We start from the raw sequence: 55,268 nt of genomic DNA on the forward strand, positions 1-55,268 counted from the left end.
GGGCGCAGAAAAAGCCAAGCAGGGAGATTTCGAAGGAGCGGTATTGCTGATGACCGCTGCGGTACGCAAATTGCCAGAAAACCCGCAGGTTGTCTTTAACGCAGCCGTAGCGGTATTGAAGTATCTTGAAAATCTCGGATGGGATAATCAGCTCGGGGAGCAGGTGCGAGGATGTATCGAGTCCGCACGCAGGCTGGATCCGATTAACCCGCGCCTGGTGCCTTTAGGCGAACTGCATCTGGCTATCATGAAGAAATACGGTATCAGACCACCCGCCGCATCCTGATGGCATGATGGTTCTCGCGTTATCAGCTTGCCGACAGGAAGGTGTCCAGCAATTCCGGTGGCCTGGCAATGATTGCCTTTTCATTTACAACGACAATAGGACGTTGTAACAATTTGGGCGTCGCTGCAAGTGCTTGCAGAAGGGCATGCTCGTCAGCTTGATCAAGCCGCAGTGTCATATACTCTTCTTCATTGGTGCGGACAAGATCACGGGCACTCGCACCGAGTTGGCGCTGCAGTGCCTGCAACTGTGTAAAGTTCAACGGGGTATCGAGGTAATCGACTACGTTAACCTCTTGATGATGAAGGCTCGCAAAATGCGTAACGCGTTCCAATGCTTCACGCGACTTCGAACAGCGGCGGTTATGATAAATCGTGATGCTCATCTTGGAAGAAAACTACGTTGAATAGTGCATTGTATCGCCCGGCCTGCATAACGTGTTTTTTTGACATGGACATTACGCAGAAAAAGATGCGCGTCGGCATTGAACCCGGCGCACTTCATTTTGTCAGAAAGACCGAATCGCCCAACTTTAGGGGTAGGTTCCCAATCTTCTATCCTCTTAAGCGCGTTTTTTAAGCGCTGACGCACCCCAATTTCCACCTATGTCTGAAAAGATTATTCCTGACGCAGGCGTGGCCCCAGACGCGCCTGCAGAGCCTACCCCAGCGACTGGTTCGGCACCTCAGCCATTTACCCGCAGAATCGAAGGCGAGTCGCCATGGGCACAGACCCAGCGCATTATCAGCGCCCGCGTACGAGCCGCGTCTGACCGAATCCTGAACCGAATCAACCAGCGTACCCTGAAAATTGGCATTTCAGCTCGCATCTTTCATCCTGAACTCGGCGCGAAGGGCTTACGTAGCAAGACTTTGCAATATCTGGAAGAATCCATTGCACAATGGGTCATGTCAAGAGATGTACTGGTTTTCATGATCCCGACCGTGAACACTAACGGCATGTTGCATCCCAGCAAAATTAGACTACGTGATTATGCAAAGCATCTCGACGGACTCGTGCTTCAGGGTGGGGCGGATGTATCACCACAAAGCTATTCGGAAGTCGCAACTCGCCCGGAATGGTCGGGGGACCGCACCCGGGACATGTATGAATTGGAACTTTTGCATGAATTCGTCGAAGCAGGAAAACCCGTTCTAGGGATTTGCCGGGGATGTCAACTTATTAACGTTGCATTTGGCGGTACCTTGTACCAAGATATCGCCTCGGACGTACCGACCGCTATCGAACATGTCAATGATTTGTACGATAGTCATTACCATGTCATTCATTTTCCACAGGGTTCGGCATTACGCTCCCTCTTTTCCGCTAAGCCAGAAGCGCTGGTGAACTCTATTCACCACCAAGCCGTCAAGGATTTAGGGCGGGATCTTGTCGTCGAAGCAGTTTCCGGCAAGGACGACATTGTCGAAGCCATTCGTTATCGCAAGGCCCGTTTCGTAATGGGGCTGCAATGGCATCCCGAGTTCCATCGCGGCGGTAGCGCCCAACTGTTGGATTGCACCCCGATCCTTGACGATTTCCTAACTGCGGCTCGAGAAACCAGGTTTTAATCGTCCCCGTCTTTCTGATTGGCATCGATAGCTAATTCGGAAAATTACCCGCAAAACAGATTTTGGTGTTGACACTCGGGAGGTGTTCGCCTATAGTTTGGGGTTCCCCGCGGAGGGGTGGCCGAGTGGTTAATGGCAGCAGACTGTAAATCTGCCCTCTTACGAGTACGCTGGTTCGAATCCAGCCCCCTCCACCAGCGGTACCGCGGGAAAAGGTTGTGCGGCTGAAGTAGTTAGTCCTTGCGGGTGTAGCTCAATGGTAGAGCTGAAGCCTTCCAAGCTTATGACGAGGGTTCGATTCCCTTCACCCGCTCCAGTTTGAGTTGGACGTACATCTGATACGGACAATATAGAGGTCTTGAAGAGATCTTGCTTTGAGCGAAATCTCGAAAGGCCCTGAATGCCCTTGTAGCTCAGTGGTAGAGCACTCCCTTGGTAAGGGAGAGGCCACGTGTTCAATCCACGTCAAGGGCACCAGTTTTCTTGATTTATCCATACGCAAGACAGTCGGGCACGTGCCTGGACATTCTCATCAAATCGTTAGGAGTCTAAAATGGCAAAAGGCAAGTTTGAGCGGACCAAACCGCACGTGAATGTGGGCACGATTGGTCACGTTGACCATGGCAAGACCACGCTGACTGCAGCAATTGCAACGGTATTGTCGAAGAAGTTTGGCGGCGAAGCCAAGGCCTACGACCAGATTGACGCGGCCCCGGAAGAAAAGGCGCGCGGCATCACGATCAATACCGCCCACGTTGAATACGAAACCCAGAACCGTCACTATGCGCACGTTGACTGCCCAGGCCACGCTGACTATGTGAAGAACATGATCACTGGCGCCGCGCAGATGGACGGTGCGATTCTGGTGTGTTCGGCCGCGGACGGCCCGATGCCGCAAACGCGTGAGCACATCCTGCTGGCGCGTCAGGTTGGCGTTCCTTACATCATCGTTTTCCTGAACAAGTGCGACATGGTCGACGACGCCGAGTTGCTCGAGCTGGTGGAAATGGAAGTGCGCGAGTTGTTGTCGAAGTATGAGTTTCCTGGCGACGATCTGCCGATCGTGCAGGGTTCGGCCAAGCTGGCGCTGGAAGGCGACACAGGCCCGCTCGGCGAGCAGGCGATCATGAAGCTGGCGGAAGCGCTCGACACCTACATCCCGACACCGGAGCGTGCTGTTGACGGTGCATTCCTGATGCCGGTGGAAGACGTGTTCTCGATCTCTGGTCGCGGTACCGTGGTGACCGGTCGCGTTGAGCGCGGGATCGTCAAGGTTGGCGAAGAAATCGAAATCGTTGGTATCCGTGACACCCAGAAGACCACTTGCACGGGCGTGGAAATGTTCCGCAAGCTGCTCGACCAGGGTCAGGCCGGCGACAACGTTGGCGTGCTGCTGCGTGGTACCAAGCGTGAAGACGTTGAGCGTGGCCAGGTGCTGGCCAAGCCGGGTTCGATCAAGCCGCACAAGCACTTTACTGGCGAGATCTACGTGCTGTCGAAGGATGAGGGCGGTCGTCACACCCCGTTCTTCAACAACTACCGCCCGCAGTTTTACTTCCGCACGACCGATGTCACTGGCGCGATCGAGCTGCCAGCGGACAAAGAGATGGTTATGCCAGGCGACAACGTGTCGATCACCGTCAAGCTGATCAACCCGATCGCGATGGAAGAAGGTCTGCGCTTTGCGATCCGTGAAGGCGGTCGTACCGTCGGCGCCGGCGTCGTTGCCAAGATCATTGAGTAATCTCTGAGTCGCTGCGCTGCGATTGTTGGGCAACAGTCTGACATCGTGGCGTTGTCAATTAGCGCAAAGTTTTACGCGTAGGGGTATAGCTCAACTGGCAGAGCGTCGGTCTCCAAAACCGAAGGTTGGGGGTTCGATTCCCTCTGCCCCTGCCACCGATACAAAGGTGCAGGGCACCGAAAGAAATCAATAGTATGTCTAACCAACCCGTAGAAACCGTTGGCACATCGAGCGACAAAGCAAAGGTCGCTCTTGCTATTTGTGCTGTCATTGCGGGTGTTATCGGTTTTTATTTTTTGTCGGATAAGCCCACGATAGTGCGTGCCGGAGCATTGGTTGCCGGCCTGCTTGTGGCAGTCGCCGTTGCCTGGACTTCACAGCCTGGGCGGGACTTTCTTGGTTTTGCTAAAGAATCCGTCCGTGAGGCAAAGAAGGTTGTCTGGCCAACCCGTAAAGAAGCAATGCAAATTACTGCCGTTGTTTTTGGGTTCGTGCTTGTAATGGCAATTTTCCTCTGGGGTACCGACAAGATCCTTGAAATTGTGTTATACGACCTGATCCTGGGCTGGAAGAATTAAATGAGCGAAAACATGCAAGAAAACGCAGTGGCTCAGTCATCGGGCGGAAGTAAGCGTTGGTATGTCGTGCACGCCTACTCCGGGATGGAGAAGAGCGTGCAGCGTGCATTGACGGAGCGCATTGAGCGCGCTGGCATGCAAGACAAGTTCGGTCAGATCCTGGTGCCGACCGAAGAAGTGATTGAAGTAAAAAATGGCCAGAAGTCCGTCACCGAACGTCGCTTCTTTCCCGGCTACGTACTGGTCGAGATGGAAATGACTGATGAGACTTGGCATTTGGTCAAGAACACAAGCAAGGTAACCGGTTTCATCGGTGGTAAATCCAATAAGCCAACTCCAATTCCACCTCACGAAGTCGACAAGATCCTGCACCAAATGCAGGAGGGCGTAGAGAAGCCGCGTCCTAAAGTCTTGTACGAGGTTGGCGAGTTGGTTCGTATCAAGGACGGTCCATTCACTGACTTCAACGGGAACGTTGAAGAAGTCAACTACGAGAAGTCGCGCGTCCGCGTTTCCGTCACCATTTTTGGCCGCGCTACACCGGTCGAACTGGAATTCGGTCAGGTCGAAAAGGTCTAACGCCACTTCCTGTCATTATTGAATCAAGCGTCATTGGAGCGCCGCAAGCCTCACCGCCTGTGAAATCCAAGCAAGCAATATCAGTAGTAAAAGAGGAGCCCTACTAGTCGACCGTAAGGTAGGCGACCGGGCGCTACTACTCAATCAACGTAGGAGCCATCATGGCAAAGAAAATTATTGGTTTTATCAAGCTGCAAGTGCCAGCTGGTAAAGCAAACCCATCTCCCCCGATCGGCCCGGCGCTGGGTCAGCGCGGCTTGAACATTATGGAATTCTGCAAGGCGTTCAACGCCCAGACTCAAGGCGTAGAGCCAGGCCTGCCGATTCCTGTCGTGATCACCGCGTTTGCCGACAAGTCCTTCACATTCGTGATGAAGACTCCGCCGGCAACTATTCTGATCAAGAAGGCGGCCGGTATCCAGAAGGGTTCGGCAAAGCCGCATACCGACAAGGTCGGCAAGATCACCCGCAAGCAAGCAGAAGAAATCGCAACAACAAAGATGCCGGATCTCACGGCAGCTGACATGGAAGCCGCCGTGCGCACAATCGCCGGTTCCGCTCGTTCCATGGGCATCACGGTGGAGGGTCTGTAATGGCTAAGTTATCCAAGCGCGCACAAGCACTCAAAGCCAAGGTCGATCGCACCAAGGTATACCCGTTCGACAATGCAATTTCCCTGATCAAGGAATGTGCGACAGCAAAGTTCAACGAGTCGATCGATGTCGCTGTTCAACTTGGCGTTGACGCTAAAAAATCCGACCAGGTTGTGCGTGGATCGGTTGTTCTCCCAGCCGGTACTGGTAAGACCGTTCGCGTTGCTGTATTCGCATCCGGCGACAAAGCCGAAGCGGCCAAGGCTGCAGGTGCAGACATTGTCGGTATGGAAGATCTGGCAGACCGCATCAAAGCAGGCGACATGCCTTTCGACATCGTGATCGCTTCGCCGGACACCATGCGTATCGTTGGTACGCTTGGACAGATCCTCGGACCGCGCGGCATGATGCCGAATCCGAAGGTCGGCACTGTTACACCGGACGTTGCAACTGCTGTAAAGAATGCCAAAGCGGGTCAGGTTCAGTATCGTACCGACAAAGCAGGCATCATTCACGCAACGATTGGTCGTAAATCGTTCAGCGATGCAGAACTCAAATCCAACCTTTTGGCTTTGATTGATGCGCTGAACAAGGCAAAGCCAGCTACCAGCAAGGGCGTGTACCTGCGCAAGGTTGCAATTTCGTCGACGATGGGCGCTGGCGTCCGCGTTGATCATGCGTCCCTGGCAGCTTAAGTAAGAATCAAGTCCTCGGATAGCAATATAGCGTCCGAGGCGAATCTTTGGGCTGGCCCTGTTTCAGCAATTTTGAAACAGGACCGGATTATCAAAGACCGTTGGGCGGCGTGCATGCTTTATTGATGCACAAAGTTAAACGCCGAAAGCGCAAGCATCGGCACCCAACGCAGATGGTGACCCGAACAAGTTTTTGCAGTCTCAACACTGTGCATCTGTTGTTAAGTGCCAGTACTGAACTCCTGAACTTCGGACGCCGTGTTCGAACCGATGTGAGGCATTCGCCAAACATCATTTTTGGAGGTTGATCTTGAGTCTCAATCTGAATGACAAAAAGGCCGTCGTCGCCGAAGTCTCCGCAAAAGTAGCAACTGCGCAGACAATCGTCGTGGCCGAATACCGTGGCATCCAGGTTGGTCACTTGACACAACTGCGCGCCAAAGCGCGTGCCCAGGGCGTCTACATGCGCGTGTTGAAAAACACGCTTGCACGTCGCGCCGTTGAGGGTACGCAGTTTGCTGGCCTCGCCTCCGAAATGACCGGCCCGTTGATCTACTCGATCTCCGAGGATGCTGTTGCCGCCGCTAAAGTCGTTTTTGACTTTGCAAAAGGCAATGACAAGCTGGTTGTTAAGGCAGGCAACTACGCAGGCAAGTCGCTTGATAAAGCAGGCGTTGCCGCGTTGGCTAGCATTCCGAGCCGTGAAGTCCTCATCTCCCAGTTGCTGGGTGTTATGCAGGCTCCGGTTTCCGGCTTTGCCCGTGCCTTGGCTGCCCTCGCAGCCAAGAAGGAAGCCGAAGGCGCGTAATACGCCCTTCGAACCTTTTTGCGTCAGTACCGATTAGATGTAATTACCGAATCAAATTTAGGAGTTTCAAATGGCAATTAGCAAAGACGATATCCTTGAAGCAGTAGGCCAAATGTCCGTAATGGACCTGAACGATCTGGTCAAGGCTTTTGAAGAAAAATTTGGCGTGTCCGCAGCTGCAATGGCAGTCGCTGGTCCGGCAGCTGGCGGCGCCGGTGCTGCTGCAGCGGAAGAGCAGACTGAGTTCACCGTTGTTCTGGCTGAAGTTGGTGCGAACAAGGTTGGCGTCATTAAGGCAGTTCGCGAAATCACCGGTCTGGGCCTCAAAGAAGCCAAAGATCTGGTCGATGGTGCACCAAAGCCAGTCAAGGAAGGCGTCGCCAAGGCAGATGCAGAGGCAGCGAAGAAGAAGCTGGAAGAAGCTGGCGCAAAGGCCGACCTCAAGTAATATCGGTTTGCCAGGGCGATCTCACCCTCGCCGGAGTCAAGGCTCGGAACCTTCTCGAAAGAGCGGGTTCGGCCTTGGCTCCTTTGTCGTTTTCGTGTTTTAAATAGCCTTATCCCGTACCCAAGTATTCAGACCCGGGCGTAGACGAAAAGTTGGTAAAAGCAGTAGAAGAAAGTCGTAGAAATAAACGCAGCAGCAAATGTGCGTTGGTAGTAGGTAGTTGGTAGCTGACGCTTATCTGGCGGGTTTGCAGCGATACGCTGTCATGCTCACGGATTCAGCGGTAGCAGTCTAGTCAAGCCCGAAGGGCAGAGCCTTGAGGTTTCGCAGATGGCGGCAGGTGTTGCCGTAGCCAGCAGCGAAACCTGAAATCTCCATCCTTCCTGTCACTCACGGAGTGTCCATGCACTACTCATTTACTGAGAAGAAGCGCATTCGCAAATCGTTCGCGAAGCGCGCTAACGTTCACAACGTTCCGTTCCTGCTGGCGACCCAGCTCGAGTCTTATACGAGCTTCCTGCAGGCCGATAAAGTACCATCGCAACGCAAGAACGAAGGCTTGCAGTCCGCCTTCACCTCAATTTTCCCAATCGTATCGCACAATGGTTTTGCTCGGCTAGAGTTTCTCTCCTATGTGTTGGGTGATCCTCCATTCGACGTGAAAGAATGCCAACAGCGCGGCCTGACATTCGCATCGCCGCTGCGCGCCAAGGTCCGCCTCGTGATTCTTGACAAGGAATCGCCGACCAAGCCAGTCGTCAAAGAAATGAAAGAGCAGGAAGTGTACATGGGCGAACTACCGCTCATGACCACGACCGGCTCATTCGTCATTAATGGCACTGAGCGTGTGATTGTTTCTCAGCTTCATCGTTCCCCAGGTGTGTTCTTTGAGCACGATCGTGGTAAAACACATTCGTCGGGCAAGCTCCTGTTCTCCGCACGTATCATCCCTTACCGCGGCTCCTGGCTTGACTTTGAATTCGATCCGAAGGACATCTTGTTCTTCCGCGTCGACCGCCGACGCAAGATGCCTGTCACGATCCTGCTGAAAGCCATCGGCATGACGCCGGAACAGATCCTGGCAAACTTCTTCGTGTTTGACAACTTCACGGTTCGCTCGGATGGCGGCGAAATGGAATTTGTCGCCGAGCGTTTGCGGGGCGAAGTTGCGCGCTTCGACATCACCGACAAGTCGGGCAAGGTCATTGTCGCGAAGGACAAGCGTATCAACGCCAAGCATGTCCGCGAAATCGACGCTGCAGGAATCAAGCACATCTCCGTACCGGAGGACTATCTGCTCGGTCGCGTGTTGGCAAAGAACATCGTCGATGCCGACACCGGCGAAGTCATCGCCAACGCCAACGACGAGTTGACAGAAGAAGTACTCGCTCGCCTGCGTGAAGCTGGCGTCTCTGACATCCAGACGCTGTACACCAACGACCTGGATCAGGGCGCTTACATTTCGCAGACCTTGCGTATGGACGACACTGCAGACCAGATGGCCGCGCGTGTCGCGATTTATCGCATGATGCGTCCTGGTGAGCCGCCCACAGAGGACTCTGTCGAAGCCCTGTTCAACGGCTTGTTCTACAGCGAAGAGCGTTACGATCTGTCGGCGGTCGGCCGTATGAAGTTCAACCGTCGTATCGGTCGCGATGAGCTGACCGGCGCAATGACACTATCGAATGAAGACATTCTTGCCGTCATCAAAATTCTGGTCGAACTGCGTAACGGTCGTGGCGAAGTCGATGATATCGACCACCTCGGTAATCGTCGCGTACGTTGTGTCGGTGAATTGGCTGAAAACCAATTCCGTGCTGGTCTTGTTCGTGTTGAGCGCGCTGTCAAGGAGCGTCTCGGCCAGGCTGAAGCCGATAATCTGATGCCGCATGACTTGATCAACTCGAAACCCATCTCTGCAGCAATTCGCGAATTCTTTGGATCGTCGCAGTTGTCGCAGTTCATGGACCAGACCAATCCGTTGTCGGAAATTACCCACAAGCGCCGCGTATCGGCACTTGGCCCGGGCGGTCTGACACGCGAACGTGCCGGTTTTGAAGTCCGTGACGTGCATCCGACCCATTATGGCCGTGTGTGCCCGATCGAAACACCGGAAGGCCCGAACATCGGTCTGATCAACTCGCTCGCGCTGTATGCGCGCCTGAACGAGTACGGCTTCCTTGAGACGCCGTATCGCAAGGTCGATAACAGTGGCGTGACTAACCAGATCGACTACCTGTCGGCGATTGAAGAAGGCCGTTACGTTATTGCTCAGGCGAACGCGACAATCAGCCCTGAAGGAAAACTGTCCGACGAACTCGTATCCGCACGCCAGGCTGGTGAAACCATCCTCGTGTCGCCGGAACGCGTCCAATACATGGACGTCGCACCGGGTCAGGTAGTCTCCGTTGCGGCATCGCTGATTCCGTTCCTCGAGCACGACGATGCGAACCGTGCGTTGATGGGCGCCAACATGCAACGTCAGGCAGTACCTTGCCTGCGTCCGGAAAAAGCCTTCGTCGGTACTGGTATTGAACGCACCGTTGCAGTTGACTCCGGTACGACCGTTCAGGCACTGCGCGGCGGTATCGTCGATTATGTCGACGCCGGTCGCGTTGTGATTCGTGTAAATGACAACGAAGCCGCTGCGGGCGAAGTTGGCGTCGATATCTACAACCTGATCAAGTACACCCGTTCCAATCAGAACACGAACATCAACCAGCGTCCTATCGTCAAGGTCGGTGACCGTGTTGCCAAGCACGACGTAATCGCCGACGGCGCATCGACCGACCTTGGCGAACTCGCGCTCGGTCAGAACATGCTGGTCGCGTTTATGCCGTGGAACGGCTACAACTTCGAGGACTCGATTCTGATCTCGGAGCGTGTGGTTGCGGATGATCGTTACACCTCGATTCATATCGAAGAACTGTCGGTTGTTGCACGTGACACCAAGCTCGGCGCCGAAGAAATTACGCGTGATATTTCGAACCTGGCGGAAAACCAGCTCGCACGTCTTGATGAATCCGGCATTGTTTACATCGGCGCGGAAGTCGAAGCAGGCGACACGCTGGTCGGTAAGGTGACACCGAAGGGTGAAACTCAGCTGACACCGGAAGAGAAGCTGCTTCGTGCGATCTTTGGCGAAAAAGCCTCCGACGTGAAAGATACATCGCTGCGCGTGCCATCCGGCATGGTCGGTACGGTGATCGACGTGCAAGTGTTCACCCGCGAAGGTATCCCGCGCGACAAACGTGCTCAGCAGATCATCGACGATGAGTTGAAGCGTTATCGCCTCGACCTGAACGACCAGCTGCGTATCGTGGAAGGCGATGCATTCCAGCGTCTCGAAAAGATGCTGATCGGCAAAGTCGTCAACGGTGGTCCGAAGAAACTGGCCAAGGGCGCACAGATCACCAAGGAATACTTGGACGATCTGGACAAGTACCACTGGTTCGATATTCGTCCGGCGGAAGATGACGTCGCCGCAGCACTTGAAGCGATCAAGGAATCGATCGCCGAGAAACGGCATCAGTTTGACCTCGCGTTCGAAGAGAAGCGCAAGAAACTCACACAGGGCGACGAGTTGCCGCCAGGCGTGCAGAAGATGGTCAAGGTTTATCTGGCAGTGAAGCGTCGCTTGCAGCCTGGCGACAAGATGGCGGGCCGCCACGGTAACAAGGGTGTGGTCTCGCGTATCGTTCCGGTCGAGGATATGCCTTACATGGCGGACGGCACACCGGCCGACATCGTGCTGAACCCGCTAGGCGTTCCGTCGCGTATGAACGTCGGTCAGGTGCTCGAAGTACATCTGGGCTGGGCATCGAAAGGCCTGGGCCTGCGTATAGGTGAAATGCTCAAGGCGCAAGCCAAGGCCGCCGAACTGCGCAAGTTCCTGACCACGATCTACAACGAGTCGGGCAAGTCGGAAGACCTGGACAGCTTCAGCGATGAGGAAATCCTGAGTCTGGCCAACAATCTGAAGTATGGCGTGCCGTTTGCAACGCCGGTGTTTGATGGTGCGCATGAGGACGAAATTCGTCGCATGCTCGACCTCGCCTATCCGGATGACGTCGCCAAGCAGCTCGGCATGACGCCGTCGAAAAACCAGGTCACCATGTATGACGGCCGTACCGGTGAAGCTTTCGAGCGCACTGTTACCGTCGGCTACATGCACGTGCTAAAACTGCACCACCTGGTCGACGACAAGATGCACGCGCGTTCGACCGGCCCGTACTCGCTCGTTACCCAGCAGCCGCTGGGCGGCAAGGCGCAGTTCGGCGGCCAGCGTTTCGGCGAGATGGAAGTCTGGGCACTGGAAGCCTACGGCGCGTCCTACGTGCTGCAGGAAATGCTGACAGTGAAGTCGGACGACGTGACCGGCCGTACCAAGGTTTACGAGAACCTGGTCAAGGGCGACCACGTCATCGACGCCGGCATGCCGGAATCCTTCAACGTGTTGGTGAAGGAAATCCGCTCGCTGGGTATCGATATCGATCTGGAACGCGATTAAGCAGGACAAAGCGGGAAACCGCGGCCGGCGATGCGAGTAACCCATCGCCGGCCAAGCAACACGAAGAAGCAAGAAATATTTTTCTTCACGCCACCCTGGAGTGATACATGAAAGCACTGCTCGATCTATTCAAGCAAGTACAGCAAAGCGAACAATTCGATGCGATCAAGATTGGTCTCGCGTCGCCTGAAAAAATCCGTTCCTGGTCCTACGGCGAAGTCAAAAAGCCGGAAACCATCAACTACCGTACTTTCAAGCCGGAGCGTGACGGCCTGTTCTGCGCCAAGATCTTTGGCCCGATCAAGGACTACGAATGCCTGTGCGGCAAGTACAAGCGCCTCAAGCATCGCGGCGTTATCTGTGAAAAATGCGGCGTCGAAGTCACGCTGGCCAAAGTGCGCCGCGAGCGCATGGGACACATCGAACTGGCCTCGCCTACCGCGCACATCTGGTTCCTGAAATCGCTGCCGTCGCGTCTGGGAATGGTCCTCGACATGACACTGCGCGATATCGAACGCGTGTTGTACTTTGAAGCGTATGTCGTGACCGACCCCGGCATGACTCCGTTGAAGAAGTGCCAGATCATGTCGGAAGACGATTACGCCGCCAAGTATGAAGAGTACGGCGACGACTTCACTGCATTCATGGGCGCCGAGGGCATCCGTGAGCTGCTGCGCTCGATTGACATCGACCGCGACGTCGAGACGCTGCGTCAAGAGCTCAAGGATTCCAAGTCGGAAGCCAAGATCAAGAAGTATGCGAAACGTCTGAAGGTTCTCGAGGCATTCCAGCGCTCCGGCATCAAGCCGGACTGGATGATCATGGAAGTGCTGCCGGTGCTGCCGCCGGAACTGCGTCCACTGGTTCCTCTGGACGGCGGTCGTTTTGCGACCTCTGACCTGAACGACCTGTATCGCCGCGTTATCAACCGTAACAACCGTCTGAAACGCCTGATGGAACTCCGTGCTCCGGAGATCATCACCCGCAACGAAAAGCGGATGCTGCAGGAAGCGGTCGACTCGTTGCTGGATAACGGCCGTCGCGGCAAGGCAATGACCGGCGCCAACAAGCGTCCGTTGAAGTCGCTGGCTGAAATGATCAAAGGTAAGGGTGGTCGTTTCCGTCAAAACCTGCTGGGCAAGCGCGTCGACTACTCCGGTCGTTCGGTTATCGTGGTTGGTCCGCAGCTTAAGCTGCACCAGTGCGGCCTGCCAAAACTGATGGCACTCGAACTGTTCAAGCCTTTCATCTTCAACAAGCTCGAGCTGATGGGTCTGGCAACGACCATCAAGGCGGCAAAGAAGCTGGTCGAAGTGCAAGAGCCAGTCGTCTGGGACATCCTGGAAGAAGTCATCCGTGAGCACCCGGTGATGCTAAACCGTGCGCCAACGCTGCACCGCCTCGGTATCCAGGCGTTCGAGCCGGTCCTGATCGAAGGTAAGGCGATCCAGTTGCACCCGCTGGTTTGCGCAGCGTTCAATGCCGACTTTGACGGCGACCAGATGGCCGTCCACGTTCCGCTGTCGATCGAAGCGCAGATGGAAGCCCGCACATTGATGCTGGCATCCAACAACATCCTGTTCCCGTCGAACGGTGAACCATCGATCGTGCCATCCCAGGATATCGTGCTGGGTCTGTACTACGCCACCCGTGAAAAAATCAACGGCAAGGGCGAAGGCATGATGTTCCCGGACGTATCGGAAGTCATCCGTGCGTACGACAACAAGGAAGTTGAGCTGACTACTCGCATCACTGTCCGTATCACCGAATATCCAAAGGATGCGGAGACAGGCGAGTTCGTCAAGACAATCAAGCGTTACGAAACGACGGTTGGTCGCGCCATCCTGTCCGAGATCCTGCCGAAGGGCCTGCCTTTCAGCGTGCTGAATCGCGCCCTGAAGAAGAAAGAAATCTCGAAGCTGATCAACACTTCGTTCCGCAAGTGCGGTCTGCGCGCGACCGTAGTGTTCGCCGACCAGCTGATGCAGTCGGGTTTCCGCCTCGCGACTCGCGCCGGTATCTCGATCTGCGTGGACGATATGCTGGTACCGCCGCAGAAACACACGATCATTGCTCAGGCCGAGCACGAAGTGAAACAGATCGAGCAGCAGTACGCTTCCGGTCTGGTCACGGCGGGCGAACGCTACAACAAGGTGGTCGACATCTGGGGCAAGGCCGGTGACGAAGTCGGCAAGGCCATGATGGAACAGCTCAAAGTGGAAGACGTGACCAAGCGTGACGGCAGCAAGGGCACACAGGAATCGTTCAACGCGATTTACATGATGGCCGACTCCGGCGCCCGTGGTTCCGCCGCCCAGATCCGTCAGCTCGCCGGTATGCGCGGCCTGATGGCGAAACCGGACGGCTCGATCATCGAAACGCCGATTACCGCGAACTTCCGCGAAGGTCTGAACGTGTTGCAGTACTTCATCTCGACACACGGCGCTCGTAAAGGTCTGGCCGATACCGCATTGAAGACCGCGAACTCCGGTTACCTGACACGTCGTCTGGTTGACGTGACGCAAGATCTGGTCGTGACCGAAGACGACTGCGGCACCGCCAACGGCGCGTCGATGAAGGCGCTGGTTGAAGGTGGTGAAGTCATTGAAGCGTTGCGCGACCGTATCCTCGGCCGTGTCGCCGCCAATGATGTGGTCAATCCGGAAACGCAGGCAACACTGTACGAAGCTGGCACCCTGCTGGATGAAGACTCTGTTGAAGAGATCGAACGCCTCGGCATCGACGAAGTCAAGGTTCGCACTCCGCTGACTTGCGATACGCGTTACGGCCTTTGCGCGAAGTGCTACGGTCGTGACCTCGGCCGCGGCATGCTGGTCAACTCCGGCGAAGCTGTCGGTGTTGTCGCTGCTCAGTCGATCGGTGAACCCGGCACACAGCTGACCATGCGTACCTTCCACATCGGTGGTGCGGCGTCGCGTGCAGCGGTGGCCTCATCCGTGGAAGCCAAGTCGAACGGTACGGTGCGCTTTACCGTAACGATGCGTTATGTCACCAACGGCAAGGGTGAGCAGATCGTCATTTCCCGTTCCGGCGAAGTGCTGATCACCGACGACCACGGCCGTGAGCGTGAGCGCCACAAGGTGCCGTACGGTGCAACCCTGCTGGTCAAGGATGGCATGACCATCAAGGCCGGTACCGCACTGGCAACATGGGATCCGCTGACCCGTCCGATCATTACCGAATACACCGGCACGGTGAAATTCGAGAACGTCGAAGAAGGCGTAACGGTCGCGAAGCAGATCGACGAAGTGACAGGCTTGGCAACATTGGTCGTCATCGATGCGAAGCGTCGCGGTCCAAGCACCAAGGTCATGCGTCCGCAGGTCAAACTGCTGAACGAAAAGGGCGAGGAAGTGAAGATCGCCGGCACCGAACACGCCGTGACGATCGGCTTCCAGGTTGGCGCGCTGATCACCGTGAAAGACGGTCAGCAGGTGTCGGTTGGTGAAGTGCTGGCACGTATCCCAACCGAATCGCAGAAGACACGTGACATTACCGGCGGTCTGCCGCGTGTCGCGGAACTGTTCGAAGCACGTTCGCCGAAGGATGCCGGCATGCTGGCGGAAGTCACCGGTACGGTCGCGTTCGGCAAGGAAACCAAGGGCAAGCAGCGCCTTGAGATCACTGACATGGACGGCAACAAGCACGAGTTCCTGATTACCAAGGACAAACAAGTGCTGGTACACGACGGCCAGGTAGTCAACAAGGGCGAAATGATCGTAGACGGTCCGGCTGATCCGCAGGACATCCTGCGCCTGCTGGGTATCGAAGCACTGGCACGATACATTGTCGATGAAGTTCAGGACGTATACCGCTTGCAGGGTGTGAAGATCAACGACAAGCACATTGAAGTGATCGTGCGTCAGATGCTGCGCCGTGTACAAGTGGTCAATGCTGGTGACACAGCCTACATCCCAGGTGAGCAAGTTGAACGCTCCGAACTGCTGGACGAAAACGATCGTGTCACCGCCGAAGGCAAGCTGCCGGCCACGTACGAAAACGTACTGCTCGGTATCACTAAGGCATCGCTGTCCACGGACTCCTTTATCTCTGCGGCGTCGTTCCAGGAAACCACCCGTGTGCTTACCGAAGCCGCAATTATGGGCAAGAAGGACGGTCTGCGCGGTCTGAAGGAAAACGTGATCGTCGGACGTCTGATCCCGGCGGGTACCGGTCTGGCGTACCACCGCGCCCGTAAGGAAAAAGAGTCGTGGGAGGCCGAGGAACGCACAGCGTTACTGCAAGCCGAAGAGTCGGCTCGATCGACAGAAGTCGAACTGCCTTCGGAAGTCACTTCGGATAGTGACGCACCAAACGGCAACGAAGCATAAGCGTTAAGCTTCCACTGAAAACGGCACTGAAGGCAACTTCAGTGCCGTTTTTTTATGCACATTTCTCGGATGTTGTAGTTGTTGGGGTGAAACTTCTAAGCAGGTAGTCAGGCATGATAAAGACTTGGCAAGTTCGCAATCTATGCGCTAAAGCTATCAATTAATGATTACTTATAGGAGGCTGACTCGTTTCTTTTCGAATCGTCCCTATCGCGACTTCCGGTCAGGGAAGACACTTCCTGATCGCAATAAATCTTCAAATCAGGCTTTGTCGGCAATACTCGACCCGCAAACAGAAACAGAAACAGAAACAGAAACAGAAACAGAAACAGAAACAGAAACAGAAACAGAAACAGAAACAGAAACAGAAATAGCAAATGAAACCCTGCACCTAGTTCGAAAACGCTCCAAACGTCCGTTAATGCGAAAAATCGCAATTCCGAGAGGGCAAAATTATCAGGTTTCTGGTCGAAAATGATTGCCACTACTTATAGCTAATATATGTTTCTAAGGGCGTAATTCAGCTTCATCAGCCAGATGGCCTCAAACCACACAAGAGAATTACCTATCCCATAGCATGGTTGACTCTCCTCGGCAATAGGCATATACTCGCGAGTTCTCGATTTTAGGCTCTTCAGGGCTTAAGCGTTCTTTGGTCTGTTTCCCCCGCCTTTTGCAACGCTTCTCCCTTTTTTGGTTTTAAATCGACGCGCGATATCCGCGCAATGGTTTTATCCCCCGGTTCCGGACAATCGTTTCCGGGACTGTATTTTTATTAACGTTTCATTTTGTTGGATTAAAGACCGATGCCAACCATCAATCAACTGATTCGCCAGCCACGTGTTTCCGCACGTGTCAAGAGCAAATCGCCGGCGCTGGAAAACAGCCCGCAAAAACGCGGCGTTTGCACCCGCGTCTACACCACGACACCTAAGAAGCCGAACTCGGCGCTTCGTAAAGTCGCCAAGGTGCGCCTGACCAACGGGTTCGAAGTCATTTCGTATATCGGTGGTGAAGGGCACAACCTGCAGGAACACAGTGTTGTCCTGCTCCGTGGTGGTCGTGTTAAAGACTTGCCAGGTGTGCGTTACCACATGGTTCGCGGTGCACTGGATACGCAGGGCGTCAAGGATCGTAAGCAGGCACGTTCCAAGTACGGCGCCAAGCGCGCGAAAGCAGCCAAGAAGTAATCCATTTTCCGCCAGGTGTCTTCACCGCGCGGAGAGCGAGTCGGCCCCGAATGGGTCGAGTAAGTGGTTGGCCATGAGGGCCACCGCGAGCGTACGGTAAATCACTCAGTGCCGTCGCTCAACTGAAGAGTGAAAGGAATCGAAATGCCACGTCGTCGTGAAGTCCCCAAACGGGAAATTCTGCCGGATCCAAAGTTCGGCAATGTTGAAGTTGCCAAGTTCGTCAACGTCCTGATGCTGTCCGGTAAAAAATCGGTCGCCGAAAACATCATCTATGGCGCGTTTGATCATATCAAGCAAAAGTCCGGCAAGGACCCGCTCGAAGTATTTACAACCGCACTCAACAATTGCAAGCCGATGGTTGAAGTCAAATCCCGCCGAGTCGGCGGTGCAAACTATCAGGTTCCGGTAGAAGTCCGCCCTGTCCGTCGTATGGCGCTGTCCATGCGTTGGTTGCGTGAAGCAGCCAACAAGCGTAGCGAGAAGTCCATGCCGCAGCGTCTCGGTGGCGAGTTGATGGAAGCCGCAGAAGGCCGCGGCGGTGCGATGAAGAAGCGTGACGAAGTGCACCGTATGGCAGAAGCCAACAAGGCGTTCTCCCACTTCCGTTTCTAATAGCATTAAATTAATAGTTGCCTTCGCACCGTTGAAGGCTCTGCAACGTAATTGGTTAAAACCGGGCGCATCCCTTGAAAAAGTGGCGCTCGGTTTTCTACCATTAAAGACTTAGGATTGAATATGGCTCGCAAGACCCCCATTGAGCGCTACCGCAATATCGGTATTTCCGCTCACATCGACGCCGGTAAGACAACCACTACCGAACGTATCCTCTTCTACACTGGCGTCAACCACAAACTTGGCGAAGTGCACGATGGCGCAGCGACCATGGACTGGATGGAGCAGGAACAAGAGCGCGGCATCACGATTACTTCCGCTGCGACCACCTGCTTCTGGAAGGGCATGGCTAGCAACTTCCCTGAGCACCGTATCAACATCATTGACACCCCGGGTCACGTCGACTTCACCATCGAGGTGGAGCGTTCCATGCGTGTGCTGGACGGCGCGTGCATGGTTTACTGCGCAGTGGGCGGTGTGCAGCCGCAATCCGAAACGGTTTGGCGTCAGGCTAACAAGTACGGCGTGCCACGTCTCGCGTTCGTCAACAAGATGGACCGTACCGGTGCCAACTTCTTCAAGGTCTACGAGCAGATGCGCGCACGCCTGAAGGCCAATCCGATCCCGATGCAAGTACCTATCGGCGCCGAAGAAAACTTCGAAGGCGTGGTCGACCTCGTCAGAATGAAGGCGATCTATTGGGACGAGGCTTCCCAAGGCATGAAATTCGACTTGCGCGACATTCCAGCGCATCTGCAGGCAACTTGCGACGAGTGGCGTGAGAAGATGGTCGAGGCGGCTGCCGAAGCCACTGAAGAGCTGATGAACAAGTACCTGGAAGAGGGCGACCTCACCGAGGAAGAGATCAAGAAAGCGATCCGTCAGCGCACCATCGCTGGCGAAATCGTGCCGATGATGTGCGGTACAGCGTTCAAGAACAAGGGTGTTCAGGCAATGCTTGACGCCGTGATTGAGTACCTGCCGGCACCGACGGACATCCCGCCGGTCGAAGGCACAGACGAGAACGAACAACCCGCACTGCGCAAGGCTGACGACAGCGAAAAGTTCTCCGCACTCGCGTTCAAGATCATGACCGACCCGTTCGTCGGTCAGTTGATCTTCTTCCGTGTGTATTCCGGCGTCGTCAACTCGGGCGACACAGTCTATAACCCGGTCAAGGGCAAGAAGGAGCGTATCGGTCGTCTGCTGCAGATGCACGCTAACCAGCGCGAAGAAATCAAGGAAGTCCGCGCGGGTGACATCGCAGCAGCAGTTGGTCTGAAAGAAGCGACAACGGGCGAAACCCTGTGCGATCCGGAAGCCGTAATCACGCTGGAGCGTATGGTCTTCCCTGAGCCGGTGATCTCTCAGGCTGTTGAGCCGAAGACCAAGGCCGACCAGGAAAAGATGGGCCTCGCACTGAACCGTCTGTCCCAGGAAGACCCGTCGTTCCGCGTCAAGACCGACGAAGAATCCGGCCAGACAATTATTTCCGGTATGGGCGAACTGCACCTGGAAATCATCGTCGATCGTATGCGCCGTGAATTCGGTGTCGAAGCAACCGTCGGCAAGCCGCAAGTTGCCTACCGCGAGACCATCCGCAAGACCTGCGAAGAGATCGAAGGCAAGTTCGTTAAGCAATCGGGCGGTCGCGGTCAGTATGGTCACGTGGTCTTGAAAATCGAACCACAAGAGCCTGGCAAGGGCTTTGAGTTCGTCGACGCAATCAAGGGTGGTGTTGTTCCGCGTGAATACATTCCTGCGGTTGAAAAGGGAATCTTGGAAACTTTGCCGTCCGGTGTGATGGCTGGCTACCCGGTCGTTGACGTTAAAGTCACATTGTTCTTCGGTTCGTACCACGACGTTGACTCGAACGAAAACGCCTTCCGTATGGCCGCATCGATGGCATTCAAGGACGGCTGCCGAAAGGCAAACCCGGTTCTCCTCGAGCCGATGATGGCCGTCGAAGTTGAAACACCGGAAGAAAAGATGGGCGACGTGATGGGCGACTTGTCTTCCCGCCGCGGCATGATCCAGGGTATGGACGACATCCCTGGCGGCGGCAAGATCGTTCGCGCCGAAGTGCCGTTGTCGGAAATGTTCGGCTATTCCACGACTCTGCGTTCGTTGACGCAAGGTCGCGCAACGTACACGATGGAATTTAAGCACTACGCTGAAGCACCGAAGAACGTTGCTGACGGCGTCATCAGCGCCAAGGGCAAGTAACACATCACAGTAAGACACACTCTTGCTTTACCATTCGAAGCAAGAGTGTGTGATTCGAAATAACTTAACAATTCGTTCTTTTTGAAGGAAATCTAAAATGGCAAAAGGCAAGTTTGAGCGGACCAAACCGCACGTGAATGTGGGCACGATTGGTCACGTTGACCATGGCAAGACCACGCTGACTGCAGCAATTGCAACGGTATTGTCGAAGAAGTTTGGCGGCGAAGCCAAGGCCTACGACCAGATTGACGCGGCCCCGGAAGAAAAGGCGCGCGGCATCACGATCAATACCGCCCACGTTGAATACGAAACCCAGAACCGTCACTATGCGCACGTTGACTGCCCAGGCCACGCTGACTATGTGAAGAACATGATCACTGGCGCCGCGCAGATGGACGGTGCGATTCTGGTGTGTTCGGCCGCGGACGGCCCGATGCCGCAAACGCGTGAGCACATCCTGCTGGCGCGTCAGGTTGGCGTTCCTTACATCATCGTTTTCCTGAACAAGTGCGACATGGTCGACGACGCCGAGTTGCTCGAGCTGGTGGAAATGGAAGTGCGCGAGTTGTTGTCGAAGTATGAGTTTCCTGGCGACGATCTGCCGATCGTGCAGGGTTCGGCCAAGCTGGCGCTGGAAGGCGACACAGGCCCGCTCGGCGAGCAGGCGATCATGAAGCTGGCGGAAGCGCTCGACACCTACATCCCGACACCGGAGCGTGCTGTTGACGGTGCATTCCTGATGCCGGTGGAAGACGTGTTCTCGATCTCTGGTCGCGGTACCGTGGTGACCGGTCGCGTTGAGCGCGGGATCGTCAAGGTTGGCGAAGAAATCGAAATCGTTGGTATCCGTGACACCCAGAAGACCACTTGCACGGGCGTGGAAATGTTCCGCAAGCTGCTCGACCAGGGTCAGGCCGGCGACAACGTTGGCGTGCTGCTGCGTGGTACCAAGCGTGAAGACGTTGAGCGTGGCCAGGTGCTGGCCAAGCCGGGTTCGATCAAGCCGCACAAGCACTTTACTGGCGAGATCTACGTGCTGTCGAAGGATGAGGGCGGTCGTCACACCCCGTTCTTCAACAACTACCGCCCGCAGTTTTACTTCCGCACGACCGATGTCACTGGCGCGATCGAGCTGCCAGCGGACAAAGAGATGGTTATGCCAGGCGACAACGTGTCGATCACCGTCAAGCTGATCAACCCGATCGCGATGGAAGAAGGTCTGCGCTTTGCGATCCGTGAAGGCGGTCGTACCGTCGGCGCCGGCGTCGTTGCCAAGATCATTGAGTAATCTCTGAGTCGGATTTTTATCGCTCTTTGACTAAACACTGCCGCGGGCCTTGCCGCCTGCGGCTCGCTCTTTTAAGGAACTAAAATGCAAACCCAAAAAATCCGTATTCGCTTGAAGGCCTTCGATTATCGTCTGATCGATCAGTCCGCTCTCGAAATCGTCGACACCGCAAAGCGTACTGGTGCTGTCGTCAAAGGCCCGGTCCCCCTGCCGACACGTATTCAGCGTTTCGACATCCTGCGTTCTCCGCACGTCAACAAGACATCACGCGACCAGTTCGAGATTCGCACCCATCAGCGTCTGATGGACATCGTCGACCCGACTGATAAGACCGTTGATGCGCTGATGAAGCTGGATCTCCCGGCGGGTGTGGAAGTCGAAATCAAACTGCAGTAAAAATCGAGAAACACGTTGTAACCCAGCACATACCACAATTTTCTATTTTGGTGGGTTGTGTGATGAAAAAACGCGGGTTATAATGCTCGGCTTCGGTATTGGCACGGAGAACCCGTGCCAATACGTTTTAGTTGTACAAACATCAGCCCCGCCCAATCGTAGGCGGGAATGGAGAAAACAATGAGCCTAGGCCTTGTTGGTCGCAAGGTTGGTATGATGCGCATCTTCACGGATGACGGGGATACAATCCCAGTCACTGTGCTCGACGTATCCAACAACCGCGTGACACAAATCAAAACTTCTGAAACAGATGGTTATTCCGCTGTTCAGGTCACTTATGGTCAGCGCCGTGCATCGCGGGTTAACAAAGCCGCAGCCGGTCACCTCGCAAAAGCAGGTGTTGAAGCTGGTACTGTCCTCAAAGAATTCCGTATCGACGCTGCAAAGGCTTCCGAGCTGAAAGCAGGCGACACTATTGCTGTCAGCTTGTTTGAAGCTGGTCAGAAAGTGGACGTGCAAGGCGTGTCGATCGGTAAGGGTTACGCCGGTACTATCAAGCGCTACAACTTTGCTTCAGGTCGTGCAACGCACGGTAACTCTCGCTCGCACAACGTTCCAGGTTCCATCGGTATGGCGCAAGACCCCGGTCGTGTTTTCCCGGGTAAGCGAATGACCGGTCACTTGGGTGATGTTACCACTACCGTGCAGAACCTCGAGATCGCCCGCGTTGACGCAGAGCGTCAATTGCTGATGGTCAAGGGTGCTGTTCCAGGCGCGAAAAACGGTCAAGTGATCGTTCTTCCTGCTGTCAAAGTCAAAGCAAAGAAGGGAGCCTAAACGATGGAACTGAAGCTCCTGAACGACCAAGGTCAGGCCGCATCGAACGTTGCTGCGCCGGATACCATTTTTGGTCGCGACTACAATGAAGCGCTCATTCACCAAGTCGTCGTTGCTTATCAGGCAAACGCTCGTAGCGGAAACCGTAAGCAAAAAGACCGTGAAGAAGTCAGCCACACAACCAAGAAGCCATGGCGCCAAAAGGGCACAGGCCGTGCTCGCGCTGGTATGTCTTCCTCGCCGCTGTGGCGCGGAGGCGGTCGCATCTTCCCGAATTCGCCTGACGAAAACTTTTCGCACAAGGTCAACAAAAAGATGTATCGCGCAGGTCTTTGCTCGATCCTCTCCCAGTTGGCGCGTGAAGGTCGCCTGTCGGTAATCGAAAATCTTTCGGTCGATGCGCCTAAAACCAAGCTGCTTGCGCAAAAACTGAAAGGCATGGGCCTTGAGTCCGTGCTCGTCATTACTGATAACCTCGACGAAAATCTCTTGCTCGCATCGCGCAATCTGCCGAACGTGCTGGTCGTCGAGCCGCGTCATGCTGATCCTGTCTCCCTGGTGTTCTACAAGAAGGTCTTGATCACCAAGCCGGCATTGGCAAAGATTGAGGAGATGCTGGCATGAACGCAAATGTAAAGCATAGCGAAGAGCGTCTGATGAAAGTGCTGCTGGCTCCGGTTATCTCGGAAAAGGCAACCTTCGTCGCTGAGAAAAACGAGCAAGTAGTTTTCCGTGTAATGCCCGACGCAACCAAGCTGGAAATCAAAGCTGCCGTTGAGTTGCTGTTCAAGGTGCAAGTGGAGTCTGTCCAGGTGTTGAATCGCCAGGGCAAGCAAAAGCGCGCAGGCCGTTTCACCGGTCGCCGTAACCATGTGCGCCAGGCTTACGTGTGCCTGAAGCCAGGCCAGGAAATCAACTTCACCGAGGAGGCTAAATAATGGCACTCGTGAAAATGAAACCGACGTCGGCTGGTCGTCGCGGTATGGTCAAGGTCGTTAATCCCGACCTCTATAAAGGCCGTCCGTTCGCCGCTCTCGTCGAGAAGAAGTCCAAATCTGCCGGTCGCAACAATAACGGTCACATTACCACTCGCCACATCGGCGGCGGTCATAAGCACCACTATCGTGTGATCGACTTCCGTCGCAACAAGGACGGCATCACGGCTAAGGTCGAGCGTATCGAATACGACCCGAACCGTAGCGCACACATCGCCCTTCTGTGCTACGCGGACGGCGAACGCCAGTACATCATCGCCCCGAAAGGCGTTGCTGTCGGTGATCAATTGATGAATGGCGCTGAGGCGCCGATCAAAGCGGGCAACTGCCTGCCGATCCGCAATATCCCGGTTGGTACGACCATGCACTGCGTCGAAATGTTGCCTGGCAAGGGCGCGCAGATGGCGCGTACCGCCGGTGCTGGTGTAGTGCTGATGGCGCGCGAAGGCACCTACGCTCAGGTTCGCCTGCGCTCAGGCGAAGTCCGACGCGTCCATATTGAGTGCCGTGCAACAGTCGGCGAAGTTGGTAACGGCGAGCATAACCTCCGCAAAATCGGTAAAGCCGGTGCAATGCGTTGGCGCGGCGTCCGCCCGACCGTCCGCGGCGTAGTGATGAACCCGATCGACCACCCGCACGGTGGTGGTGAAGGTCGTACAGCAGCGGGTCGTCATCCGGTGTCGCCGTGGGGCCAGCAGACCAAGGGCAAGAAGACGCGTCGTAACAAGCGTACGACGTCGATGATCGTCTCGCGCCGTGGCAAGAAATAAGGGGTAACACATGACACGTTCATTGAAAAAAGGGCCGTTTTGTGACGCCCACCTGATCAAAAAGGTCGAAGCCGCGCAAGCGACGAAAGACAAAAAGCCGATCAAAACCTGGTCCCGTCGTTCGACCATCATGCCGGATTTCATTGGCTTGACGATCGCAGTACACAATGGCAAGCAGCACGTGCCGGTTTATGTGTCTGAAAACATGGTCGGTCACAAGCTCGGCGAATTTGCGCTGACCCGTACGTTCAAGGGTCACGCCGCCGATAAAAAGGCTAAGAAATAAGGTGCGATGATGGAAACTAAAGCTATCCTCCGCGGCGCACGCCTGTCGGAACAGAAAGGTCGCCTCGTTGCGGATCTGATTCGCGGCAAGAAAGTCGACCAAGCGTTGAACATCCTGGCATTCAGCCCGAAAAAGGGTGCAGTCATTATTAAGCAGGTGCTCGAGTCCGCGATCGCGAACGCTGAGCACAATGACGGCGCTGACATTGACGAACTGAAGGTCAAGACGATCTACGTCGAAAAAGGTGCGGTCCTGAAGCGCTTCATCGCGCGTGCAAAAGGCCGTGGTGATCGCATCTCGAAGCAGACCTGTCACATCTACGTGACTGTCGGTAACTAAGGAGTCACGATGGGACAGAAAATTCACCCAACCGGTTTCCGTCTTTCGGTTACACGTAACTGGGGTTCCCGTTGGTATGCTGGCAATAGCAACTTTGCCACCATGCTGAACGAAGACCTGGACGTTCGTGCCTACCTGAAGAAGAAACTGAAAAACGCTTCGGTTGGTCGCATCGTTATCGAGCGTCCGGCGAAGAACGCACGCATCACCATATTCAGCTCCCGTCCGGGAGTTGTAATCGGTAAGAAGGGCGAGGACATCGAAGTTCTGAAGTCTGACCTGACTAAGCTGATGGGCGTGCCCGTTCACGTCAATATCGAAGAAATTCGCAAGCCGGAGGTTGATGCGCAGTTGATCGCCGATTCAATCGCGCAACAATTGGAAAAGCGCATCATGTTCCGCCGTGCGATGAAGCGTGCGATGCAGAATGCAATGCGTCTTGGTGCACAAGGCATCAAGATCATGTCATCTGGCCGTCTGAATGGAATCGAGATCGCCCGTAAAGAATGGTACCGCGAAGGTCGTGTGCCTCTGCACACACTTCGTGCTGACATCGATTACGGTTTCGGCGAAGCAGAAACAACCTACGGCATCATCGGTATCAAGGTCTGGGTCTACAAAGGCGATCGCCTCGCTAGCGGTGAAGCTCCGACCATCGAGACGCCAGCTGACGACGATAAGAAGCGTCGTGGCCCGCGTCGTGACGATGGTAAGCCGGGCGGCCGTCCGCGTCCCAGGAAGCCTGAAGGTTCCGATGGAGCCCCGGGTACCAAACCGGCTGCCACGCGCGTTCGTGCCCCTAAGAAGGCTGATGGCGCGGCACCGGCTGAGAAAGCAGGAGAATAATCATGCTGCAACCAGCACGCAGAAAATATCGTAAAGAGCAAAAAGGCCGCAACAAGGGCATTTCGCACGAGCGCGGCACCGCCGTATCGTTCGGCGAATTTGGCCTTAAAGCGGTCGGTCGCGGCCGTATTACCGCTCGCCAAATTGAAGCGGCGCGTCGTGCAATGACGCGTCATATCAAGCGTGGCGGACGTATCTGGATCCGCATTTTCCCGGACAAGCCGATTTCCAATAAGCCTGCTGAAGTGCGTATGGGTAACGGTAAGGGTAACCCGGAGTACTACGTGGCTGAAATCCAGCCGGGTAAAGTGCTGTACGAGATGGACGGCGTTGACGAAGCGCTGGCACGCGAGGCGTTCCGCCTGGCAGCTGCTAAGCTGCCACTGTCGACGACCTTCGTGATCCGTCAAGTCGGCCAATAAGAGGAGTGAAACATGAAAGCATCTGAACTCCGCGGCAAGGATGAGGCGGCTCTGCAAAAAGAGCTTAACGAGTTGCTTAAGGCGCAATTCGGTCTGCGTATGCAAATCGCAACGCAGCAGCTGAACAACACCGCTCAACTCAAGAAGGTGCGTCGCGACATCGCGCGCGTCAAAACCGTCATGAATCAGAAGGACGCCAAGTAATGAACGATCAAGTGAAACAGTCGCTTAAGCGCACGCTGATTGGCAAGGTGGTCTCTGACAAGATGGACAAGACCGTGACCGTTCTAGTCGAGCGTCGCGTCAAGCACCCGCTGTACGGCAAGATTGTTGTGCGTTCCAACAAGTATCACGCGCACGACGAAGCAAACCAGGCGAAAGAAGGCGATACCGTTGAAATTCAAGAAGGTCGTCCGATTTCCAAGACAAAGGCATGGTCGGTTACACGTGTGGTGCAAGTCGCACAAATCGTCTAATTTGTCTGCTTTTAGTTGTTGCGAGCCCGGCGTTATGCTGTCATAATGCTGGGCTTGGTTCTCGTAAAGTCATTTTGCGGGAATCAAAGGAAGTGCCCTGCAGTTCGAAAAGTTCGCGCAGTAGCAATTTGACTGTGCTGCAGTAGTTTTTGTAACCGTCCACCTAATCGGCGCGGCTTTGCTAAGTCGGCTGACAGGACCAAGACTGACCGCAAACCCGCGTTGGGCGGAGAGCGGATTAAGTTGGGAAAGAAAATACTATGATTCAAACTGAAAGCCGGCTCGAAGTAGCCGACAACACGGGTGCGCGTGAAGTCATGTGCATTAAGGTGCTGGGTGGTTCCAAGCGCCGTTATGCCAGCATCGGCGATGTCATCAAGGTCACGGTGAAATCCGCTGCGCCGCGTGGTCGTGTCAAAAAAGGCGAAATCTATAACGCCGTGGTCGTTCGTACAGCCAAGGGTGTGCGCCGCCAGGATGGTTCGCTGGTTAAATTCGATGGCAACGCAGCAGTGTTGCTGAATGCCAAGCTTGAGCCGATCGGCACACGCATTTTCGGGCCGGTAACGCGGGAGTTGCGTACCGAGCGTTTTATGAAGATCGTGTCGCTCGCGCCTGAAGTTCTGTAAGGAGTCGTCATGGATAAGATTCGGAAAAGCGACGAAGTCATCGTCCTGACCGGTAAGGATAAGGGCAAGCGCGGGGTGGTTACGCAGCGCGTCGATGCCAACTACATCGTGGTGGAAGGCGTAAACGTTGCCAAAAAAGCGACGAAGCCAAACCCGATGACCGGTACAACTGGCGGCATCGTCGACAAGCTGATGCCAATTCACGTGTCCAACGTTGCATTGTTCAATGCGGCGACTGGCAAGGCAGATCGCGTAGGCTTTAAGGATGTGGACGGCAAGAAGGTCCGCGTTTACAAGTCGAGCGGCGAAGTCGTTAAGGTGTAAGACATCATGGCCCGTCTCCAACAATTTTATAAAGAAAAAGTCGTCGCCGACCTGACCAGCAAATTTGGTTACAAGTCTGTGATGGAAGTCCCGCGCCTGACCAAGATCACCCTGAACATGGGTCTTTCGGAAGCGGTTGCGGACAAGAAGATCATCGAGCACGCAGTTGGCGACCTGACAAAGATCGCTGGCCAGAAGCCGGTGGTTACCAAGGCTCGTAAAGCGATCGCTGGATTTAAGATCCGCGAAGGCTATCCGATCGGCTGCATGGTGACTCTCCGCGGCGCGCGTATGTACGAATTCCTGGACCGCCTTATCACTGTCGCGCTGCCGCGTGTGCGTGACTTCCGTGGTGTCTCCGGTCGTGCGTTTGATGGTCGTGGCAACTACAACATCGGTGTGAAAGAGCAGATCATTTTCCCCGAGATTGAGTACGACAAGATCGACGCGCTGCGTGGTATGAACATCAGCATTACCACGACTGCGAAGACCGACGACGAAGCGAAAGCTCTGCTCGCCGCATTTAAATTCCCGTTCAGAAACTGAGGATGCCATGGCAAAACTGGCACTGATTAACCGTGAACAAAAGCGCGCTGACCTGGTAAAGAAATATGCCGGCAAGCGTGCCGAGTTGAAGGCAATCATCGATGATCAAACCAAATCGGAAGAAGAGCGCTATGAAGCGCGCCTGAAGTTGCAGGCGCTGCCGCGCAACGCGAACCCGACTCGTCAGCGCAATCGTTGCGCTTTGACCGGTCGTCCGCGTGGTACCTTCCGCAAGTTCGGTTTGGCGCGTACAAAGATCCGTGAAATCGCCATGCGCGGCGAAATCCCGGGCATCACTAAAGCTAGCTGGTAATAGGAGAACAAGCAATGAGTATGAGCGATCCTATCGCCGATATGCTGACCCGCATTCGCAACGCCCAAGGCGTTCAGAAGACTACGGTTGCAATGCCGTCGTCCAAAGTCAAGGTGGCGATTGCCAACGTCCTCAAGGACGAGGGTTACATCGAAGACTTCGCGGTATCCGAAGCAGAAGGCAAGGCTGAATTGAAAATTGGCCTGAAATATTATGCTGGTCGTCCCGTTATCGAGCGCCTCGAGCGCGTGTCTCGCCCTGGCCTTCGTATTTACAAGGGTAAGGATGACATTCCGAGCGTAATGAACGGCCTTGGTGTGGCAATCGTCTCCACGCCTAAGGGTGTGATGACAGATCGCAAAGCACGCGCAACCGGTGTCGGTGGCGAAGTGATTTGCTACGTGGCCTAAGGAGTGCAAGATGTCTCGTGTTGGTAAAATGCCCATCGCACTTCCGGCAGGTGTGGAAGTGACGATCGCTGCAGACAGGATTACTGTCAAGGGTTCCCTTGGAACCCTGTCCATGCCATTAAATGGGCTGGTCAAAGTAGTAAACGAAAACAACACTCTGTTGTTCACGCCAGCTGATGAAACTCGTGAAGCGAACGCTATGTCGGGAACGCTGCGTGCGCTGGTGAACAACATGGTGAACGGCGTAACGAAGGGTTTCGAAAAGAAGCTGTCTCTCGTCGGTGTGGGATATCGTGCCCAGGCCCAAGGCGACAAGTTGAACCTATCGCTCGGCTTCTCGCATCCGGTGGTTCATCAGATGCCTGCCGGTGTGAAATGCGAAACACCGTCACAGACCGAAATCGTGATCAAGGGCGTTGACAAGCAAAAGGTTGGTCAGACCGCTGCTGAAGTCCGTGCTTACCGCAGTCCTGAGCCTTACAAGGGCAAGGGCGTCCGTTATGTGGACGAAGTGGTCACGCTCAAAGAAACGAAGAAGAAGTAAAGGGGTTGACCATGGACAAGAAACAATCACGCCTGCGCCGCGCACGTCAGACACGTGCCAAGATTGCAGAGTTAAAGGTGAATCGCCTGGCCGTGCATCGCACCAACCTGCACATTTACGCAAACATCATCGGTCCGGACGCCACGATATTGGCATCCGCATCTACGTTGGAAGCCGAAGTGCGTCAGGAGCTCGCTGGCAAGACAGGCAAGGGCGGCAACGCCGCTGCGGCTGCCTTGGTCGGCAAGCGCGTTGCAGAGAAGGCTTTGAAGGCAGGTATCGCCGAAGTCGCATTCGACCGTTCCGGTTTCCGCTATCACGGCCGTGTTAAGGCAGTGGCAGAAGCGGCACGCGAAGCCGGTCTGAAGTTCTAAGGAAAAATCGTCATGGCAAAAATGCAAGCAAAGACGCCGCAAGGCGAAGAGCGCGACGACGGCATGCGCGAAAAGATGATCGCGGTTAACCGTGTGACCAAAGTGGTCAAGGGCGGCCGTATCATGGGTTTCGCAGCGTTGGCAGTGGTCGGCGACGGCGATGGTCGCATCGGCATGGGCAAGGGCAAGTCGAAAGAAGTGCCGGTTGCAGTGCAGAAAGCAATGGAAGAAGCTCGTCGCAAGATGATCAAGGTCACCTTGAAGAATGGCACGCTTCAGCACACTGTAACTGGTAAGCATGGCGCTTCGTCGGTCATGATTTCGCCGGCAAAAGACGGTACTGGCGTTATTGCTGGTGGCCCGATGCGCGCAATCTTCGAAGTTATGGGTGTAACGAACGTGGTGGCAAAGTCGAACGGTTCGACCAATCCATACAATATGGTCCGTGCTACGATCGACGGCCTGTCAAAAATGAATACTCCTTCCGAAATCGCTGCAAAGCGCGGTAAGTCGGTTGAAGAAATTCTGGGTTGAGGTGATCCGAATGGCAAACACAATTAAAGTGAAACTGGTTAAGGGCCTGATCGGCACTCGCCAGGACCATCGCGCCACCGTGCGCGGCCTCGGGCTGCGTCGTGTGAATTCGGTCTCGGAACTGCAAGACACGCCGTCTGTACGCGGCATGATCAACAAGGTTTCGTATCTCGTGAAAGTGGTTTCGTAAGCCCAGCGCTTACGAACGGAGCAAATCATGGAATTGAATACAATTCAACCCGCAGACGGCGCTAAGCATGCTAAGCGTCGCGTCGGACGCGGCATCGGCTCGGGCTTGGGCAAGACTGCCGGCCGCGGTCACAAAGGACAAAAATCGCGTTCTGGCGGTTTTCATAAAGTCGGATTTGAGGGCGGTCAGATGCCTTTGCAGCGTCGTTTGCCAAAACGCGGCTTCAAGTCGCTGGCAACGCCGTACAAGGCAGAAGTTCGCCTCGGTGACCTTGAAAATCTGCCGGTTTCAGAGATCGATGTGCTGGCATTAAAGCAGGCAGGTCTCGTTTCTGAGTTGGCTCGCGTCGTTCGCGTTATCAAGGCGGGCGAGCTGAGCAAGAAAGTAACGATCAAGGGTTTGATCGCTACCAAAGGCGCCAAGGCTGCAATCGAAGCCGCTGGTGGTTCGGTTGCGTAAGCACCCGATTTAACCGGAGCAAGAATTGGCGACGACACCCCAACTCGCTAAGAGTGCAGCAAGCGGTTTTCCATGGGGCCGACTATGGTTCCTGCTTGCCGCGTTAGTGGTTTATCGTATCGGCGCGCACATCCCGGTGCCGGGTATTGACCCGACACAGCTTGCGGACCTGTTCAAGCAAAACCAGAGCGGTATTCTGGGCATGTTTAACATGTTCTCTGGAGGTGCGTTGTCGCGATTCACAATTTTTGCACTGGGGATCATGCCGTATATTTCGGCGTCGATCATCATGCAGTTAATGTCGATCGTGTCTCCGCAGCTCGAGGCTTTGAAAAAAGAGGGCGAAGCGGGCCGGCGCAAAATTACGCAGTACACGCGATATGGCACGTTGGTGCTTGCGACATTCCAAGCGCTTGGTATTGCGGTAGCACTTGAATCGCAAGCTGGACTCGTGATCGATCCGGGGATGGCCTTCCGTTTTACGACGGTTGTGACGTTGGTCACCGGAACGATGTTTCTCATGTGGCTCGGGGAACAGATTACGGAACGCGGCTTAGGTAACGGGATTTCGATCATCATCTTTGCCGGTATTGCAGCAGGTTTGCCTAGTGCGGTTGGTGGCTTATTCGAACTCGTTCGAACTGGATCGATGAATGCGCTGTCAGCAATTTTGATTTGCGTCATCGTTGCAGCGGTTACGTTCCTCGTGGTTTTCATTGAACGTGGCCAGCGCAAGATTCTCGTCAACTATGCAAAGCGCCAAGTTGGCAACAAGATTTACGGAGGGCAGAGTAGCCATTTGCCTCTTAAGCTTAATATGGCAGGTGTAATTCCGCCAATTTTCGCATCGTCGATAATCTTGTTTCCGGCAACAATTACCAGTTGGTTTACTTCTGGGGACGCGAGTAACGGATTTGTTCGTTTTCTAAAGGATCTGGCTGCGTCCTTGGCTCCTGGTGAACCGATTCATGCGCTGTTGTACGCTGTGGCAATTGTGTTCTTTTGCTTCTTCTATACCGCGTTGGTATTTAATAGCAAAGAGACCGCAGACAATTTGAAGAAGAGTGGTGCGTTTGTTCCGGGTATTCGTCCGGGTGACCAAACTGCGCGATACATCGACAAGATTCTGATGCGTCTGACGCTGGTTGGTGCGGTGTATATCACGCTGGTGTGTTTGTTGCCTGAGTTCCTGATCGCTCGATGGAAAGTGCCGTTCTACTTCGGTGGTACGTCATTGCTGATCATCGTTGTCGTGACAATGGACTTCATGGCTCAGGTGCAGAATTACGTGATGTCGCAACAGTACGAATCGCTCCTTCGTAAAGCGAATTTCAAGGGCGGCATTCCGACTCGCTAATGCGGGCGGGATAGTCCAGGATAACGAGCAGAACGAATGGCAAAAGACGACGTAATTCAGATGCAGGGTGAGATTCTTGAGAATCTTCCGAATGCAACATTTCGAGTCAAGTTGGAAAACGGGCACGTGGTTCTCGGGCACATCTCCGGGAAAATGCGGATGAACTATATTCGTATTCTTCCTGGTGATAAAGTCACGGTGGAATTGACACCCTACGATTTGAGCCGGGCACGTATCGTGTTCCGTACCAAGTAAAGTAACTAGAACTGTAAGAAAGAGGGCAAAAATGAAAGTGCTCGCATCAGTAAAGCGGATCTGCCGCAACTGTAAGATCATCAAGCGCAAAGGCGTAGTTCGTGTTATCTGCACAGAACCGCGTCATAAACAGCGCCAAGGTTAATTTAACGTTATTGATCGAGGAATAACGAATGGCACGTATTGCAGGGGTGAACATCCCCAATCACCAACACACCGTTATCGGCTTGACCGCAATCTTTGGGATCGGGCTTTCCCGCTCGCTGGAGATCTGCAAGCTGACAGGTGTTCCGACCACCAAGAAGGTCAAGGATCTGGACGATAACGAGCTGGAAAAGCTGCGCGACGAGATTGGCAAATTCGTCGTCGAAGGTGACCTGCGTCGTGAAGTCTCGATGAACATCAAGCGTCTGATGGACTTGGGTTGCTATCGCGGCCTGCGTCATCGTAAGGGCTTGCCTTGCCGTGGCCAGCGCACCCGCACTAATGCGCGCACTCGCAAAGGCCCGCGTAAAGCAGCTCAGTCGCTGAAGAAATAATCCAGCGCAGTTTGATTCGAAGTCGGATTCAAGGAAATTACCATGGCAAAAGCCCCGAATAACGCCGCAGCAGCACGCGTGCGCAAGAAAGTTAAAAAGAATGTTGCCGAAGGTATCGCGCATATCCACGCGTCCTTCAACAACACCATCATTACTATTACCGATCGTCAAGGTAATGCCCTGTCATGGGCGACATCCGGTGGTGCAGGCTTCAAGGGTTCGCGTAAATCGACCCCGTTTGCAGCGCAGGTTGCGGCAGAAGCGGCTGGCAAGGTTGCCATCGAGTGCGGCGTGAAGAACCTAGAAGTTCGTATCAAGGGCCCGGGCCCGGGTCGCGAATCGGCTGTTCGTGCATTGAATAATCTCGGTATTAAGATTACGCAGATCCAGGACGTGACGCCGGTTCCGCACAACGGTTGCCGTCCACCAAAGCGTCGCCGCATCTAAACACTTAGCTGTTTAGTTGTTGGTAGTCGTTGCAGTTATCGCAGAAAAACTGCCCGCCAATGATCTTGGCGGGTTTTGTTCTTAAGACCACCGTCTGCTTGAAACTGAAGCAGACTAGCGCCTGGCAGATCGTCGACTGAACGACCTCTGGTCGGGGCGTCATAAAATAAAGGAAATTAACGTGGCACGTTATATCGGACCGAAAGCAAAACTCTCCCGCCGTGAAGGCACAGACCTCTTCCTGAAGAGCACCCGTCGGTCGCTAGACTCCAAGTGCAAGCTGGACTCCAAGCCCGGCCAACATGGCCGTACCTCCGGTGCGCGTACTTCTGACTACGGTAATCAGCTGCGTGAAAAGCAGAAGGTCAAGCGTATGTACGGAATTCTCGAGCGCCAGTTCCGCCGCTATTTTGCTGAAGCGGATCGCCGCAAGGGCAATACCGGTGAAAACCTGTTGAAGCTCCTCGAATCTCGTCTGGACAACGTTGCATACCGTATGGGCTTTGGCTCTACACGTGCCGAAGCACGTCAGCTGGTCAGCCACAAGGCATTTACGGTCAATGGCGAAGTTGTCAACATCGCTTCCTATCAGGTTCAGTCCGGCGACGTCGTTGCTGTTCGTGAAAAGGCGAAGAAGCAGGCGCGTATTGTCGAGGCTCTGTCGCTCGCTGAGCAGAGCGGCATGCCATCGTGGGTTGCTGTGGACGCGAAGAAGATGGAAGGCACCTTCAAATCGATGCCGGACCGTACAGAGATTGCCAACGACGTCAACGAATCGCTGATCGTCGAATTGTATTCCCGCTAATCAAGTATCCCTGCCTGCCCCTTTGTCGAAGGGGCAGGTTTTTTTGTAATGCCATCAGCCTTATCGGTGTAACGAGCCGAGGGTATTGAAAAGGACATTTCATGCAAAACAGTCTGTTGAAGCCCCGTATTATTGAAGTTGAAGCACTTGGGTCCGGCCACGCGAAGGTCGTCATGGAGCCTTTTGAGCGCGGCTATGGCCACACGCTCGGTAACGCACTGCGTCGCGTGCTGCTGTCGTCCATGGTTGGTTATGCGCCAACCGAAGTGACGATTGCTGGCGTCGTACACGAATACTCATCGCTCGACGGCGTACAGGAAGACGTGGTCGATATGCTGCTTAATCTCAAAGGCGTGGTTTTCAAACTGCATAACCGTGATGAAGTCACCCTGACCCTGAAAAAAGATGGTGAAGGCGCGGTCTTGGCATCGGATATCGACTTGCCGCACGACGTTGAGCTGATCAATCCGGAACACGTTATCGCTCACCTGACTGCAGGTGGTAAGCTGGACATGCAGATCAAGGTTGAGAAGGGACGTGGTTATGTTCCCGGTAACGTTCGCCGTCTTTCCGAAGACGCAAATAAGACTATCGGTCGCATTATCCTTGATGCGTCGTTTTCGCCGGTACGTCGCGTTTCTTATGCTGTTGAATCGGCTCGCGTGGAACAGCGTACTGACCTCGATAAGCTGGTCATCAATATCGAAACCAACGGCGTTATTACGCCGGAAGAAGCAATTCGCCAGTCGGCGCGTGTCCTGGTAGACCAGCTCAACGTGTTTGCTGCCCTGGAAGGTACAGAAGCTGCTGCCGAAGCGCCTTCACGCGCACCGTCGGTCGATCCAATCCTGCTGCGTCCAGTCGACGATCTGGAGTTGACCGTCCGTTCCGCAAACTGCCTGAAAGCCGAAAACATTTATTACATCGGCGACCTGATCCAGCGCAGCGAAAACGAACTGTTGAAGACCCCGAACCTTGGCCGCAAGTCCCTGAACGAAATCAAGGAAGTTCTGGCATCGCGAGGGCTGACACTCGGCATGAAGCTCGAAAACTGGCCACCGGCTGGCCTTGAAAAGTAATTCCAACGGAGAGCGGTTATAATGCCGCTCCTGTTGTCTCCCTGGCCGCGACTCGTTCCCGGTCGGTGGGCGGAATAAGAAGTAGAAACAGAAAAGTAGTCCAGTAATTGTTTTACCTGGTGATTGCACATTTGTGCAGTATTAAACATTTACCGGCCCGCAACAGACTTTGACTATGGTCTGTCGATAGAAGAGCTGGAATTAAACTCAAAAACTGAAAGGAAATACCATGCGCCATCGTCACGGCCTTCGTAAACTGAATCGTACCTCGTCGCACCGCCTAGCGATGCTCCGCAACATGACCGTCTCGCTGCTGCGTCATGAAGCAATCAAGACTACACTGCCGAAAGCAAAGGAACTGCGCCGCGTCGTTGAGCCAATCCTGACTTTGGGCAAGACCGACAATCTGTCGAACAAGCGCCTGGCCTTCAGCCGCCTGCGTGACCGCGAAATCGTAAGCAAGCTGTTTTCCGAACTCGGCCCGCGTTATGCAAACCGTAACGGTGGTTACCTGCGTATCCTGAAAATGGGTTTCCGTCAGGGTGACAACGCGCCGATGGCATTCGTTGAGCTGGTTGACCGTCCAGAAGTCAGCGACGCTGAAGAAGTTCAGACTGCTGAGTGATTGAACGGAACACTGTTACTAGCGACAAGAGTACTAACGTAGAAAAGCCAGGCCTAGCCTGGCTTTTTTGCTTTCCTCACCCTGAAGAATAAAGCTTTTTCGTTTGTGGCAAGATGGCTGCTTTCCTGGTTCCGTGTAAGCGCATGAACGATTCCAATATTCTGGCGGTTAATGATCTTCGTAAGTCATACGGTAATGGGTCTGGCAAAACGTGCGTTGTTGACGGCTTATCGTTCTATTTGCAACGTGGCGAGTGTTACGGTCTGCTTGGACCAAACGGCGCGGGCAAGACTACAACGCTGCGTCTATGCCTGGGTCTGACAGAGCCGGATAGCGGCGAAATTCGGTTAGTTGGGAAACGCGTGCCACAAGAAGCGCGCGCCGCGAGGCTGCGCGTCGGGGTCGTTCCACAAGCGGACAATCTGGATCCGGACTTTACCGTTGCCGAAAACCTTTTGGTATTTGGGCGTTACTTTGGCATGCGGGACACCGAAATCCTGGAACGGATTCCAAGCTTGCTCGAATTCGCGAATCTTGCCGCCAAAAAGGATGCGCAGATCAGTGAATTATCGGGCGGGATGAAACGCCGTCTTACGCTTGCTCGCGCGTTGGTAAACAACCCGGATATCATCTTCATGGACGAGCCGACCACCGGCCTTGATCCGCAGGCGCGTCACATGATTTGGGAGCGCCTCAAGGCCTTGCTAAACGAGGGAAAAACAATCGTCCTCACCACTCATTTCATGGATGAAGCAGAACGTCTGTGCGACCGGCTTGCCGTCATTGATCACGGCCATATGATCGCCGAAGGCGCGCCGCGCGATCTCATTGGGCAGCATATTGAGGCAGAGGTAGTCGAAGTTTATGGCGATAAAGCGACAGGGTGGGCAGAGGCACAAGGCCGTATCAAGTCGGCACGTATGGAAGTAAGTGGTGAAACCATTTTTTGTTATACCAATGATGCTCAACCCTTGCTTGCGAGTTTGCACCAGATGCATGGTGTGCGCTACCTGCACCGTCCTGCCAATCTCGAGGATTTGTTCTTGAAGCTCACTGGTCGAGAAATGAGGGACTGAATGACCGCTGTCTATCGTCTGCCTGCCTTCTCGATCCGTTTCCTGCCTATATGGAAGCGTAATTTTCTTGTCTGGAAAAAACTGGCTGTCGCCAGCGTGTTGGGTAATATCGCTGACCCATTGATTACCCTGATTGCATTCGGTTATGGGCTGGGTAGCCTACTGCAGACTGTGGACGGTATCCCTTATATACAGTTCCTGGCGTCTGGTTCGATATGTATGTCAGTGATGATGGCGGCTTCATTCGAAGCCTTGTATTCGGCATTCTCGCGAATGCACGTGCAAAAGACTTGGGAGGCACTGCTGAATGCGCCGATAGCACTCGACGATGTCGTTCTAGCCGAAATGCTATGGGCCGCAACCAAGGCGCTATTCTCCGGTATTGCCATCCTGATTGTGATCTTCCTGCTCGGCATCGGCCTGCACCCACAGGTGTTTATGGTGCCACCGCTGTTATTTTTGATTGGGATGACCTTTGCCTCGCTCGGCCTGATCGTTAACGCCCTCGCGAAGGGTTATGACTTTTTTACCTATTACTTTACGCTGGCCCTGACGCCCATGGTATTTCTTTCCGGGGTGTATTACCCGACAAGCCAGTTGCCGTCGTGGTTGCAGGCCTTTGCAAACATACTGCCACTTGGTGCGGCGGTCAGGCTGATACGGCCACTTCTGCTCGGCAACTGGCCCGCTACACCGGTTGCGGATGTGATCGTCTTGATCGTCTATTGCGTCGGCGGCTTTTATCTCGCCGCTATCCTTACTCGCCGCCGGCTTCTGAAATAATGTCAGGTTTCGAAATAATGTCAGGTTTCGACCCAAAATACGACTATGGATATGCCCGAAGCTTTATTGGTGCTCAGTAATGTTCCCGATATGCGAACCGCGGAAGAGATTGCTCGCAGCTTGCTGCAGCAAAGACTGGCTGCTTGTGTCAACATTCTTCCAGCAGTCCGTTCAATATATCGATGGCAGGACGCGATCGAGGAGGCGGGGGAAGTGACCATGCTTATCAAATCCACCCGTGAGCATTACGCCGCAATCGAACATGCGATAGGCGCGCTACATCCATACGATGTGCCCGAGATTATCGCAATACCGATTTCCGCCGGTTTACCTGCTTACCTCAGATGGATTGCCGACGAGACAAGGAAAGATGTAGATGTTTAAGCTGTCCGGAAAATTTGAACTGAGCCACAACGTCCGTCGGTGGGCTCTTGGCTTATGCGCGCTGTTGATGCTGGTACTTGCCCATTCAGTACGCGCAGAGGACGACTATCTGGAACCAGAGAAAGCCTTCCAGTTCGCCGCCCGCATGCTCGACCCAAAGACTGCCGAGGTGACGTTCAAGATCGCCGATGGTTATTACATGTACCGTGAGCGTTTCAGCTTCCAAGCTGAGGGAGCAACCCTTGGTACGCCGGTGCTTCCCCAAGGGAAGGTAAAGTTTGATGAGACTTTCCAGAAAAATGTCGAAACTTACCGGAATACACTCGCCATTACGCTCCCGGTGGAAGCGGACAAAGGGTTTATGCTTACCGTTATGTCGCAGGGCTGTGCGGACCAGGGCCTTTGCTACGCGCCAATGGAGTCCAAGGTGCAACTATCGCCACAAGGCGGTGGCTTGATGGCGGCTATTGCCGGTGCACGCGATCCGGCAATGATTTCCAGCACCGCTGTCTCGCAATCCGGTACATCCGCGCTGCCAGACTCAGAGATGGGACGCATCGAGGCATCGCTCCAAAGCGGCAAACTGATTGCTATTCTTCCACTGTTTCTGCTCTTGGGCGTCGGCCTGTCTTTCACGCCTTGTGTACTACCGATGGTGCCCATCCTGTCGTCAATCATCGTCGGCGACGGCGCTCCAACAAACCGGCGCCGGGGGCTGATGCTTTCGGGCGCATATTCGCTCGGCATGGCGCTTGTCTACACCGCACTGGGCGTTGCTGCCGGCCTCGCGGGAGAGGGCTTGTCCGCCGCCTTGCAGAATCCCTGGGTACTTGGTGCATTCGCGCTGCTGATGATCGTGCTTTCACTCTCCATGTTCGGCGTCTATCAGCTTCAGGTACCCGCCGCCCTCCAGTCCCGTCTGTCAGCCGCGTCCGGCCGCCAGGCTAGCGGCAAGCTGGCTGGCGTCTTCGCCATGGGTGCGATATCCGCCCTGATTGTCGGCCCTTGTGTTGCGGCACCACTGGCCGGTGCTTTGCTCTATATTAGCCAAACCCGGAATGTCTTGATCGGCGGTAGTGCGCTCTTTGCGATGGCTGTCGGCATGAGCGTGCCGTTGCTGTTGGTCGGTGTCTCGGCCGGAACCCTGCTGCCACGTGCCGGCGCCTGGATGCAGTCAGTCAAGTTCTTCTTTGGCGTCCTGATGCTCGCCCTGGCACTGTGGATTGTTGCTCCTGTCATTCCTGACTGGGCTCCGATGTTGGGCTGGGCTGTACTGGGTATTGGCTATGGCATCTACCTGCTTGGCGCAAAGCGCCATGGCTGGGCTGCGAAAGCTTTTGCCGTGCTATTTGCCGGCCTTGGAATGATCCAGTTGATCGGCCTTGCTACCGGCGGGCGTGATGCTCTTGCGCCGCTGGCCCATTTAAGCGCCGGGGGCAGTCACCAGACGCACTTCATCCGCGTAAAGTCTGAATCCGACCTTGATGCCGCAATCGCCAAGGCAGCGGGAAAAACAGTAATGCTTGATTTCTATGCAGACTGGTGCGTCTCCTGCAAAGAAATGGAAAAGCTGACTTTTTCCGATCCGCGTGTTCGGGCACAGTTTGCCGACATGGTCTTGTTGCAAGCTGACGTGACAGCCAATAACGTCGATGACAAGGCCTTGCTCAAGCGTTTCCGCCTGTTCGGACCGCCGGGCATCATTTTCTTTGACAAGAATGGAAAGGAAGTCAGCGGCGGCAGAGTGATCGGCTACCAAAATGCCGATAAATTTCTGATCTCCCTGAAGTCCGCGGCGCGGTCCTGAGGCACGCCGGAACGCCGACAGTTATAACTAATCAAGTATAAGAACCTGACAACTCTATCCTTGTATTAAAAATAACGACGGTCTATATTATCCGTTCAATAATTTTCGGGAGACTGCGATGACATTACGTCTTGGCGATACAGCGCCGGATTTTGAGCAAGATTCTTCAATTGGGAAAATCAAGTTTCACGAATGGGCCGGCGACTCCTGGGTAGTCTTGTTTTCTCATCCCGCCGATTTCACACCGGTCTGCACTACTGAGTTGGGATTGACCGCAAAGTTGAAATCCGAATTCGACAAGCGCAATGTAAAAGCCATTGCCCTGTCGGTCGACCCGGCTGACAAGCATCTCGAGTGGATCAAGGACATCGAAGAAACACAACAGACTGTTGTCGGATTTCCGATCATTGCGGATGCCGACAAGAAAGTTGCATTGCAATACGACATGATTCATCCGAACCAGTCAGAGAGCGCGACGGTTCGTTCGTTGTTCGTCATTGATCCGAAAAAGAAGGTACGACTGATCATTACCTATCCAATGAGCACCGGTCGTAATTTTGACGAGGTATTGCGCGTTATCGATGCCTTGCAGTTGACGGATGGCTATTCGGTTGCAACACCGGGTAACTGGCGTGATGGTGATGATGTGATCATCCCGCTGACTGTGCAGGATGAAGCAGTCATCAAGCAAAAGTACCCGAAGGGCTACACCGCACCACGTCCCTATCTGCGTCTTACGCCACAGCCGAACAAGTAAGATCCAGGTACTCGGTGTCAAATAAAAAGCGCTCCCCGGAGCGCTTTTTTGTTTTGAGGTTTTTCTCAGTGTCCGTCTTCCCAAGACTTATCATCAAGGTAGCGCTTGCGACGGAAAAGAAAGAGCAGGATCACGACGATGGCCGCCATCATTCCCATCGTCATCCAGAAACCGAACGTATCCTTCAACAGGGGCATGTCGGCAAAGTTCATTCCGAAAATTCCCGTGATCAACGTCAGCGGCATGAATAACGCCGTGATCACGGTCAGTGTGCGCATGATTTCGCTAGTGCGATGCGCCATCGCGGAGAAGTGAATCTGTACCGCCGATTCAATGGTCGACTCGAGACGTTGCGCGTGATTGAGAACGCGGGTGATGTGTTCCATTACATCGTTCAAACGTACCAGCAGCAGATCCCTGCTGCGGCTATTTTCCGCCGCATCATGGCTATCAACGAGGTAATCACGCAATTCCTGCATCGCATCCCGTTGTCCTTCGCACAGGTGATCAAGCTTACGCAACTCGATACGTGCATCAAGCAGTGCTGTCCAGTCATTGAAAGGACTGCGCGGATTGAGCAGGGCGCGTTGCCAGCGATCGATCTGTCCAGTCAGCGGCTGCCGGAGATCAAGGTACTGGTCGACCATTGCATTCAGCAGGCGAAGCATTAACTCCTCCGGCAACTGCGGGAGACGTCCCACATTGCCATTCTGTCGCTGACGCTGTTCCAGCATGCGCGTGCGGACGGTTTCGATAGTGCGGCTCTTGGCTGCATGTACCGTCACAAGCGCATTTTCCATCAGCATGAAGGTGACCGGCCGGGTTGCCAGTTTGGTCAGCGCCGGTGGGATTTTTCGTTTGCTTGCAGTGTTTTCTTCTGTCTTGACCTGATCGCTGCTTCCATCCAGCGCCAGTTTGCGAAAGACCACCATCGCATAGTCTTGCGTCGAATCGAAATAGGAAGGATGGCCAAGATTGATCGCGTCTGTCAGATGTGGATCATAAATATGCACACCTGTATGCCGTTCGACCGCATCACGCCATGCATGTATGTCGGCACCAACTTCCTCGTGTGTTGCATCGATCCACAGAAAACCCTGTGATGGCAATGCTGCATGAGAATCGCTTAAGTGACTGATGGTGTTGCTATTGATGTGAAAAATATCCATGCGTGGATAGTGATTGTTTAAAGATGAGCCAAAGCGATAGCAATGAGCATGCGGCGAATCCAACGATACTGAACTGCACCCACAACGGAAGCAGTACATCGCCAAACCATAATCCGGTCGCCAGTACGCCGGCTGCTGTGCCGGTCAACCGGACTGCTTCCAGTGCGACGTAACTCGCACGCCGTTCCAGCAAGCCGCCGACAATCCATAGGCCCGCCGCCAACCACAGCGCATAGCCGGCGCGTTCGGCGAACGACATGGTAGCGTACTCAAGCAGAAAGTGCGTCGTTACTTGCAGCACCGCTGCAAACTGGACAATGCAATACACAAGCTCAGCACGATTCAATGCCGGGTCGTACAGGGGGCGGTCGATGTCAAACGGGGATGAAGGCCACTTTGCCGCGACATCTTGCGGTCTCCACCCTGGAGGCGCGATCCATATCTTTAGCTTGTCGCGCAGCCGGCTTGTCCGCCATGCATCGACTGAAATGGCTTTATAAACTTCGAGGTTAGCCAAGAATGGATTCCAGCTACGTAAGGGGCTGCGTGTTCCGTAGACGATCTTTTCGTCGTCACGTTCCTCGATAAAGGTGCCGAACAGCCGGTCCCACAGGATCAGAATACCGCCGTAGTTCTTGTCCAGGTAAATGTCGTTGACGCCATGATGCACGCGATGATTGGACGGCGACACGAAGACACGATCAAACCAGCCAAGCCGGCCAACCTGTTCGGTATGGACCCAGAATTGATAGAGCAGGTCAATCAGCGCGACAATGGCGAACACTTCGACCGGAAAGCCAAGTAAAGCCATCGGCAGATAAAAGATCCAGCCGAGGATCGCGCCGCTGCTGGTTTGTCGCAATGCGGTGGTCAGATTGTATTGTTCGCTCTGGTGATGCACCACGTGCGCGGCCCAGAGCACATTGACCTCATGGCCCATGCGATGCAGCCAGTAGTAGCAGAAGTCATAGATCAGCAAAGCCCATATCCATACCCAGATGCTGTCACGCGACAGTGTGAACAGTGCGACATGTTCCACCATCCAGGCATAAATACCAATACGTACCAGTTGCAGGAAGACACCGCTTACCTGGCTTAGTACGCCAAGACTCAGGCTATTGATCGCATCATTGAGCCGGTAGGTATTGCGCCGCCGGAGCACCCCAACCAGATATTCAATAAATATCAGGAGAAAGAAAATCGGGGTGGCCAGGGTAATGACTTTTTCCTGCATCGCTGTCTCCGTTCGCCGAAAGGCTGATCTTTCAGGCAATGGTAACGAAACGACAAAGGAATGGAATGGCCGGAATTAGAAGGGATCGTCAGATTTCCGGCCGGAAGCATCATACGTCGTTCAAAAGAAGCACCGCAACGGGAGGTCAGCCCAAGTGCAAATGCCGGGCGATATCGCGCGCAAAATAGGTCAGCACACCATCAGCGCCGGCGCGCTTGAATGACAGCATCGCTTCCATCATGGCTTTGTCATGGTCGAGCCAGCCGTTCTGCGCGGCGGCTTTGATCATTGCATACTCGCCGCTGACTTGATACGCGAACGTCGGAACCTTGAATTCGTCCTTCACGCGCCGCACGATATCGAGGTAAGGCATGCCTGGTTTGACCATCACCATGTCGGCGCCTTCGGCGAGGTCAAGCGCGACTTCACGCAGGGCTTCGTCACTGTTGGCTGGGTCCATCTGGTACGTCGCCTTGCTTCCCTTGCCAAGATTCGCCGCAGAACCGACCGCATCACGGAAGGGACCATAAAACGCCGATGCATACTTGGCCGAGTAGGCCATGATGCGGGTGTAGATATGACCCTGGCTTTCCAGTCCGGCGCGAATAGCGCCAATCCGACCGTCCATCATGTCGGAGGGCGCGACGATGTCAACGCCCGCGTCTGCCTGCACCAAAGCCTGCTTCACCAGGATTCCTTTTGTTTCATCATTCAGTACATAGCCGTCAGCATTGAGTACGCCATCCTGGCCATGGCTGGTATAAGGATCGAGAGCTACGTCGGTCAGGATCCCGAGTTCCGGAAAACGCCGCTTGAGTTCGCGTACGGCGCGAGGCACCAGGCCTTTTTCGTTGAGAGCTTCGATGCCATCCGGTGTTTTCAGGGAAGGATTGATCACTGGGAACAAGGCGAGCACCGGGATACCGAGTTCAACGCAATCTTCGGCCACCGCCATCAGCAAGTCGACCGACAGGCGCTCAACGCCGGGCATTGACGAAACCTGTTCGCGCTGGTTCTTTCCTTCAAGAATAAAAACCGGGTAGATCAGATCACTGGTGGTAACGGCGTTTTCGCGCATCATCGCGCGGGAAAACGCATCCTTGCGCATGCGGCGCATCCGGATGGCGGGAAACTGGGGATTCAAAGGCGACTGGGGCATGGTGAATAACCGGCAAAGATGAAATGAATGGGATCAATAGAACGAATAAACTTTATACGATTCGATGAAACTTTTCCGGCGCTGATCCAATCTTAGCAATAGGTGATCATTCACCTCCCGCTTCTCCTCCCTGAGCGGGGCCTATCGTGGCATTAGCGATAAGGCGTTACTGCCCTGGAGATCTTCCCCTTTCTCCAGGGTTTTTTTTGCGCGTTTGCTTTGTCTGTCATGGGCTTGGGTCGCCATCTTGGCGATCGGTTTGCTCAGGATCCGCTTCCGCATTCAATTCATTTTCCGTTAGCCCCAGCAATTCAAGAATCTTGTCGTTCGCTTCGTCGAGCCCTGTGCGCTTGAGAGCCGAGAACATCTGCACCGTGAACGGAAACGGTCGACCCTCCGCGTCGACGTAGCTGCCAAGGACGGTACGCGCCTGGCGCAACGCATTGGCCGCTTCATTGCGATTCAGTTTGTCGGCCTTGGTCAGAAGGCAGTGGATAGGCTTGCCGGTTGGAGCAAACCATTCCAGCATCTGCACGTCAAGCTCGGTGAAGGGCCGCCGCGAATCCATGATGAGTACCAGCGCAGCAAGTTGTTGCCGGCGCTGTACATAGTCGCCGAGCAGTTCCTGCCAGTGCAGTTTTGCATCTCCCGATACTTCGGCATAGCCGTAGCCCGGCAAGTCAACCAGCAAGGCGCGGATTTCCTCGACATTCGTCAAGTCCTTGCGGTGCTGGCCTACATGGGCGCCGCCTATCGAAAAGTAATTGATGTGCTGCGTCCGGCCGGGTGTCTTGGATGCAAAGGCCAGTTTTTTCTGGTTGCACAAGATGTTGATCGCGGTGGACTTGCCGGCGTTGGATCGACCGGCGAAAGCAATTTCGGGAACTTGCGTCTTTGGCAGATCGCGAAGGTGGTTCACCGTGGTGAAAAAGCGGGCTTGCCAAAGTAGTGACATAGGAAGTGGAGTACCGGAGAGAAAATGCAGGAAGGGAAGCAAAAACAGCAAAAACCTATTGTACAATAAGAGGTTATGTGTGTTGCCCTGCAATAGGGCGCCACCCCTGTATGCGATTGCGGAAATAGTAAAAAAATCATGCCGGACGACATACAGGCGCTAAAAAACCGCCGCTACAGGCCAGAATTTTAATATCAAGTCTCAGGGTGTTTGAATGAACCGTGCGTTTTTACCGTTTGTGAAGTCCTTGTTTGTTGCGATCCTGGCAGTTTCCTCCGTGGCGTATGCCGCAGAAGAGCAAAAAGCGCCGAAGGCGGATGCTGCCAAAGGTGAAGCGCTCTATACGAGCGGCGATGCTTCCCGCAATATCACTGCCTGTGTAGCCTGCCATGGTGCCGCTGGCAATTCGACCATTTCCCAGAATCCCAAGCTCGCCGGACAGCACGCCGAATACACTTTCAAGCAACTTGGCGATTTCAAGACGCCACAGCGCAACAATCCGATCATGACGCCAATCGCTAAAGCATTGAGCGATGCGGACATGAAAAATATTGCCGCTTTCCTCGACAAGCAACAGCAAAAGCCGGGCGCAGCCCGCAACAAGGACACGGTTGAGCTCGGAAAGAAGATTTACCGGGCCGGTATCGCTGAAAAGAACGTTCCAGCCTGTGCCGGTTGCCATGCCCCGAACGGCGCCGGTATTCCCGCACAGTTTGCACGTCTGGGTGGCCAGCACCAGGAGTACACCGCCGCTCAGTTGACCAGCTTCCGCGGCGGTGCTCGCAAGAACAGCGCGCAAATGGTAACCATTGCCAAGCGCATGTCCGACGATGAAATCCAGGCTGTGTCAGACTATATCGCCGGTCTGAGATAAGCGGAAAACAGCAGTATAAAAGCAAAAGATAAAATCAAAATATATAAGCGGAGGGGGTGGCAGATGCCACCCCCTTTGTTTTGATTTTTTTCTGGTTTTGTTTTGAAGGTATAGATACGTCCATGAGCGTCACCACCTCCGGGTTGCAACTGAAAACTGAACGCCGCTGGCTCAGCGATGCAGTGGAATTGATTTCCTCCATGCGCTTCGCGATCAGCCTGCTGACCCTGATCTCGATTGCCTCGGTCATCGGCACCGTTCTCAAGCAGAATGAGCCCATGCCAAATTATGTCAACCAGTTCGGACCGTTCTGGTTCGAAGTCTTTGGTAAGCTTGGCCTGTATGCGGTGTATTCGGCATGGTGGTTTCTGCTCATCATGGCCTTCCTGGTCATGTCGACATCACTGTGTATTATCCGCAACGCACCAAAGATGCTGAAGGACATGCGCAGCTGGCGTGAAAATGTGCGTGAACAGTCGTTGCGGAACTTTCATCATAAAGCCGAGTGGAGCAGTGCGCTGCCGTTGACCGGTTTCACGCAACAGCTTGCACAGCGTATCGTGCACGGCGGTTACAAGGTCAAGGTAGTCGACAAGGATGGCGGCGTGCTGATTGCGGCCAAGCAGGGGGCGGCCAACAAATGGGGATACATTTTTGCCCATAGTGCCATCGTCATCATCTGCGTCGGCGGGTTGCTCGACTCCGATCTTCCGATCCGATTCCAGCAATGGTTTGGCGACAAGACGCCGTTCGGTGGCAGCGGAATCATCGCCGAGATTCCGGCTCAGCACCGCCTCGGCGTCGGTAACCCGACCTTTCGCGGCAATACTTTTATCCCTGAAGGCGGCACTGCCAATACCGCAATCCTGCCGCAGCAGAGCGGCATTCTCGTACAGGAACTGCCGTTTTCCATCCAGCTGAAAAAATTTGTCATTGAGCATTACTCGACTGGCATGCCCAAACTGTTTGCCAGTGAGGTCATCGTGCGCGACCTGGAAACCGGCAAGACCTTCGAGTCGACGATCAAGGTCAATGAACCGCTGATCTACAAGGGTATCGCCGTGTACCAGTCCAGCTTCGATGATGGCGGCAGCCGGCTGAAGCTGAGTGGCTACACAATGATCGGTGGACAAAATCAGTCGTTTTCCCTTTCCGGTGAGGTTGGCAGTTCAACGCCACTCACTAGTGACAAAGGTTCGGAATACAGCATTGAATGGACCGGTTTCCGTCCTTTCAACGTGGAAAACATGGCACAGAGCGGTCAGGACGTCCGCGCAGTGAATACGAACAAAAGCTTTAATGAGAAATTAACCGCAGGCCTCGACAAACAGCTGGGGTCGGCGGCGAAGGATCCGAACAACAAGGACCTGAAAAACGTTGGACCCAGCGTCCAGTACAAACTGCGCGACAAAAATGGCCAGGCACGTGAATATCATAATTACATGCAACCGGTGGAAGTCGACGGCAACTATGTATTTCTGACCGGCATGCGCGAAACGCCAGCGGAGCCCTTCCGCTATCTGCGTATACCTGCCGATGACAACGATACGGTAGAAGAATGGATGCGGGTGCGCGCAGCGGTGTTCAATCCGGAATTGCGACTGGAGGCAGCGAAACGGTATGCCCAGCAAGCCATGCCGGCATCCAGGGAAAACGCCGAGGCATTGCGCGAGCAGTTGCAGCGTTCCGCTTCGCGAGGGCTCGAAATCTTTGCCGGTGACGGCAAGGAATCCGGTTATCTCGCGGTGTCGCGCTTCCTGGAGCGTGTACCTTCGGAGGATCAGGAAAAGGCGGCCGAAATCTTCATGAAGATTCTTAACGGTAGCATGTGGGAATTATGGCAAGCCGCACGGGTAAAAGATGGCTTGAAGGAAGTTACGCCTGACGAAAAGCATGCACGTTTCCTGCAACTGGCAACCAACGCTATTTCGGATGCGTCTTTTTACGGGGCACCGGTTTACCTGCAGATGCGCGAGTTTGACGAAGTCAAGGCATCCGTTCTGCAGGTGACGAGGTCTCCGGGCAAGAAGGTTGTCTATCTCGGTTGCCTGCTGCTCACGCTCGGCGTGTTCTCGATGTTCTATATTCGAGAGCGCCGGTTGTGGGTCTGGTTGAAGCCGGACGCGCAGGGACGCACCAATGCGCTGATGGCGATGAGTTCGCAACGCAAGACGCTCGACTTCGAAAAAGAGTTCGAGGCACTGAAAGCGCAACTGGTGAAATCGGCTTAATCTAAGCTATAGAGACCGCCGGCGACGGCATGGATTGAACAGGGACAGCCTGTCCCGAAAGCAAGCAAAATGCGTCCAGGTTCGGCAGTAACGCCGACGGATGCGACGGAGAAAGACCATGGACCTGACACAAAGCAATATTTATACACCGCCTCCCGGTTTCTTCCGGCGCCTCAGTATCGTCGACTGGATATACGGCGCCTTGCTGCTGGCCGGCGCGCTGTTTGCGCTTAGCCGCTTCGGCAACTATATGGATTCTTACGAGAAAGGTGTGCTGCTGCTGTCCGCCCCGACCTTTGCCTGGCTCGGATGGCATTGGAAACCGGTGCGCTGGCTGATGGCAGTGTTGGCCATTCTCGCATTGACTGCGGTCGGCCTGTACGGCGGTTCGCTGGATGCGGCGAACAGCAAGTTTTTTCTGAAATATGCATTGTCCAGCCAGTCCGCCATTCTGTGGATGAGTACCTTGTTTTTCCTGTCTACCTTGTTTTACTGGGGCGGTCTGATAACCCGTTCCGATTTTGGCGGTTCCGTCGGAAGCAAGCTGTCTTGGGCTGCGGTAATTCTTGGCTTTACCGGTATGCTGGTGCGCTGGTACGAGTCCTATCTTGTCGGTGTCGACGTCGGACATATCCCGGTCTCCAACCTGTATGAAGTGTTCATCCTGTTTTGCATGATCACGGCATTGTTCTATCTGTACTACGAAGAGCAGTACGCAACCCGTCAGCTGGGCCCCTTCGTGCTGCTGATCATCTCCGCCGCAGTCGGCTTCCTGCTGTGGTATACGATCAGCCGCGAAGCGTCGGAAATTCAGCCCCTGGTGCCGGCGTTGCAAAGCTGGTGGATGAAGATTCATGTGCCCGCCAATTTCATTGGTTATGGCACCTTTTCGCTCGCGGCAATGGTGGCGATTGCCTACTTGCTGAAATCAAAAGGTATGTTGGCAGACCGACTGCCGCCACTGGAAGTGTTGGACGATGTGATGTACAAGGCGATCGCAGTTGGTTTCGCGTTCTTCACCATCGCCACCATCCTGGGCGCGCTCTGGGCCGCAGAAGCATGGGGCGGTTACTGGTCGTGGGATCCGAAGGAAACCTGGGCGCTGATTGTCTGGCTCAACTACGCTGCATGGCTCCACATGCGCCTGATGAAAGGCTTGCGCGGTCAGGTTGCCGCCTGGTGGTCGCTGGTCGGCCTGCTGATCACAACCTTCGCTTTCCTCGGCGTCAATATGTTCCTGTCGGGACTGCACTCCTACGGCGCCTTGTGATTTGACCGTTTCCGGGGCGGTTGGCGAAATTGTTGTAAGGTTGTGCCTGTCAAAACAGACAAAACTGACAATTTCGTCCCACCACGGAGCAGCCATGTTAATAAAGCGTAACCCGAACGGCATCGACATTCCGTTCGGCTCCGAAATCACCCCACGTGCGATATTCGAATCGCGCCGCAGCTTCATCAAACAACTGGCGCTCGGCTCGATTGCCGGTGGCGCCCTGGCTGAGATGGCGATGCGGGAGGCATTTGCACAATCCCCCGGTGCCCAGAAACTCGCCGCCAAGACCAATTCCGCCTTCGTCGTCATGGACAAGCAGACCGCGTACAAGGATGCGACGACGTATAACAATTTCTACGAGTTTGGCACTGACAAGGCCGACCCGGTGCAAAATGCCGGCACGCTGAAGCCGCGTCCCTGGACGGTTGCAATCGAAGGGGAAGTCAAGAAGCCGATGACGATCGACCTTGACGGCTTGCTGAAGCTCGCGCCTCTGGAAGAGCGCGTCTATCGCCTGCGCTGCGTCGAAGGCTGGTCGATGGTGATTCCCTGGATCGGCTATTCCTTGTCGGAGCTGATCAAAAAGGTCGAGCCAACCGGTAACGCGAAGTATGTGGAATTCGTTACCTTGAGCGACAAGAAGCAAATGCCCGGTCTGCGCAGTCCCGTACTTGAATGGCCCTATACGGAAGGCTTGCGTCTGGACGAAGCCAACCATCCTCTGACGCTATTGACCGTGGGCATGTATGGGGAAGTTTTGCCCAACCAGAATGGCGCCCCAGTGCGCATCGTCGTGCCCTGGAAATACGGCTTCAAGTCCGCGAAGTCGATCGTCAAGATCCGCTTCACCAAGGACCAGCCGCGCACCGCATGGAATCTTGCAGCGCCCCAGGAATATGGCTTTTTCTCCAACGTCAATCCCGACGTTGACCACCCTCGCTGGTCGCAGGGGACCGAACGTCGAATCGGCGAAGACGGCTTCCTGACCCGGAAGCGCAAAACCCTGATGTTCAATGGGTACAACGACGTCGCGTCGCTCTATACCGGCATGGATCTGAAGAAGTTCTTCTGAATTTTTCGCGCCGATCAGAGGCTGGGGTGTTGCATCGTGCAATCCGCATGGGGGCGCCACAGCGAGATAAATAATATGTCTATGTCGCCGCTTGCGGCGACGGAATGGTGGCAAGCATGCTCAATCCCAGTGCAAAACAGATTACCCTGTTGAAGGCCGTGCTCTTCATTGCCGCTCTGGGGCCGCTGGCGCGTCTGGTGCTGTTTGGCTTTACCGATCGGCTGGGTGCCAATCCGATTGAGTTCATTACCCGCAACACCGGCGACTGGACGCTGTACTTCCTGTGCCTGACCTTGCTCATCACACCACTACGGCGTGTCACAAACTGGAACTGGCTGATCAAGCTGCGTCGCATGGTAGGCCTGTTCGCCTTCTTTTATGCGACGCTGCATTTCACGACTTTCCTGTGGTTCGACCATTTTTTCGACGTCGATGAAATGCTAAAAGATGTGGTCAAGCGTCCTTTCATCACCGTTGGCTTTACTGCTTTTGTGCTGCTGATTCCACTGGCAGTCACCAGCACCAATGCGATGGTGCGACGACTTGGCGGCAAGCGCTGGCAATGGCTGCACCGTTTGATCTATCTGATTGCTCCACTGGGCATTCTGCATTACTGGTGGATGAAAGCGGGCAAGAACGATTTTTCCCAGCCTGTCCTGTTCGGTTCAATTGTCGCCATCCTGCTGCTGGCTCGGGTGTATTTCAATTTTCTCAAACCCAGAATGCAAAAGCGCCGGACGAATCCGGCGCCGACTTAGCTTCCACTCCAAGTACAAATCAGGGTAGTTGCGATTCCAGTGCAAACAACTCGCTGGCGGCTTCACGCTTGCGAATCAGGTGCAGCTTGTCGCCATCAACCATGACCTCGGCAGCACGGCCGCGCGTATTGTAATTGGACGACATGGTCATGCCGTAAGCGCCGGCCGACATGATCGCCAGCAAATCGCCTTGCTCGACTGCCAATGTACGTTCACGCGCCAGCCAGTCGCCGGATTCGCACACCGGCCCGACCACGTCGTAAGTCTTGGCGGCAGAGGCGCGCTGCATCACCGGTTGTACACCATGCCATGCTTCATACATCGCCGGACGCATCAAGTCGTTCATCGCCGCATTCACGATGGCAAAGTTCTTGGCTTCGCCGTGTTTCAGGTATTCGACTTGAGTGAGCAACACGCCGGCATTGCCGACGATGGAGCGGCCGGGTTCGAACAGTACCTGGATCGGCGCTCCTTTGTATTGCTGCAGCCGCCATTTGTCGACCTTGGCAAACAGGCGCGACAAGTAGTCGCCAACTGCCACCGGCTTGTCATCGTTGTAGTTGATGCCAATGCCGCCACCAATGTCGAGATGATGCAGGTGGATGCCTTCATGGGCCAGACGATCGACCAGTTCGGTCAGGCGGTCGAACGCTTCCAGCAATGGCGCGTCGTCCAGCAGTTGCGAGCCGATATGGCAATCGATACCGACTACGCGGATATGCGGCAGCGTGGCTGCCGTCCGGTAAGTACTCAATGCTTCATCGTAAGCGATGCCGAACTTGTTTTCCTTTAGTCCGGTCGAGATATACGGGTGCGTCTTGGCATCGACATTGGGATTGACTCGCAACGAAATCGGCGCCTGCTTGCCCATCTCGCCGGCCACTTCGTTCAGGCGCTGCAACTCGGCGGTCGACTCCACGTTAAAGCACAGGATGTTGTGCGCGAGAGCCAACCTCATCTCTTCGTGCGTCTTGCCGACGCCGGAGAAAATCACCTTGCGCGGATCGCCGCCAGCTGAGATCACCCGCAGCAATTCTCCGCCGGACACAATGTCAAAGCCTGATCCCATGCGGCTGAGCAAGTTAAGCACGGCGAGGTTGGAATTTGACTTGACGGAGTAGCACACCAGAGCAGTCGATGCATCGCGGCCATTGGCTTTACAGGCATCCGCGTAGGCAGAGTAATTTTCCACCAGGGCTGCTTTCGAATACACATAGGTCGGACTGCCGAACTCTTGGGCGATAGCAGAAAGCGGCGTGTTTTCGACGTGAAGCACGCCGTTTTTATAAGAAAAATGCGACATAAAAGGGGACGAAGGCTCGGCTTATTGAGAAGTAGTCGGTAGCGCTGGCGGTGTTTGCAGGGCCGGCGGTGGGGCGAGCTGAGCTGGCTGGCTTGGCTGGCCCGGCATGTAGAGCGGGCCTTTCTGGCCGCAGCCGGCAACCGTCCAAGCCGCAGCGGCGAGCGCCAGAATATATTGAACAGACTTCACGATTAGAATCACGGTTAATCAAACTCATTGGAGTGTAGCATGACAGAAACCGAATTCCAGGCGCTGGCCGAACAGACGCTCAACAGTATCGAGTCCGCACTGGAGAACGCTTCCAACGATAGTGACCTGGATGTGGAGTGCAGCCGCAGCGGCAACGTGCTGGAGATTGAATTTGTCGACAACGGTTCGAAGGTGATCGTCAACAGCCAGGCCCCCATGCGGGAAATGTGGGTCGCTGCCAGGTCGGGAGGATTCCATTACCGTAATGAAAACGGCAAGTGGATTAATACGCGGGATGGCTCGGAATTGTTTTCGGCACTTTCGCGTATTGTCAGCGAGCAGGGTGGCATACCGCTGGTACTCAAGGCGTAAAAAAACCGAAGCCTGGCATAGCCAGCTTCGGTTTGATTCCGCTGCAGCCTTGTTACCGGCTGTAGCGGCGAGGTTTTAAAGGCCCGAAACGGATGGTCAGAACAGTTCGTTCTTCACTTCATCCTTCGCCTTTTCTTCCTCTCCCTGCGGTGTTTCGGTCAGACCCAGACTACGTACGCCCGTCCCTGGCGGATTTTCAGCGTAGTAATATTCGTTCGCAACCTGTATCACGCCTTCAGGCACCGCGCGTTCCTCGACCGGGACATCTTTCAAGACTTTCTGCATGTAGCTGATCCAGATCGGCAAGGCGAGCCCGCCGCCGGTTTCCTTGTTGCCCAGATTCTTTGGCTGGTCGAAACCGATCCATGCCACGCCGACAATTTTCGGTGTGTATCCGGCAAACCATGCGTCAAAGGAGTCATTGGTGGTACCGGTTTTCCCGGCGATATCGGGTCGCTTGAGCACCAGCGCACGCGTCGCGGTACCGTGCTTGACGACGTCCTTCAGCATGCTGTCCATCAGGAAGGCATTGCGCTCATCGATCACCCGGTTTTCATCTTCGCCCGCACGCGCCGGTGTCACCTGCGATAGCACATGACCGGCACTGTCGGTTATCTTGGAAATGATGTAAGGGCTGACCTTGTAGCCGCCGTTGGCAAATACGGAATACGCGCCGGCCATCTGCAATGGCGTTACCGCACCGGCACCGAGCGCCAGGGTCAGGTAAGGCGGATTCTTGTCCGCATCGAAGCCGAAGCGGGTCGCATATTCCTGACCGTATTTGGCACCGATCTTGTGCAGAATGCGGATCGAAATCATGTTTTTGGATTTCGTCAGGCCTTTGCGCATGGTCATTGGGCCATCATATTTGCCATCATAGTTCTTCGGTTCCCACGCCTGGCCACCGGTTTGTCCCGCATCGAAACTGAGCGGGCCATCATTGATGAGCGTGGCTGGCGACAAACCCTTTTCCAGTGACGCCGAATAAATAAATGGTTTGAAGGAAGAGCCCGGCTGGCGCCAAGCCTGCGTGACGTGGTTGAACTTGTTGCGGTTGAAATCAAAACCGCCGATCAGCGCACGGATCGCGCCATCCTCAGTGTTGGCAGCTACAAACGCGGACTCGACTTCCGGCATCTGGGTAATGGTCCAGGCCTTGTTTTCCTGCATTACGCGAATGATGGCGCCGCGTTTGACGCGTCGTGCCGGCGGTGCCTTGTCGCTCAACAGGTTGGCGGCAAAGGTCAGACCGGTGCCACTGATTTCAATTTCTTCGCCCGAAGAGAGCATTGCCTTGACCAGTTTGGGCGATGCCTCCAGCACGACGGCAGCGACAATGTCGTCACTGTCCGGATGCTCGGCGAGTTCCACCTCGATGGCGTCTTCGGCTTCTTCCTTGTTAGACGGGATGTCCATGAACGCTTCCGGACCGCGATAGCCATGGCGCTTTTCATAATCCATCACGCCGCGGCGCAGTGCCAGATAAGCAGCATCCTGATCTGCTTTGGTGATGGTGGTGTAGACATTCAGGCCGCGGGTGTAGGTCTCTTCCTTGAACTGCTCATAAACCAGCTGGCGCGTCATCTCGGCAA

The 55,268-nt window shown here is 54.7% G+C and carries 64 protein-coding genes and 4 tRNA genes (2 of these 68 cut by a window edge); 60 read left to right on the forward strand and 8 right to left on the reverse strand.

The genetic code is table 11. The features are described 5' to 3' along the window. Window positions 1-286, forward strand: partial view of a hypothetical protein gene (locus ACFQUU_RS11540; protein ID WP_382247178.1) — the 3' portion only. 197 nt of this gene lie to the left of the window's left edge; 286 of the gene's 483 nt are visible here — the last part of the coding sequence; its start codon lies off the left edge, out of view; it ends in the stop codon at window positions 284-286. A 22-nt stretch (window positions 287-308) separates the two neighbouring features. On the opposite strand, the gene arsC is transcribed toward ACFQUU_RS11540, so the two are convergent. Further along, window positions 309-671 (reverse strand): arsenate reductase (glutaredoxin), encoded by a 363-nt coding sequence (gene arsC / locus ACFQUU_RS11545; RefSeq protein WP_382247180.1) that lies wholly within the window; start codon window positions 669-671, stop codon window positions 309-311. Between the two features lie 220 nt (window positions 672-891). On the opposite strand from arsC, the gene ACFQUU_RS11550 reads away from it, so the two are divergent. The 53 genes from ACFQUU_RS11550 to ACFQUU_RS11810 all read left to right on the forward strand — a co-directional run bounded on the left by ACFQUU_RS11550 (window position 892) and on the right by ACFQUU_RS11810 (window position 41,087). After that, window positions 892-1,857 carry a gamma-glutamyl-gamma-aminobutyrate hydrolase family protein gene (locus ACFQUU_RS11550; RefSeq protein WP_382247182.1) on the forward strand — a complete coding sequence of 322 codons (966 nt, stop codon included), beginning with the start codon at window positions 892-894 and terminating at the stop codon, window positions 1,855-1,857. Window positions 1,858-1,968: 111 nt separating this feature from the next. Then, a tRNA-Tyr gene (locus ACFQUU_RS11555) sits at window positions 1,969-2,054 on the forward strand. A 45-nt stretch (window positions 2,055-2,099) separates the two neighbouring features. After that, window positions 2,100-2,173, forward strand: a tRNA-Gly gene (locus tag ACFQUU_RS11560). Between the two features lie 86 nt (window positions 2,174-2,259). Further along, window positions 2,260-2,334, forward strand: a tRNA-Thr gene (locus tag ACFQUU_RS11565). A 76-nt stretch (window positions 2,335-2,410) separates the two neighbouring features. After that, on the forward strand, window positions 2,411-3,601 hold the full coding sequence (gene tuf, locus ACFQUU_RS11570; protein ID WP_382247184.1) for an elongation factor Tu: 1,191 nt from the start codon (window positions 2,411-2,413) through the stop codon (window positions 3,599-3,601). A gap of 79 nt (window positions 3,602-3,680) precedes the next feature. Beyond that, a tRNA-Trp gene (locus ACFQUU_RS11575) sits at window positions 3,681-3,756 on the forward strand. A gap of 39 nt (window positions 3,757-3,795) precedes the next feature. Then, window positions 3,796-4,179, forward strand: coding sequence for a preprotein translocase subunit SecE (gene secE, locus ACFQUU_RS11580; protein ID WP_382247186.1), 384 nt, complete (start codon window positions 3,796-3,798; stop codon window positions 4,177-4,179). Further along, window positions 4,180-4,758 (forward strand): transcription termination/antitermination protein NusG, encoded by a 579-nt coding sequence (gene nusG / locus ACFQUU_RS11585; RefSeq protein WP_057293072.1) that lies wholly within the window; start codon window positions 4,180-4,182, stop codon window positions 4,756-4,758. 161 nt (window positions 4,759-4,919) lie between these two features. Then, the gene (gene rplK / locus ACFQUU_RS11590; RefSeq protein WP_057293073.1) at window positions 4,920-5,351 is read left to right on the forward strand and encodes a 50S ribosomal protein L11; all 432 of its coding nucleotides are present in this window, start codon (window positions 4,920-4,922) and stop codon (window positions 5,349-5,351) included. Beyond that, window positions 5,351-6,046 carry a 50S ribosomal protein L1 gene (gene rplA, locus ACFQUU_RS11595; RefSeq protein ID WP_382247189.1) on the forward strand — a complete coding sequence of 232 codons (696 nt, stop codon included), beginning with the start codon at window positions 5,351-5,353 and terminating at the stop codon, window positions 6,044-6,046. The genes rplK and rplA overlap by 1 nt, the downstream gene beginning before the upstream one ends. Window positions 6,047-6,356: 310 nt before the next feature. Then, window positions 6,357-6,854: a 50S ribosomal protein L10 gene (rplJ, locus tag ACFQUU_RS11600; RefSeq protein WP_382247191.1), complete on the forward strand. Its 498-nt coding sequence runs from the start codon at window positions 6,357-6,359 to the stop codon at window positions 6,852-6,854. A gap of 70 nt (window positions 6,855-6,924) precedes the next feature. Continuing rightward, complete coding sequence (gene rplL, locus ACFQUU_RS11605; protein WP_382247193.1) at window positions 6,925-7,302, forward strand: 50S ribosomal protein L7/L12; 378 nt, start codon at window positions 6,925-6,927, stop codon at window positions 7,300-7,302. 403 nt (window positions 7,303-7,705) lie between these two features. Beyond that, window positions 7,706-11,812, forward strand: coding sequence for a DNA-directed RNA polymerase subunit beta (gene rpoB, locus ACFQUU_RS11610; RefSeq protein ID WP_382247195.1), 4,107 nt, complete (start codon window positions 7,706-7,708; stop codon window positions 11,810-11,812). Window positions 11,813-11,919: 107 nt separating this feature from the next. Beyond that, window positions 11,920-16,164: a DNA-directed RNA polymerase subunit beta' gene (gene rpoC, locus ACFQUU_RS11615; protein WP_382247197.1), complete on the forward strand. Its 4,245-nt coding sequence runs from the start codon at window positions 11,920-11,922 to the stop codon at window positions 16,162-16,164. A gap of 163 nt (window positions 16,165-16,327) precedes the next feature. Continuing rightward, window positions 16,328-16,642 (forward strand): hypothetical protein, encoded by a 315-nt coding sequence (locus tag ACFQUU_RS11620; protein WP_382247199.1) that lies wholly within the window; start codon window positions 16,328-16,330, stop codon window positions 16,640-16,642. A gap of 328 nt (window positions 16,643-16,970) precedes the next feature. Further along, window positions 16,971-17,354 (forward strand): 30S ribosomal protein S12, encoded by a 384-nt coding sequence (gene rpsL, locus ACFQUU_RS11625; protein WP_057293079.1) that lies wholly within the window; start codon window positions 16,971-16,973, stop codon window positions 17,352-17,354. Window positions 17,355-17,498: 144 nt separating this feature from the next. Beyond that, a complete protein-coding gene (gene rpsG / locus ACFQUU_RS11630; RefSeq protein ID WP_057293080.1) occupies window positions 17,499-17,969 on the forward strand; it encodes a 30S ribosomal protein S7 in 471 nt (156 codons plus the stop codon). A 123-nt stretch (window positions 17,970-18,092) separates the two neighbouring features. After that, window positions 18,093-20,195: an elongation factor G gene (fusA, locus tag ACFQUU_RS11635; RefSeq protein WP_382247201.1), complete on the forward strand. Its 2,103-nt coding sequence runs from the start codon at window positions 18,093-18,095 to the stop codon at window positions 20,193-20,195. A gap of 97 nt (window positions 20,196-20,292) precedes the next feature. Then, complete coding sequence (gene tuf, locus ACFQUU_RS11640; RefSeq protein WP_382247184.1) at window positions 20,293-21,483, forward strand: elongation factor Tu; 1,191 nt, start codon at window positions 20,293-20,295, stop codon at window positions 21,481-21,483. A gap of 84 nt (window positions 21,484-21,567) precedes the next feature. Continuing rightward, the gene (rpsJ, locus tag ACFQUU_RS11645) at window positions 21,568-21,879 is read left to right on the forward strand and encodes a 30S ribosomal protein S10 (protein ID WP_057289723.1); all 312 of its coding nucleotides are present in this window, start codon (window positions 21,568-21,570) and stop codon (window positions 21,877-21,879) included. A gap of 180 nt (window positions 21,880-22,059) precedes the next feature. After that, window positions 22,060-22,716, forward strand: a complete 657-nt coding sequence (gene rplC, locus ACFQUU_RS11650; RefSeq protein WP_382247204.1) for a 50S ribosomal protein L3 — start codon at window positions 22,060-22,062, stop codon at window positions 22,714-22,716. Window positions 22,717-22,719: 3 nt separating this feature from the next. After that, window positions 22,720-23,340, forward strand: coding sequence for a 50S ribosomal protein L4 (rplD, locus tag ACFQUU_RS11655; RefSeq protein WP_057289725.1), 621 nt, complete (start codon window positions 22,720-22,722; stop codon window positions 23,338-23,340). Then, window positions 23,337-23,654: a 50S ribosomal protein L23 gene (gene rplW / locus ACFQUU_RS11660; RefSeq protein WP_057289726.1), complete on the forward strand. Its 318-nt coding sequence runs from the start codon at window positions 23,337-23,339 to the stop codon at window positions 23,652-23,654. Before rplD ends, rplW begins: the two co-directional genes overlap by 4 nt. Beyond that, window positions 23,654-24,481, forward strand: coding sequence for a 50S ribosomal protein L2 (rplB, locus tag ACFQUU_RS11665; RefSeq protein WP_382247207.1), 828 nt, complete (start codon window positions 23,654-23,656; stop codon window positions 24,479-24,481). Before rplW ends, rplB begins: the two co-directional genes overlap by 1 nt. 10 nt (window positions 24,482-24,491) lie before the next feature. Further along, window positions 24,492-24,767, forward strand: a complete 276-nt coding sequence (gene rpsS, locus ACFQUU_RS11670) for a 30S ribosomal protein S19 (RefSeq protein WP_040039182.1) — start codon at window positions 24,492-24,494, stop codon at window positions 24,765-24,767. Window positions 24,768-24,773: 6 nt separating this feature from the next. Beyond that, window positions 24,774-25,106 (forward strand): 50S ribosomal protein L22, encoded by a 333-nt coding sequence (gene rplV / locus ACFQUU_RS11675; protein ID WP_200960885.1) that lies wholly within the window; start codon window positions 24,774-24,776, stop codon window positions 25,104-25,106. Window positions 25,107-25,115: 9 nt separating this feature from the next. Continuing rightward, window positions 25,116-25,952: a 30S ribosomal protein S3 gene (gene rpsC / locus ACFQUU_RS11680; RefSeq protein ID WP_382247210.1), complete on the forward strand. Its 837-nt coding sequence runs from the start codon at window positions 25,116-25,118 to the stop codon at window positions 25,950-25,952. Window positions 25,953-25,954: 2 nt separating this feature from the next. Continuing rightward, the gene (rplP, locus tag ACFQUU_RS11685) at window positions 25,955-26,374 is read left to right on the forward strand and encodes a 50S ribosomal protein L16 (protein WP_057289729.1); all 420 of its coding nucleotides are present in this window, start codon (window positions 25,955-25,957) and stop codon (window positions 26,372-26,374) included. Window positions 26,375-26,386: 12 nt separating this feature from the next. Beyond that, entirely contained in the window at window positions 26,387-26,578 is a 192-nt protein-coding gene (gene rpmC, locus ACFQUU_RS11690) for a 50S ribosomal protein L29 (protein ID WP_057289730.1), read from the forward strand. Further along, a complete protein-coding gene (gene rpsQ / locus ACFQUU_RS11695) occupies window positions 26,578-26,850 on the forward strand; it encodes a 30S ribosomal protein S17 (protein WP_057289731.1) in 273 nt (90 codons plus the stop codon). The genes rpmC and rpsQ overlap by 1 nt, the downstream gene beginning before the upstream one ends. 260 nt (window positions 26,851-27,110) lie before the next feature. Further along, on the forward strand, window positions 27,111-27,479 hold the full coding sequence (gene rplN, locus ACFQUU_RS11700) for a 50S ribosomal protein L14 (RefSeq protein ID WP_057289732.1): 369 nt from the start codon (window positions 27,111-27,113) through the stop codon (window positions 27,477-27,479). Between the two features lie 9 nt (window positions 27,480-27,488). Beyond that, window positions 27,489-27,803, forward strand: a complete 315-nt coding sequence (rplX, locus tag ACFQUU_RS11705) for a 50S ribosomal protein L24 (protein ID WP_382247213.1) — start codon at window positions 27,489-27,491, stop codon at window positions 27,801-27,803. 6 nt (window positions 27,804-27,809) lie between these two features. After that, window positions 27,810-28,349: a 50S ribosomal protein L5 gene (gene rplE / locus ACFQUU_RS11710; protein WP_057289734.1), complete on the forward strand. Its 540-nt coding sequence runs from the start codon at window positions 27,810-27,812 to the stop codon at window positions 28,347-28,349. Between the two features lie 7 nt (window positions 28,350-28,356). Then, window positions 28,357-28,662 carry a 30S ribosomal protein S14 gene (rpsN, locus tag ACFQUU_RS11715; protein WP_057289735.1) on the forward strand — a complete coding sequence of 102 codons (306 nt, stop codon included), beginning with the start codon at window positions 28,357-28,359 and terminating at the stop codon, window positions 28,660-28,662. A gap of 14 nt (window positions 28,663-28,676) precedes the next feature. Continuing rightward, the gene (rpsH, locus tag ACFQUU_RS11720) at window positions 28,677-29,072 is read left to right on the forward strand and encodes a 30S ribosomal protein S8 (protein ID WP_057289736.1); all 396 of its coding nucleotides are present in this window, start codon (window positions 28,677-28,679) and stop codon (window positions 29,070-29,072) included. A 10-nt stretch (window positions 29,073-29,082) separates the two neighbouring features. Continuing rightward, on the forward strand, window positions 29,083-29,616 hold the full coding sequence (gene rplF, locus ACFQUU_RS11725) for a 50S ribosomal protein L6 (RefSeq protein ID WP_382247217.1): 534 nt from the start codon (window positions 29,083-29,085) through the stop codon (window positions 29,614-29,616). A gap of 11 nt (window positions 29,617-29,627) precedes the next feature. Next, a complete protein-coding gene (gene rplR, locus ACFQUU_RS11730; RefSeq protein ID WP_057289738.1) occupies window positions 29,628-29,990 on the forward strand; it encodes a 50S ribosomal protein L18 in 363 nt (120 codons plus the stop codon). A gap of 12 nt (window positions 29,991-30,002) precedes the next feature. Then, entirely contained in the window at window positions 30,003-30,524 is a 522-nt protein-coding gene (gene rpsE, locus ACFQUU_RS11735; protein WP_057289739.1) for a 30S ribosomal protein S5, read from the forward strand. A gap of 10 nt (window positions 30,525-30,534) precedes the next feature. Further along, window positions 30,535-30,714, forward strand: a complete 180-nt coding sequence (gene rpmD, locus ACFQUU_RS11740) for a 50S ribosomal protein L30 (RefSeq protein WP_057289740.1) — start codon at window positions 30,535-30,537, stop codon at window positions 30,712-30,714. A 27-nt stretch (window positions 30,715-30,741) separates the two neighbouring features. After that, window positions 30,742-31,173 carry a 50S ribosomal protein L15 gene (rplO, locus tag ACFQUU_RS11745; protein ID WP_057289741.1) on the forward strand — a complete coding sequence of 144 codons (432 nt, stop codon included), beginning with the start codon at window positions 30,742-30,744 and terminating at the stop codon, window positions 31,171-31,173. Window positions 31,174-31,198: 25 nt separating this feature from the next. Further along, on the forward strand, window positions 31,199-32,530 hold the full coding sequence (secY, locus tag ACFQUU_RS11750; protein ID WP_382247220.1) for a preprotein translocase subunit SecY: 1,332 nt from the start codon (window positions 31,199-31,201) through the stop codon (window positions 32,528-32,530). A 36-nt stretch (window positions 32,531-32,566) separates the two neighbouring features. Then, window positions 32,567-32,785, forward strand: coding sequence for a translation initiation factor IF-1 (gene infA / locus ACFQUU_RS11755; RefSeq protein WP_005663428.1), 219 nt, complete (start codon window positions 32,567-32,569; stop codon window positions 32,783-32,785). 31 nt (window positions 32,786-32,816) lie between these two features. Continuing rightward, window positions 32,817-32,930 (forward strand): 50S ribosomal protein L36, encoded by a 114-nt coding sequence (rpmJ, locus tag ACFQUU_RS11760; RefSeq protein ID WP_014004415.1) that lies wholly within the window; start codon window positions 32,817-32,819, stop codon window positions 32,928-32,930. A 28-nt stretch (window positions 32,931-32,958) separates the two neighbouring features. Then, window positions 32,959-33,324: a 30S ribosomal protein S13 gene (gene rpsM, locus ACFQUU_RS11765; RefSeq protein WP_057289743.1), complete on the forward strand. Its 366-nt coding sequence runs from the start codon at window positions 32,959-32,961 to the stop codon at window positions 33,322-33,324. Window positions 33,325-33,366: 42 nt separating this feature from the next. Next, window positions 33,367-33,771, forward strand: coding sequence for a 30S ribosomal protein S11 (gene rpsK / locus ACFQUU_RS11770; protein WP_057289744.1), 405 nt, complete (start codon window positions 33,367-33,369; stop codon window positions 33,769-33,771). A gap of 181 nt (window positions 33,772-33,952) precedes the next feature. Beyond that, window positions 33,953-34,576, forward strand: a complete 624-nt coding sequence (rpsD, locus tag ACFQUU_RS11775) for a 30S ribosomal protein S4 (protein WP_382247227.1) — start codon at window positions 33,953-33,955, stop codon at window positions 34,574-34,576. Between the two features lie 101 nt (window positions 34,577-34,677). Continuing rightward, window positions 34,678-35,655 carry a DNA-directed RNA polymerase subunit alpha gene (locus ACFQUU_RS11780; protein WP_057289746.1) on the forward strand — a complete coding sequence of 326 codons (978 nt, stop codon included), beginning with the start codon at window positions 34,678-34,680 and terminating at the stop codon, window positions 35,653-35,655. Between the two features lie 229 nt (window positions 35,656-35,884). Continuing rightward, on the forward strand, window positions 35,885-36,280 hold the full coding sequence (gene rplQ / locus ACFQUU_RS11785; protein ID WP_057289747.1) for a 50S ribosomal protein L17: 396 nt from the start codon (window positions 35,885-35,887) through the stop codon (window positions 36,278-36,280). A 143-nt stretch (window positions 36,281-36,423) separates the two neighbouring features. Further along, entirely contained in the window at window positions 36,424-37,356 is a 933-nt protein-coding gene (locus tag ACFQUU_RS11790) for an ATP-binding cassette domain-containing protein (RefSeq protein ID WP_382247230.1), read from the forward strand. Then, entirely contained in the window at window positions 37,357-38,139 is a 783-nt protein-coding gene (locus ACFQUU_RS11795) for an ABC transporter permease (protein ID WP_382247232.1), read from the forward strand. A 51-nt stretch (window positions 38,140-38,190) separates the two neighbouring features. Continuing rightward, window positions 38,191-38,523: a divalent-cation tolerance protein CutA gene (gene cutA / locus ACFQUU_RS11800; RefSeq protein WP_382247448.1), complete on the forward strand. Its 333-nt coding sequence runs from the start codon at window positions 38,191-38,193 to the stop codon at window positions 38,521-38,523. Continuing rightward, window positions 38,516-40,330 carry a protein-disulfide reductase DsbD gene (gene dsbD, locus ACFQUU_RS11805; protein WP_382247234.1) on the forward strand — a complete coding sequence of 605 codons (1,815 nt, stop codon included), beginning with the start codon at window positions 38,516-38,518 and terminating at the stop codon, window positions 40,328-40,330. Before cutA ends, dsbD begins: the two co-directional genes overlap by 8 nt. A gap of 118 nt (window positions 40,331-40,448) precedes the next feature. Further along, complete coding sequence (locus ACFQUU_RS11810; RefSeq protein ID WP_382247236.1) at window positions 40,449-41,087, forward strand: peroxiredoxin; 639 nt, start codon at window positions 40,449-40,451, stop codon at window positions 41,085-41,087. A gap of 65 nt (window positions 41,088-41,152) precedes the next feature. On the opposite strand, the gene ACFQUU_RS11815 is transcribed toward ACFQUU_RS11810, so the two are convergent. From ACFQUU_RS11815 to yihA, 4 genes are all read right to left on the reverse strand, one after another. Beyond that, window positions 41,153-42,256, reverse strand: coding sequence for a magnesium transporter CorA family protein (locus tag ACFQUU_RS11815; RefSeq protein ID WP_382247238.1), 1,104 nt, complete (start codon window positions 42,254-42,256; stop codon window positions 41,153-41,155). After that, window positions 42,234-43,490, reverse strand: coding sequence for a sterol desaturase family protein (locus ACFQUU_RS11820; RefSeq protein WP_382247240.1), 1,257 nt, complete (start codon window positions 43,488-43,490; stop codon window positions 42,234-42,236). Before ACFQUU_RS11820 ends, ACFQUU_RS11815 begins: the two co-directional genes overlap by 23 nt. A 145-nt stretch (window positions 43,491-43,635) precedes the next feature. After that, window positions 43,636-44,649, reverse strand: a complete 1,014-nt coding sequence (hemB, locus tag ACFQUU_RS11825) for a porphobilinogen synthase (protein WP_382247242.1) — start codon at window positions 44,647-44,649, stop codon at window positions 43,636-43,638. A 226-nt stretch (window positions 44,650-44,875) separates the two neighbouring features. Beyond that, window positions 44,876-45,604: a ribosome biogenesis GTP-binding protein YihA/YsxC gene (yihA, locus tag ACFQUU_RS11830; protein WP_382247244.1), complete on the reverse strand. Its 729-nt coding sequence runs from the start codon at window positions 45,602-45,604 to the stop codon at window positions 44,876-44,878. A gap of 214 nt (window positions 45,605-45,818) precedes the next feature. Here yihA and ACFQUU_RS11835 point away from each other — a divergent pair, with 214 nt between their 5' ends. From ACFQUU_RS11835 to ACFQUU_RS11855, 5 genes are all read left to right on the forward strand, one after another. Further along, window positions 45,819-46,478 carry a c-type cytochrome gene (locus ACFQUU_RS11835; protein ID WP_382247246.1) on the forward strand — a complete coding sequence of 220 codons (660 nt, stop codon included), beginning with the start codon at window positions 45,819-45,821 and terminating at the stop codon, window positions 46,476-46,478. Between the two features lie 122 nt (window positions 46,479-46,600). Further along, a complete protein-coding gene (locus tag ACFQUU_RS11840; protein ID WP_382247248.1) occupies window positions 46,601-48,709 on the forward strand; it encodes a cytochrome c biogenesis protein ResB in 2,109 nt (702 codons plus the stop codon). Between the two features lie 118 nt (window positions 48,710-48,827). Further along, complete coding sequence (ccsB, locus tag ACFQUU_RS11845; protein WP_382247250.1) at window positions 48,828-49,979, forward strand: c-type cytochrome biogenesis protein CcsB; 1,152 nt, start codon at window positions 48,828-48,830, stop codon at window positions 49,977-49,979. Between the two features lie 94 nt (window positions 49,980-50,073). Beyond that, complete coding sequence (gene msrP, locus ACFQUU_RS11850) at window positions 50,074-51,054, forward strand: protein-methionine-sulfoxide reductase catalytic subunit MsrP (protein WP_382247252.1); 981 nt, start codon at window positions 50,074-50,076, stop codon at window positions 51,052-51,054. 116 nt (window positions 51,055-51,170) lie between these two features. Beyond that, window positions 51,171-51,812 carry a sulfite oxidase heme-binding subunit YedZ gene (locus ACFQUU_RS11855; RefSeq protein ID WP_382247254.1) on the forward strand — a complete coding sequence of 214 codons (642 nt, stop codon included), beginning with the start codon at window positions 51,171-51,173 and terminating at the stop codon, window positions 51,810-51,812. Window positions 51,813-51,831: 19 nt separating this feature from the next. Here the strand turns inward: ACFQUU_RS11855 and lysA are convergent, their stop codons facing one another. Beyond that, entirely contained in the window at window positions 51,832-53,115 is a 1,284-nt protein-coding gene (lysA, locus tag ACFQUU_RS11860; protein WP_382247256.1) for a diaminopimelate decarboxylase, read from the reverse strand. A gap of 21 nt (window positions 53,116-53,136) precedes the next feature. Continuing rightward, window positions 53,137-53,316, reverse strand: coding sequence for a lipoprotein (locus ACFQUU_RS11865; RefSeq protein ID WP_382247258.1), 180 nt, complete (start codon window positions 53,314-53,316; stop codon window positions 53,137-53,139). A 27-nt stretch (window positions 53,317-53,343) separates the two neighbouring features. Here ACFQUU_RS11865 and cyaY point away from each other — a divergent pair, with 27 nt between their 5' ends. After that, window positions 53,344-53,676 carry an iron donor protein CyaY gene (gene cyaY / locus ACFQUU_RS11870; protein WP_382247260.1) on the forward strand — a complete coding sequence of 111 codons (333 nt, stop codon included), beginning with the start codon at window positions 53,344-53,346 and terminating at the stop codon, window positions 53,674-53,676. A gap of 96 nt (window positions 53,677-53,772) precedes the next feature. Here the strand turns inward: cyaY and ACFQUU_RS11875 are convergent, their stop codons facing one another. Continuing rightward, window positions 53,773-55,268: the 3' portion of a penicillin-binding protein 1A gene (locus tag ACFQUU_RS11875; RefSeq protein ID WP_382247262.1), read on the reverse strand. The gene runs 853 nt beyond the window's last position; the window shows 1,496 of its 2,349 coding nt (coding positions 854-2,349); its start codon lies off the right edge, out of view — the gene reads right to left on this strand; it ends in the stop codon at window positions 53,773-53,775.

Origin of the sequence: Herbaspirillum sp. GCM10030257 (assembly GCF_042666555.1) — a bacterium.
Taxonomy (GTDB): Bacteria; Pseudomonadota; Gammaproteobacteria; order Burkholderiales; family Burkholderiaceae_D; genus Noviherbaspirillum.

Bases quoted from the DNA above. Each gene is read 5' to 3' on its own strand.
- arsC (WP_382247180.1), bottom strand. From the start codon at position 671: ATGAGCATCACGATTTATCATAACCGCCGCTGTTCGAAGTCGCGTGAA.
- ACFQUU_RS11550 (WP_382247182.1), top strand. From the start codon at position 892: ATGTCTGAAAAGATTATTCCTGACGCAGGCGTGGCCCCAGACGCGCCT.
- tuf (WP_382247184.1), top strand. From the start codon at position 2,411: ATGGCAAAAGGCAAGTTTGAGCGGACCAAACCGCACGTGAATGTGGGC.
- secE (WP_382247186.1), top strand. From the start codon at position 3,796: ATGTCTAACCAACCCGTAGAAACCGTTGGCACATCGAGCGACAAAGCA.
- nusG (WP_057293072.1), top strand. From the start codon at position 4,180: ATGAGCGAAAACATGCAAGAAAACGCAGTGGCTCAGTCATCGGGCGGA.
- rplK (WP_057293073.1), top strand. From the start codon at position 4,920: ATGGCAAAGAAAATTATTGGTTTTATCAAGCTGCAAGTGCCAGCTGGT.
- rplA (WP_382247189.1), top strand. From the start codon at position 5,351: ATGGCTAAGTTATCCAAGCGCGCACAAGCACTCAAAGCCAAGGTCGAT.
- rplL (WP_382247193.1), top strand. From the start codon at position 6,925: ATGGCAATTAGCAAAGACGATATCCTTGAAGCAGTAGGCCAAATGTCC.
- rpoB (WP_382247195.1), top strand. From the start codon at position 7,706: ATGCACTACTCATTTACTGAGAAGAAGCGCATTCGCAAATCGTTCGCG.
- rpoC (WP_382247197.1), top strand. From the start codon at position 11,920: ATGAAAGCACTGCTCGATCTATTCAAGCAAGTACAGCAAAGCGAACAA.
- ACFQUU_RS11620 (WP_382247199.1), top strand. From the start codon at position 16,328: ATGATTACTTATAGGAGGCTGACTCGTTTCTTTTCGAATCGTCCCTAT.
- rpsL (WP_057293079.1), top strand. From the start codon at position 16,971: ATGCCAACCATCAATCAACTGATTCGCCAGCCACGTGTTTCCGCACGT.
- rpsG (WP_057293080.1), top strand. From the start codon at position 17,499: ATGCCACGTCGTCGTGAAGTCCCCAAACGGGAAATTCTGCCGGATCCA.
- fusA (WP_382247201.1), top strand. From the start codon at position 18,093: ATGGCTCGCAAGACCCCCATTGAGCGCTACCGCAATATCGGTATTTCC.
- tuf (WP_382247184.1), top strand. From the start codon at position 20,293: ATGGCAAAAGGCAAGTTTGAGCGGACCAAACCGCACGTGAATGTGGGC.
- rpsJ (WP_057289723.1), top strand. From the start codon at position 21,568: ATGCAAACCCAAAAAATCCGTATTCGCTTGAAGGCCTTCGATTATCGT.
- rplC (WP_382247204.1), top strand. From the start codon at position 22,060: ATGAGCCTAGGCCTTGTTGGTCGCAAGGTTGGTATGATGCGCATCTTC.
- rplD (WP_057289725.1), top strand. From the start codon at position 22,720: ATGGAACTGAAGCTCCTGAACGACCAAGGTCAGGCCGCATCGAACGTT.
- rplW (WP_057289726.1), top strand. From the start codon at position 23,337: ATGAACGCAAATGTAAAGCATAGCGAAGAGCGTCTGATGAAAGTGCTG.
- rplB (WP_382247207.1), top strand. From the start codon at position 23,654: ATGGCACTCGTGAAAATGAAACCGACGTCGGCTGGTCGTCGCGGTATG.
- rpsS (WP_040039182.1), top strand. From the start codon at position 24,492: ATGACACGTTCATTGAAAAAAGGGCCGTTTTGTGACGCCCACCTGATC.
- rplV (WP_200960885.1), top strand. From the start codon at position 24,774: ATGATGGAAACTAAAGCTATCCTCCGCGGCGCACGCCTGTCGGAACAG.
- rpsC (WP_382247210.1), top strand. From the start codon at position 25,116: ATGGGACAGAAAATTCACCCAACCGGTTTCCGTCTTTCGGTTACACGT.
- rplP (WP_057289729.1), top strand. From the start codon at position 25,955: ATGCTGCAACCAGCACGCAGAAAATATCGTAAAGAGCAAAAAGGCCGC.
- rpmC (WP_057289730.1), top strand. From the start codon at position 26,387: ATGAAAGCATCTGAACTCCGCGGCAAGGATGAGGCGGCTCTGCAAAAA.
- rpsQ (WP_057289731.1), top strand. From the start codon at position 26,578: ATGAACGATCAAGTGAAACAGTCGCTTAAGCGCACGCTGATTGGCAAG.
- rplN (WP_057289732.1), top strand. From the start codon at position 27,111: ATGATTCAAACTGAAAGCCGGCTCGAAGTAGCCGACAACACGGGTGCG.
- rplX (WP_382247213.1), top strand. From the start codon at position 27,489: ATGGATAAGATTCGGAAAAGCGACGAAGTCATCGTCCTGACCGGTAAG.
- rplE (WP_057289734.1), top strand. From the start codon at position 27,810: ATGGCCCGTCTCCAACAATTTTATAAAGAAAAAGTCGTCGCCGACCTG.
- rpsN (WP_057289735.1), top strand. From the start codon at position 28,357: ATGGCAAAACTGGCACTGATTAACCGTGAACAAAAGCGCGCTGACCTG.
- rpsH (WP_057289736.1), top strand. From the start codon at position 28,677: ATGAGTATGAGCGATCCTATCGCCGATATGCTGACCCGCATTCGCAAC.
- rplF (WP_382247217.1), top strand. From the start codon at position 29,083: ATGTCTCGTGTTGGTAAAATGCCCATCGCACTTCCGGCAGGTGTGGAA.
- rplR (WP_057289738.1), top strand. From the start codon at position 29,628: ATGGACAAGAAACAATCACGCCTGCGCCGCGCACGTCAGACACGTGCC.
- rpsE (WP_057289739.1), top strand. From the start codon at position 30,003: ATGGCAAAAATGCAAGCAAAGACGCCGCAAGGCGAAGAGCGCGACGAC.
- rpmD (WP_057289740.1), top strand. From the start codon at position 30,535: ATGGCAAACACAATTAAAGTGAAACTGGTTAAGGGCCTGATCGGCACT.
- rplO (WP_057289741.1), top strand. From the start codon at position 30,742: ATGGAATTGAATACAATTCAACCCGCAGACGGCGCTAAGCATGCTAAG.
- infA (WP_005663428.1), top strand. From the start codon at position 32,567: ATGGCAAAAGACGACGTAATTCAGATGCAGGGTGAGATTCTTGAGAAT.
- rpmJ (WP_014004415.1), top strand. From the start codon at position 32,817: ATGAAAGTGCTCGCATCAGTAAAGCGGATCTGCCGCAACTGTAAGATC.
- rpsM (WP_057289743.1), top strand. From the start codon at position 32,959: ATGGCACGTATTGCAGGGGTGAACATCCCCAATCACCAACACACCGTT.
- rpsK (WP_057289744.1), top strand. From the start codon at position 33,367: ATGGCAAAAGCCCCGAATAACGCCGCAGCAGCACGCGTGCGCAAGAAA.
- ACFQUU_RS11780 (WP_057289746.1), top strand. From the start codon at position 34,678: ATGCAAAACAGTCTGTTGAAGCCCCGTATTATTGAAGTTGAAGCACTT.
- rplQ (WP_057289747.1), top strand. From the start codon at position 35,885: ATGCGCCATCGTCACGGCCTTCGTAAACTGAATCGTACCTCGTCGCAC.
- ACFQUU_RS11790 (WP_382247230.1), top strand. From the start codon at position 36,424: ATGAACGATTCCAATATTCTGGCGGTTAATGATCTTCGTAAGTCATAC.
- ACFQUU_RS11795 (WP_382247232.1), top strand. From the start codon at position 37,357: ATGACCGCTGTCTATCGTCTGCCTGCCTTCTCGATCCGTTTCCTGCCT.
- cutA (WP_382247448.1), top strand. From the start codon at position 38,191: ATGCCCGAAGCTTTATTGGTGCTCAGTAATGTTCCCGATATGCGAACC.
- dsbD (WP_382247234.1), top strand. From the start codon at position 38,516: ATGTTTAAGCTGTCCGGAAAATTTGAACTGAGCCACAACGTCCGTCGG.
- ACFQUU_RS11810 (WP_382247236.1), top strand. From the start codon at position 40,449: ATGACATTACGTCTTGGCGATACAGCGCCGGATTTTGAGCAAGATTCT.
- ACFQUU_RS11815 (WP_382247238.1), bottom strand. From the start codon at position 42,256: ATGGATATTTTTCACATCAATAGCAACACCATCAGTCACTTAAGCGAT.
- ACFQUU_RS11820 (WP_382247240.1), bottom strand. From the start codon at position 43,490: ATGCAGGAAAAAGTCATTACCCTGGCCACCCCGATTTTCTTTCTCCTG.
- hemB (WP_382247242.1), bottom strand. From the start codon at position 44,649: ATGCCCCAGTCGCCTTTGAATCCCCAGTTTCCCGCCATCCGGATGCGC.
- yihA (WP_382247244.1), bottom strand. From the start codon at position 45,604: ATGTCACTACTTTGGCAAGCCCGCTTTTTCACCACGGTGAACCACCTT.
- ACFQUU_RS11835 (WP_382247246.1), top strand. From the start codon at position 45,819: ATGAACCGTGCGTTTTTACCGTTTGTGAAGTCCTTGTTTGTTGCGATC.
- ACFQUU_RS11840 (WP_382247248.1), top strand. From the start codon at position 46,601: ATGAGCGTCACCACCTCCGGGTTGCAACTGAAAACTGAACGCCGCTGG.
- ccsB (WP_382247250.1), top strand. From the start codon at position 48,828: ATGGACCTGACACAAAGCAATATTTATACACCGCCTCCCGGTTTCTTC.
- msrP (WP_382247252.1), top strand. From the start codon at position 50,074: ATGTTAATAAAGCGTAACCCGAACGGCATCGACATTCCGTTCGGCTCC.
- ACFQUU_RS11855 (WP_382247254.1), top strand. From the start codon at position 51,171: ATGCTCAATCCCAGTGCAAAACAGATTACCCTGTTGAAGGCCGTGCTC.
- lysA (WP_382247256.1), bottom strand. From the start codon at position 53,115: ATGTCGCATTTTTCTTATAAAAACGGCGTGCTTCACGTCGAAAACACG.
- cyaY (WP_382247260.1), top strand. From the start codon at position 53,344: ATGACAGAAACCGAATTCCAGGCGCTGGCCGAACAGACGCTCAACAGT.